The organism is Promicromonospora xylanilytica, from assembly GCF_054782895.1.
This window is the reverse complement of the sequence record NZ_BAAGRP010000007.1, coordinates 570704-626766: the sequence shown is the minus strand read 5'-3', so window position 1 is coordinate 626766 and position 56063 is coordinate 570704. Positions and strand designations below refer to the sequence as shown.

Annotated in this window: 51 protein-coding genes and 7 tRNA genes (2 of these 58 running past the window's edge); 30 read left to right on the top strand and 28 right to left on the bottom strand. The window is 72.2% G+C overall.

The features are described from left to right. Window positions 1–15 carry the 3' end of a carboxylate-amine ligase gene (locus ACYVK7_RS10635; protein WP_460887649.1) on the top strand. It extends 1071 nt beyond the left edge of the window, so 15 of the gene's 1086 nt are visible here — the last part of the coding sequence; its start codon lies off the left edge, out of view; it ends in the stop codon at window positions 13–15. Between the two features lie 89 nt (window positions 16–104). On the opposite strand, the gene ACYVK7_RS10630 is transcribed toward ACYVK7_RS10635, so the two are convergent. Both ACYVK7_RS10630 and ACYVK7_RS10625 read right to left on the bottom strand, forming a co-directional pair. After that, window positions 105–800, bottom strand: a complete 696-nt coding sequence (locus tag ACYVK7_RS10630; protein WP_460887648.1) for a hypothetical protein — start codon at window positions 798–800, stop codon at window positions 105–107. Between the two features lie 63 nt (window positions 801–863). After that, window positions 864–1508, bottom strand: coding sequence for an MSMEG_1061 family FMN-dependent PPOX-type flavoprotein (locus ACYVK7_RS10625; RefSeq protein ID WP_460887647.1), 645 nt, complete (start codon window positions 1506–1508; stop codon window positions 864–866). A 97-nt stretch (window positions 1509–1605) separates the two neighbouring features. On the opposite strand from ACYVK7_RS10625, the gene ACYVK7_RS10620 reads away from it, so the two are divergent. The 4 genes from ACYVK7_RS10620 (at window position 1606) to ACYVK7_RS10605 (ending at window position 8194) form a co-directional block, all read left to right on the top strand. Further along, window positions 1606–3807, top strand: a complete 2202-nt coding sequence (locus ACYVK7_RS10620; RefSeq protein WP_460887646.1) for a DEAD/DEAH box helicase — start codon at window positions 1606–1608, stop codon at window positions 3805–3807. A gap of 71 nt (window positions 3808–3878) precedes the next feature. Beyond that, complete coding sequence (locus ACYVK7_RS10615; protein WP_460887645.1) at window positions 3879–6404, top strand: tetratricopeptide repeat protein; 2526 nt, start codon at window positions 3879–3881, stop codon at window positions 6402–6404. Window positions 6405–6538: 134 nt separating this feature from the next. Next, window positions 6539–7417 (top strand): hypothetical protein, encoded by an 879-nt coding sequence (locus ACYVK7_RS10610; protein WP_460887644.1) that lies wholly within the window; start codon window positions 6539–6541, stop codon window positions 7415–7417. Window positions 7418–7447: 30 nt separating this feature from the next. Further along, window positions 7448–8194 carry a metallophosphoesterase family protein gene (locus ACYVK7_RS10605; RefSeq protein ID WP_460887643.1) on the top strand — a complete coding sequence of 249 codons (747 nt, stop codon included), beginning with the start codon at window positions 7448–7450 and terminating at the stop codon, window positions 8192–8194. A 16-nt stretch (window positions 8195–8210) separates the two neighbouring features. Here ACYVK7_RS10605 and ACYVK7_RS10600 read toward each other — a convergent pair whose 3' ends face one another. Continuing rightward, window positions 8211–8981, bottom strand: coding sequence for a class I SAM-dependent methyltransferase (locus ACYVK7_RS10600; protein ID WP_460887642.1), 771 nt, complete (start codon window positions 8979–8981; stop codon window positions 8211–8213). 264 nt (window positions 8982–9245) lie between these two features. On the opposite strand from ACYVK7_RS10600, the gene ACYVK7_RS10595 reads away from it, so the two are divergent. Beyond that, window positions 9246–9461 (top strand): helix-turn-helix domain-containing protein, encoded by a 216-nt coding sequence (locus tag ACYVK7_RS10595; RefSeq protein WP_460887641.1) that lies wholly within the window; start codon window positions 9246–9248, stop codon window positions 9459–9461. Between the two features lie 156 nt (window positions 9462–9617). On the opposite strand, the gene ACYVK7_RS10590 is transcribed toward ACYVK7_RS10595, so the two are convergent. Next, window positions 9618–10250, bottom strand: coding sequence for a metallophosphoesterase (locus ACYVK7_RS10590; RefSeq protein ID WP_460887640.1), 633 nt, complete (start codon window positions 10248–10250; stop codon window positions 9618–9620). A 72-nt stretch (window positions 10251–10322) separates the two neighbouring features. Between ACYVK7_RS10590 and pdxR the strand changes: the two genes are divergently transcribed. Then, a complete protein-coding gene (pdxR, locus tag ACYVK7_RS10585) occupies window positions 10323–11735 on the top strand; it encodes a MocR-like pyridoxine biosynthesis transcription factor PdxR (RefSeq protein ID WP_460887639.1) in 1413 nt (470 codons plus the stop codon). On the opposite strand, the gene ACYVK7_RS10580 is transcribed toward pdxR, so the two are convergent. From ACYVK7_RS10580 to ACYVK7_RS10545, 8 genes are all read right to left on the bottom strand, one after another. Beyond that, window positions 11680–12978, bottom strand: a complete 1299-nt coding sequence (locus ACYVK7_RS10580) for an APC family permease (protein ID WP_460887638.1) — start codon at window positions 12976–12978, stop codon at window positions 11680–11682. The two genes, pdxR and ACYVK7_RS10580, sit on opposite strands and share 56 nt — an antisense overlap. Before the next feature lie 69 nt (window positions 12979–13047). Further along, window positions 13048–13458: a hypothetical protein gene (locus ACYVK7_RS10575; RefSeq protein WP_460887637.1), complete on the bottom strand. Its 411-nt coding sequence runs from the start codon at window positions 13456–13458 to the stop codon at window positions 13048–13050. After that, window positions 13455–14885 carry an NAD-binding protein gene (locus ACYVK7_RS10570; protein ID WP_460887636.1) on the bottom strand — a complete coding sequence of 477 codons (1431 nt, stop codon included), beginning with the start codon at window positions 14883–14885 and terminating at the stop codon, window positions 13455–13457. Before ACYVK7_RS10570 ends, ACYVK7_RS10575 begins: the two co-directional genes overlap by 4 nt. 163 nt (window positions 14886–15048) lie before the next feature. Then, window positions 15049–17112, bottom strand: coding sequence for a 3-hydroxyacyl-CoA dehydrogenase NAD-binding domain-containing protein (locus tag ACYVK7_RS10565; protein WP_460887925.1), 2064 nt, complete (start codon window positions 17110–17112; stop codon window positions 15049–15051). A gap of 72 nt (window positions 17113–17184) precedes the next feature. After that, on the bottom strand, window positions 17185–18435 hold the full coding sequence (locus ACYVK7_RS10560; protein ID WP_460887635.1) for a thiolase family protein: 1251 nt from the start codon (window positions 18433–18435) through the stop codon (window positions 17185–17187). Window positions 18436–18669: 234 nt separating this feature from the next. After that, the gene (locus ACYVK7_RS10555) at window positions 18670–19725 is read right to left on the bottom strand and encodes a lipid II:glycine glycyltransferase FemX (RefSeq protein ID WP_460887634.1); all 1056 of its coding nucleotides are present in this window, start codon (window positions 19723–19725) and stop codon (window positions 18670–18672) included. Window positions 19726–19758: 33 nt separating this feature from the next. Then, window positions 19759–21024 (bottom strand): HRDC domain-containing protein, encoded by a 1266-nt coding sequence (locus tag ACYVK7_RS10550; RefSeq protein WP_460887633.1) that lies wholly within the window; start codon window positions 21022–21024, stop codon window positions 19759–19761. Further along, on the bottom strand, window positions 21021–21698 hold the full coding sequence (locus tag ACYVK7_RS10545; RefSeq protein ID WP_460887632.1) for a DUF3000 domain-containing protein: 678 nt from the start codon (window positions 21696–21698) through the stop codon (window positions 21021–21023). Before ACYVK7_RS10545 ends, ACYVK7_RS10550 begins: the two co-directional genes overlap by 4 nt. A 182-nt stretch (window positions 21699–21880) precedes the next feature. On the opposite strand from ACYVK7_RS10545, the gene gndA reads away from it, so the two are divergent. From gndA to zapE, 5 genes are all read left to right on the top strand, one after another. Then, window positions 21881–23317 (top strand): NADP-dependent phosphogluconate dehydrogenase, encoded by a 1437-nt coding sequence (gndA, locus tag ACYVK7_RS10540; protein WP_460887631.1) that lies wholly within the window; start codon window positions 21881–21883, stop codon window positions 23315–23317. Next, window positions 23314–24618: a carboxylate--amine ligase gene (locus ACYVK7_RS10535; RefSeq protein WP_460887630.1), complete on the top strand. Its 1305-nt coding sequence runs from the start codon at window positions 23314–23316 to the stop codon at window positions 24616–24618. The genes gndA and ACYVK7_RS10535 overlap by 4 nt, the downstream gene beginning before the upstream one ends. 175 nt (window positions 24619–24793) lie before the next feature. Then, window positions 24794–25255, top strand: a complete 462-nt coding sequence (locus tag ACYVK7_RS10530) for a DUF805 domain-containing protein (RefSeq protein ID WP_460887629.1) — start codon at window positions 24794–24796, stop codon at window positions 25253–25255. Between the two features lie 14 nt (window positions 25256–25269). Then, the gene (locus tag ACYVK7_RS10525; protein ID WP_460887628.1) at window positions 25270–25932 is read left to right on the top strand and encodes a hypothetical protein; all 663 of its coding nucleotides are present in this window, start codon (window positions 25270–25272) and stop codon (window positions 25930–25932) included. Between the two features lie 53 nt (window positions 25933–25985). After that, window positions 25986–27032 carry a cell division protein ZapE gene (gene zapE / locus ACYVK7_RS10520; RefSeq protein WP_460887627.1) on the top strand — a complete coding sequence of 349 codons (1047 nt, stop codon included), beginning with the start codon at window positions 25986–25988 and terminating at the stop codon, window positions 27030–27032. 6 nt (window positions 27033–27038) lie between these two features. Here zapE and ACYVK7_RS10515 read toward each other — a convergent pair whose 3' ends face one another. From ACYVK7_RS10515 to glgX, 3 genes are all read right to left on the bottom strand, one after another. Further along, window positions 27039–27899, bottom strand: coding sequence for a PPK2 family polyphosphate kinase (locus ACYVK7_RS10515; RefSeq protein WP_460887626.1), 861 nt, complete (start codon window positions 27897–27899; stop codon window positions 27039–27041). 56 nt (window positions 27900–27955) lie between these two features. Beyond that, window positions 27956–29692, bottom strand: a complete 1737-nt coding sequence (locus tag ACYVK7_RS10510; protein WP_460887625.1) for an alpha-amylase family protein — start codon at window positions 29690–29692, stop codon at window positions 27956–27958. A 97-nt stretch (window positions 29693–29789) separates the two neighbouring features. Then, window positions 29790–31940, bottom strand: coding sequence for a glycogen debranching protein GlgX (gene glgX / locus ACYVK7_RS10505; RefSeq protein ID WP_460887624.1), 2151 nt, complete (start codon window positions 31938–31940; stop codon window positions 29790–29792). A gap of 141 nt (window positions 31941–32081) precedes the next feature. Between glgX and ACYVK7_RS10500 the strand changes: the two genes are divergently transcribed. Further along, window positions 32082–32327, top strand: a complete 246-nt coding sequence (locus ACYVK7_RS10500; RefSeq protein ID WP_460887623.1) for a hypothetical protein — start codon at window positions 32082–32084, stop codon at window positions 32325–32327. An 18-nt stretch (window positions 32328–32345) separates the two neighbouring features. Here the strand turns inward: ACYVK7_RS10500 and ACYVK7_RS10495 are convergent, their stop codons facing one another. Beyond that, entirely contained in the window at window positions 32346–32621 is a 276-nt protein-coding gene (locus tag ACYVK7_RS10495; RefSeq protein ID WP_460887622.1) for a hypothetical protein, read from the bottom strand. Between the two features lie 35 nt (window positions 32622–32656). Beyond that, a complete protein-coding gene (locus tag ACYVK7_RS10490; RefSeq protein WP_460887621.1) occupies window positions 32657–32980 on the bottom strand; it encodes a DUF2277 domain-containing protein in 324 nt (107 codons plus the stop codon). A 158-nt stretch (window positions 32981–33138) separates the two neighbouring features. Between ACYVK7_RS10490 and ACYVK7_RS10485 the strand changes: the two genes are divergently transcribed. Beyond that, the gene (locus ACYVK7_RS10485; protein WP_460887620.1) at window positions 33139–33726 is read left to right on the top strand and encodes a GNAT family N-acetyltransferase; all 588 of its coding nucleotides are present in this window, start codon (window positions 33139–33141) and stop codon (window positions 33724–33726) included. A gap of 3 nt (window positions 33727–33729) precedes the next feature. Here the strand turns inward: ACYVK7_RS10485 and ACYVK7_RS10480 are convergent, their stop codons facing one another. Both ACYVK7_RS10480 and ACYVK7_RS10475 read right to left on the bottom strand, forming a co-directional pair. After that, window positions 33730–34200 (bottom strand): VOC family protein, encoded by a 471-nt coding sequence (locus tag ACYVK7_RS10480; protein ID WP_460887619.1) that lies wholly within the window; start codon window positions 34198–34200, stop codon window positions 33730–33732. 49 nt (window positions 34201–34249) lie between these two features. After that, window positions 34250–34639, bottom strand: coding sequence for a helix-turn-helix domain-containing protein (locus ACYVK7_RS10475; protein ID WP_460887924.1), 390 nt, complete (start codon window positions 34637–34639; stop codon window positions 34250–34252). 122 nt (window positions 34640–34761) lie between these two features. Here ACYVK7_RS10475 and ACYVK7_RS10470 point away from each other — a divergent pair, with 122 nt between their 5' ends. The 5 genes from ACYVK7_RS10470 to ACYVK7_RS10450 all read left to right on the top strand — a co-directional run bounded on the left by ACYVK7_RS10470 (window position 34762) and on the right by ACYVK7_RS10450 (window position 39773). Beyond that, the gene (locus ACYVK7_RS10470) at window positions 34762–35451 is read left to right on the top strand and encodes a FadR/GntR family transcriptional regulator (protein WP_460887618.1); all 690 of its coding nucleotides are present in this window, start codon (window positions 34762–34764) and stop codon (window positions 35449–35451) included. Beyond that, window positions 35448–36215 (top strand): creatininase family protein, encoded by a 768-nt coding sequence (locus tag ACYVK7_RS10465; protein WP_460887617.1) that lies wholly within the window; start codon window positions 35448–35450, stop codon window positions 36213–36215. Before ACYVK7_RS10470 ends, ACYVK7_RS10465 begins: the two co-directional genes overlap by 4 nt. A 107-nt stretch (window positions 36216–36322) precedes the next feature. Beyond that, complete coding sequence (locus ACYVK7_RS10460) at window positions 36323–37420, top strand: CE1 family esterase (protein ID WP_460887616.1); 1098 nt, start codon at window positions 36323–36325, stop codon at window positions 37418–37420. Further along, the gene (locus ACYVK7_RS10455; protein ID WP_460887615.1) at window positions 37417–38979 is read left to right on the top strand and encodes an AbgT family transporter; all 1563 of its coding nucleotides are present in this window, start codon (window positions 37417–37419) and stop codon (window positions 38977–38979) included. Before ACYVK7_RS10460 ends, ACYVK7_RS10455 begins: the two co-directional genes overlap by 4 nt. 80 nt (window positions 38980–39059) lie before the next feature. Next, on the top strand, window positions 39060–39773 hold the full coding sequence (locus ACYVK7_RS10450; RefSeq protein WP_460887614.1) for a DUF1361 domain-containing protein: 714 nt from the start codon (window positions 39060–39062) through the stop codon (window positions 39771–39773). A gap of 72 nt (window positions 39774–39845) precedes the next feature. Here the strand turns inward: ACYVK7_RS10450 and ACYVK7_RS10445 are convergent, their stop codons facing one another. Further along, on the bottom strand, window positions 39846–41063 hold the full coding sequence (locus ACYVK7_RS10445; RefSeq protein WP_460887613.1) for a sialidase family protein: 1218 nt from the start codon (window positions 41061–41063) through the stop codon (window positions 39846–39848). 93 nt (window positions 41064–41156) lie between these two features. After that, window positions 41157–41612: a GNAT family N-acetyltransferase gene (locus ACYVK7_RS10440; protein ID WP_460887612.1), complete on the bottom strand. Its 456-nt coding sequence runs from the start codon at window positions 41610–41612 to the stop codon at window positions 41157–41159. Window positions 41613–41657: 45 nt separating this feature from the next. On the opposite strand from ACYVK7_RS10440, the gene ACYVK7_RS10435 reads away from it, so the two are divergent. Both ACYVK7_RS10435 and gap read left to right on the top strand, forming a co-directional pair. After that, window positions 41658–42620 (top strand): GlxA family transcriptional regulator, encoded by a 963-nt coding sequence (locus ACYVK7_RS10435; protein ID WP_460887923.1) that lies wholly within the window; start codon window positions 41658–41660, stop codon window positions 42618–42620. 120 nt (window positions 42621–42740) lie between these two features. Further along, complete coding sequence (gene gap / locus ACYVK7_RS10430) at window positions 42741–43739, top strand: type I glyceraldehyde-3-phosphate dehydrogenase (protein WP_460887611.1); 999 nt, start codon at window positions 42741–42743, stop codon at window positions 43737–43739. A 27-nt stretch (window positions 43740–43766) separates the two neighbouring features. Here the strand turns inward: gap and ACYVK7_RS10425 are convergent, their stop codons facing one another. Next, complete coding sequence (locus tag ACYVK7_RS10425; RefSeq protein ID WP_460887610.1) at window positions 43767–44204, bottom strand: protein-tyrosine phosphatase family protein; 438 nt, start codon at window positions 44202–44204, stop codon at window positions 43767–43769. A 119-nt stretch (window positions 44205–44323) separates the two neighbouring features. Here ACYVK7_RS10425 and ACYVK7_RS10420 point away from each other — a divergent pair, with 119 nt between their 5' ends. Further along, window positions 44324–44905, top strand: coding sequence for a dihydrofolate reductase family protein (locus ACYVK7_RS10420; protein ID WP_460887609.1), 582 nt, complete (start codon window positions 44324–44326; stop codon window positions 44903–44905). Between the two features lie 53 nt (window positions 44906–44958). On the opposite strand, the gene ACYVK7_RS10415 is transcribed toward ACYVK7_RS10420, so the two are convergent. Further along, window positions 44959–46623 (bottom strand): beta-1,3-glucanase family protein, encoded by a 1665-nt coding sequence (locus tag ACYVK7_RS10415; RefSeq protein WP_460887608.1) that lies wholly within the window; start codon window positions 46621–46623, stop codon window positions 44959–44961. Window positions 46624–46840: 217 nt separating this feature from the next. Between ACYVK7_RS10415 and ACYVK7_RS10410 the strand changes: the two genes are divergently transcribed. Beyond that, window positions 46841–47743 carry an alpha/beta fold hydrolase gene (locus tag ACYVK7_RS10410; RefSeq protein ID WP_460887607.1) on the top strand — a complete coding sequence of 301 codons (903 nt, stop codon included), beginning with the start codon at window positions 46841–46843 and terminating at the stop codon, window positions 47741–47743. Between the two features lie 363 nt (window positions 47744–48106). On the opposite strand, the gene ACYVK7_RS10405 is transcribed toward ACYVK7_RS10410, so the two are convergent. From ACYVK7_RS10405 to ACYVK7_RS10390, 4 genes are all read right to left on the bottom strand, one after another. After that, window positions 48107–48178: transfer RNA gene (locus ACYVK7_RS10405), tRNA-Val, on the bottom strand. A gap of 82 nt (window positions 48179–48260) precedes the next feature. Next, complete coding sequence (locus ACYVK7_RS10400) at window positions 48261–49109, bottom strand: aminotransferase class IV (protein ID WP_460887606.1); 849 nt, start codon at window positions 49107–49109, stop codon at window positions 48261–48263. 13 nt (window positions 49110–49122) lie between these two features. Further along, window positions 49123–49713 carry a dihydrofolate reductase family protein gene (locus ACYVK7_RS10395; RefSeq protein ID WP_460887605.1) on the bottom strand — a complete coding sequence of 197 codons (591 nt, stop codon included), beginning with the start codon at window positions 49711–49713 and terminating at the stop codon, window positions 49123–49125. Window positions 49714–49774: 61 nt separating this feature from the next. Then, window positions 49775–50893 carry a chorismate-binding protein gene (locus ACYVK7_RS10390; RefSeq protein ID WP_460887922.1) on the bottom strand — a complete coding sequence of 373 codons (1119 nt, stop codon included), beginning with the start codon at window positions 50891–50893 and terminating at the stop codon, window positions 49775–49777. A gap of 192 nt (window positions 50894–51085) precedes the next feature. Here ACYVK7_RS10390 and ACYVK7_RS10385 point away from each other — a divergent pair. The 3 genes from ACYVK7_RS10385 (at window position 51086) to ACYVK7_RS10375 (ending at window position 51365) form a co-directional block, all read left to right on the top strand. Then, window positions 51086–51157: transfer RNA gene (locus ACYVK7_RS10385), tRNA-Gly, on the top strand. A gap of 49 nt (window positions 51158–51206) precedes the next feature. Then, window positions 51207–51277: transfer RNA gene (locus tag ACYVK7_RS10380), tRNA-Cys, on the top strand. Between the two features lie 13 nt (window positions 51278–51290). Beyond that, window positions 51291–51365: transfer RNA gene (locus ACYVK7_RS10375), tRNA-Val, on the top strand. 244 nt (window positions 51366–51609) lie between these two features. Here the strand turns inward: ACYVK7_RS10375 and ACYVK7_RS10370 are convergent. Then, entirely contained in the window at window positions 51610–52008 is a 399-nt protein-coding gene (locus tag ACYVK7_RS10370) for a PPOX class F420-dependent oxidoreductase (RefSeq protein ID WP_460887604.1), read from the bottom strand. 139 nt (window positions 52009–52147) lie between these two features. Here ACYVK7_RS10370 and ACYVK7_RS10365 point away from each other — a divergent pair. From ACYVK7_RS10365 to ACYVK7_RS10350, 4 genes are all read left to right on the top strand, one after another. After that, window positions 52148–52219 (top strand) — tRNA-Gly (locus ACYVK7_RS10365). A gap of 27 nt (window positions 52220–52246) precedes the next feature. Then, a tRNA-Cys gene (locus tag ACYVK7_RS10360) sits at window positions 52247–52317 on the top strand. Window position 52318: 1 nt separating this feature from the next. Next, a tRNA-Val gene (locus ACYVK7_RS10355) sits at window positions 52319–52393 on the top strand. Between the two features lie 526 nt (window positions 52394–52919). Next, on the top strand, window positions 52920–56063 hold the 5' portion of the coding sequence (locus tag ACYVK7_RS10350) for an Ig-like domain-containing protein (RefSeq protein WP_460887603.1). 600 nt of this gene lie beyond the right edge of the window; the window shows 3144 of its 3744 coding nt (coding positions 1–3144); it begins with the start codon at window positions 52920–52922; the stop codon falls past the right edge of the window.

The window sequence follows — 56063 nt, the reverse complement described above, 5'->3', positions numbered from 1 at the left end:
GCGACGCTGGAGTAAGCGGCTCACCAGGTCCTGAGACGGCTGCTCCCGAGCCGCTGCGCCTGGGCGCACGTCACCCTGACGCCGAGCCCTGATCAGCCGGGTCCCTACCTCTTGGCGACCGCCCACCAGATGATCCCGGCGACCAGGAGCAGGAAGCCCAGCCCGCCGACGAGGAAACCGCCCAGGACGAGCAGGCTGCTCCTGCCGACCCCGGCGACGCTGTCGACGTTGATAGGGCTGCTGACGGCGAGGCCGACGTCGGGGGAGGCGACGGACTCGTCGACGACGAGGGTGTGCGGGCCGGTCTCCTGGGGTACGAGCACTCCGACGGGGAAGACGGACCAGCCGTTGGTCGGCAGGGCGTCCGTCTGGTCAGGGGGCTCGATGCCGACCGGTCCGTTCGGTCCCTCCGCGGTCACCGCGGAGACGGGCAGGCGGGCCGACTGGTCGTGCGAGACCTCGAAGACGAGATAGGCGCCCTCGTCCGAGGCGTCGAACGTGAGGGGTTCCGTGCTCGTCTCGAGGGCGACGGCGTCGCTGCCCGCCGTTCCCTCGGTCGTGACGAGGTCGGTGGGGAGCAGGTCGGCGATCCCGCCGGCCGCTCCCACGACACCCACTATGCCGGTGACCAGACCTGCCACCAGCACGGCGACGCCCGTGAAGGTGAGCACCTTGGGTCCGGTCCTGCGGGGTCGTGGCGCCTGGGCGTACCGGCCGGGATACCCGTACTGCGCTGCGGGGGGCGGTGGGGTGGGCCCGGCGGCGTACCCGTGCCCCGGTCCGGGAGGTGGTGTGGTCATGGTCGCATCGTGCCGGGACGGTTGGTGCGCCGCCAGGAAAGCCCTGGACTTCACCCGCAGGCGTCAGCCGTAGATGGTGTCGGCGTACTGGGGGCCGTAGTGCGCTTCGACCTGCTCGAGCGTCTGGTCCTGCCGCTCCAGCGTGTGGGCGATCACGGCGCGGCGGGGCACCGCCTCCAGGTCCCAGGAGTCCGGGTCCCAGGCTTTGGCCCGCAGGAACGCCTTGGAGCAGTGGTGGAAGACCTCCTCGACGTCGACCTCCAGCGCCAGCACCGGAAGGTTGCGGCGCACCTGGAGGTCGGCCAGGTAGGGCGCGTCGCGCACGATGCGGGCCGAGCCGTTGACCCGAAGGGTGTCGCCACGGCCGGGGATGACGAAGATGAGCCCCACGTGCGGGTTGGCCAGCACGTTGAGGTACCCGTCGGTGCGGCGGTTGCCGGGCCGCTCGGGGATCGCGATGGTGCGGTCGTCCAGCACGCGCACCAGGGATCCGGCCGGGTCGCCCTTGGGCGAGACGTCGAGGTTGCCCTGCGCGTCCGAGGTCGCGACCAGGCACAGCGGTGCCGCCTCGAGCCACTGCCGGTCGAGGTCGTGCAGCGTGGCGCGCACCTTGCCCGCGGCGGGGCCGAGGGGCGGCGGGATGATCTCGCGGAGCTCCTCGACCGTCGTCACGAGAGTTCCGCCGAACGTGCTCGGCTCTTTGGTCATGGCTTCAACCTAGACCGGGCCCGCCCCGGCGACCAGTGAACTTGCACGTAGGTCGCGAATGGGGCATGTCAGACCATCCGGGTACGCTCGCAGCGCGATGACCGAGCAGACGACCCTCCCCAGCCCAGCAGACGCTCCCGCCGGCCCCGCCCGGCCCTGGAGGGCTCGCGCGGCCCGGCGCGTCGTCGAGCAGGCCCACGAGCTGCTCGGCGACGCCCACCTGCTCACGCGCGCGGCCGCCGGTCTGCGCGAGCGCGTCCGGGACGCCTACACGGCCACGCGCGAGGTGCGGGTCCACGCCGACCTGCGCACCGTCGGCGTCACGGCCCTGGAGGAACGCCGCAAGAAGCTGCGCGTCGCCGTCCTGGAGAAGGCCGGGTTCGCGACCGTCACCCAGGTGCTCGCCGCAGGCACCGACCGCCTCGTCGAGGCGGGCATCGGCGCCGGCACGGCCAAGCTCGCCACCTCGGCCGCCCGCGAGCTCGCCGACGAGATCGACGCCGACCTGCGGTTCCGCATCGACGTCGACCCCGACGACCCGTACGCGACGGTGCTCGTCCAGTCGCTGTACGCCTTCGGCCTCGCCACCGACGCCCGCCACCGGCACCTGGACGAGGCACGCCGCGTCGCCGCCGTCGTGCCAGGGCAGCTGGAACCCGCGGCCCTCGCCACGAGCGTCTGGCGACGACTCCTGGCGCCCGCGGACCGCAAGGCCGCCGCCGACACGGCGGTCTCGGCGCTCGCGGAGCAGGTGGCGGCCGCACGTCTGACCGACGACGCGCGGGCGGTGCGCGCCGCCGTCGGGCAGCCGCCGGAGGGCGACGAGGTATGGGCCGACTTCGAGGCGCGGTCCGCCGAGTACTACGGGTTGCTGTCGCAGGTGGTCGACCTGGGTGACGACCACGAGGCCGCGGAGGGCGGCCTGCCCGCCGACGTCGTACGGCGGGTCGAGGCGCAGCCGCTGGACCGCACCCTGCTGCGCGCCAGCCTGCGCGGCTACCAGCAGTTCGGCGCCAGGTACGCACTGGTGCAGCGGCGCACCATCCTGGGCGACGAGATGGGCCTCGGCAAGACCATGCAGTCCATAGCCGTCGCCGCACACCTGGTCGCGACCGGCGGCACGCACGTGCTGGTCGTGTGCCCGGCGAGCGTCGTCACCAACTGGAAGCGCGAGGTGGAGCAGCACTCCGGCCTCACGGCCGTGGTCATGCACGGCGCCGACCGGGAGCGGACCGCCGCGGCCTGGCTCGAGGCCGGCGGGGTGGCCGTCACGACGTTCGAGGTGCTGGGCCGGCTCGACCTCCCGTACGACCTGACGCCCGCGCTCCTGGTCGTGGACGAGGCGCACTACGTGAAGAACCCCGAGACCATCCGGGGTCGTGAGGTGCGGCGCTGGGCCGACCGGTCGGACCGGGTCCTGTTCCTGTCGGGCACGCCCATGGAGAACAAGGTCGCCGAGTTCAAGAACATGGTCGGTTACCTGCAGCCGGAGGTGGCGGCACAGCTCGACCCGAACGCCGGCCTGTCCGGGGCACGCGCCTTCCGCCGGATCGTCGCGCCGGCCTACCTGCGGCGCAACCAGGAGGACGTGCTCACCGAGCTGCCCGAGGTGGTGCAGGTCGAGGAGTGGGAACAGTTCGGCGCGGTGGACGGCGCGGCCTACCGCGACGCCGTCCTCGCCGGGAACTTCATGGCGATGCGGCGGGCCGCGTTCGCGGTCGCCGACAGCGCCGAGTCGGCGAAGCTCGTGCGCCTGCGAGAGCTCGTCACCGAGGCCGTCGAGGCCGGCCGCCGCGTCATCGTCTTCTCCTACTTCCTCTCCGTGCTGGAGCAGGTCATGGACCTGCTCGGGGACCAGGCGGTCGGCCCGCTGACCGGATCGGTGCCCGTGCCCGAACGCCAGGCCATGGTGGACGAGCTGTCCCGGCCGGGCGGGCCGGTGGTGCTGGTCAGCCAGATCACCGCCGGGGGAGTCGGGCTCAACGTGCAGGCCGCGAGCGTCGTCATCTTCTGCGAGCCGCAGGTCAAGCCCACCATCGAGGCGCAGGCCGTTGCCCGCGCCCACCGGATGGGGCAGACCCGCACCGTCCAGGTGCACCGCCTCCTGGTCGAGCACTCCGTGGACCAGCGGATGATGGAGATCCTCGGGTCCAAGTCGGCCCTGTTCGAGGAGTTCGCCCGCCAGTCCGAGATCACCGACGCCGCGCCGTCGGCGGTGGACGTCGAGGCACCGTCCGAGACCTCGCTGTCGCGCACCATCCTCGCCGAGGAGCAGGAGCGGCTCGGCCGCACACCATGAGCCGACCGTCGGCACCTATTTGGGTGTGATAACCGGTTCGATCGGGATTGGGGTTCACTGACGTCGTGTCCATGGTGATGTCAGACTCCGGCGCGACCACTGCCCACACCGCGTCGCCGGGGCGGCTGCTCGCGCCGGCCCGGCGCATCGTGCCGTTCGTCGGCCGGACCACGGAGCTGGCCTCCATCATCGACTGGTGCGCCGGCCCGGAAGCGGTCGCGGTACGGCTGGTCAGCGGCCCGCCCGGCGTCGGAAAGACACGGCTGGCGCGCGAGGCAGCCCACGGACTGGCACGAGCCGGCTGGACCTGCCTCGACGTGCCCGACGGCGCCGAGCGTGCCGCCCTGGCGGCCGTGCCCGACGGAGCCCCCGCCCTCCTGCTCGTGGACGACGCCGAGACGCGTGGCCCGGCGCTCGCCGACCTGCTGCGCGCCGCGACCCGGGGCCGTGCGGGGACGCTCCGGATCCTGCTGGTCGCCAGGGACGTCGGCGGGTGGTTCACCCGGCTCGCTGCCGCCGACCTGGCCGTGGGAGCGCTGCTCGAACCGGCCCGGGCCGGTGACGACCTGGCCGCCGAGGTGCTGCCGGGGCAGGTGGACGCGCGCCTGGTCGCGGCCTTCGTGGAGCCGTACGCGCGGGCGCTCGGGCTCGAGCCGCCGAGGGTGGCCGTCGCGTCGGTGACGGGCGGCGGGGCCAGGCAGCTCGACCTGCACGCGGCAGCGCTCTGCGCCGTCATGCGCGCGCACGTGCGCGCTCGGCGTGGGGTGCTGCCCGTCGACGTGTCCGACGCCCTCGACGAGCTGCTCGAGCACGAGCGCTGGACCTGGTTCCGCTCGGCGGAGGAGTCGGGCCTGCTCGGCGACGCCGGGTTCCTGCCGGAGGCCATCGACGGGCTGGTCGCCGCGGCGACCCTCACCGGCGTGCGCACCGTGGACGCGGCGGAGGACCTGGTCCGCCGGGTCGCGGCCGTCGTGCCGGGCGTGCGGTCGGGCGCGGAGGCCGACGTCGGACGGTGGCTGCTCGACCAGGATCCCCACCGGGCGCTGCACCGGCGCCTGGTGGACCCCCACCTGCTGGCCGAGCTGACCGACACCCCGGAGCTGCTCGGCGCGTGTCTGGCCGGGACCGCCGGGGCGGTGACGCGGCGGGCCGCGCTGCGGACCGCCGCCATCGTCGTGGACCGGCTCGACGGCCGGTCCGGCGACCTGAGCGCGGCGCTCGACCTGCTCGGCGCGGTGGCCGCCGCCCTCCCGGAGGACGGCGGACTGCTGCGCCGCCTCTCCGGGGCGCTCCCGAACCCGTCGCTCGCGCTCGGCGAGCTGCGTGCGGAGCTCGCGCTGCGCGCTCTCGCCGCCACCCCGGACGACGACGCCGTGTGCCGGGCCGAGGCCTTGCGCGACATCGGGGCCGCGCTCGGCGAGGTGGGCCGCGCCACCGACGCCGAGCGGTACGAGCGGCAGGCGGTCGCCCTGCTGCGCGAGCTGGTCGAGGCCGACCCGCCAAGATTCCGGGGGGCGCTGGCGCTCGTGCTCGCGAACCTTGGCGGCTCCCTGTCCGACCAGGGGCGGCCGCAGGAGGCGTTGCGGTGCGAGGAGGAGGCGGCGGACCTCATGCGGCGCATCGAGGCGGACCACCCCGGTGCGGTCACGCTCAGCCTCTCGACGGTGGAGGCGAGCCTGACCACGACCCGCGCGGAGCTGGGTCGGCCGCCGGCCGCGCCCGGGCCGGCCGGCGAGGCGGAGGAGCACTGGCGAGAGCTCGCCCACCGCCACCCCGGCCGGTCGGCCGGGCTGCTGGCCCGGACCCTGGCGGACACGGCGCGGCGGCTGCTCGAGCTCGGCCAGGGCGCGGACGCGCTGCCCGCCGCGGCCGAGGCGCTGCGGCTGAGGCGACGGCTGGCGGACGCAGGCCCGGACGAGCACCTGCCGGGCCTGAGCGACTCGCTCCAGGTCATGGGCAGCGTGCTCACCGACTGCGGCCGGGGCGAGGAGTCCGTGCCGTATCTCGAGGAGGCGGTCGCGATCCGGCGTCGTACCGCCCAGGAGAACCCGGGCCGGTACCTGGCGGACCTCGCACACTCCCTCCAGGCGCTGGGCACACAGCTCTCCGCGCTCGGCAGCCGGGACGAAGGCCTCGCCCTGCAACAGGAGGCCGTCGAGGTGCAGCGCCGCCTCGCCGCGGACAACCCCCGGCGGTACGTGCCGGAGCTCGCCGGGGCGCTGTCGGCGCTCGGCGTCACCCACGCCCGGATGGACCGGACGCGGGACGCCCTCGACGCGGAGCGCGAGGCGACGAGGACCTGGCGCGAGCTGGTCAGCTCCGAGCGGCGCCGCTACCGGCCGGTCCTGGCGCAGTCGCTGATGAACCTGAGCGCGATCTTCGCCGTGCTCAAGCTCGGTGACGAGGCGGTGGCACCCGCGAGCGAGGCGGTGCAGCTCCTGCGGGATCTCGCCGCGCAGAACGCCGCGAGATACCGCCCGAGGCTGGCGGAGGGGCTGCGGACGCTGGCCCTGGCGCTGCACGACCAGGAGCGGTTCGAGGACGCGCGCCAGGCCCGGGCGGAGGCCGACGAGCTGGCGCGGGCGGCCGGGCCCTGAGCTGGTGAGACACGGCAGGACCGATGGTTGCCGCGCAGAACTGTTGGGTCGAAATTAACTAGACTTGACGGAATTGTTGCTTTAGCATCAGATTGCTGATACCAGGTCGTGCGCGATTCCTGGGGGTGGTCCACATGCAACGTTGGGCGCGGGGGAGTCTGCTGGTCGTCGCGCTGGGCGCGACGTCGAACCTTGTCCTGACGTTCATCCCGGACGTGATGCCGCATCGGGTGACGATCCCGATCGTCTGGTGCACGGCGGTGGCGACGGTGGTCATCGCCGTGGTGTACCTGTTCGAGCAGACGATCGCGGCGCGTCAGCGCGTGGAGAGGGACGCGGAGCTGGAGCGCTCCCGCCTGCTGAACGAGCTGCGCCAGTACCGGGGCATCGAGTGGGTGAGCGCCGACCGCGAGCACCGGAACGCGTCGCTCGACATCTGGCGGTCCGCGCAGCGACAGGTCGTCGTCTTCGGGTTCGGCATGACGAGCGTCGCGCGCGACCCCAACCTGATCTGGGCCATGGTGAACCGCGGTGTGGACGTCGACGTCGTCAAGGTCGACCCGGAGTGGCTCGTCGACCATCCCGCGATCGCCGCGACCATCGACGGCTACTACGACCGGGACGAGGCCTTCATCGGGCAGGTGCGCCAGGCGCACGACCGGCTGGAAGGGCTTGCCCGTCAGATCAACGCGGAGGGCAGGGGGCAGCTGAACATCCACACCTACCGGACCACCGTGCAGTACAGCGGCTCGATCCGGGACCCCGGCACCCCTGAGGCCTCCGGGTACGTGGAGTTCCACCTCTACCGCAAGTCCATCGAGCGGCTCGGTATCGGGCTGACCCAGTACGACGACGATGACGACCTCAACCCGCCGATCCTGCACCACGTGCTGCACTCGCTCTCGCTCGCCGTCGGGCACCCGGTGCCGACCCAGCGCCGTGCCATGCCCCTCGGGCGCGGTGACGCGGGCCGGGCGCTGGGTGAGGTCGGCGAGCCGGGCGCCGCGGCGTGACCCCGGGCCGGGGTGTGGCACGATCCGGGGGTGCCATTGGAGAAAATCGCCCTGATCAGCGACGTGCACGGCAACCTCACCGCACTCGACGCGGTGCTCGACGACATCGCGTCGCGCGGGGTGGATCAGATCATCAACCTCGGTGACTTCGTCGGAAAAGGGCCGCGGGGTAGCGCGGCGGTCGACCGGTGCGACAAGGTGTGCGACGTCAACATCCGCGGCAACTGGGACGATCGTCTGCCGGTGTGGACCGACGAGTCGGCGGAAGACATGACCTGGTGGCGCGACGAGCTGCGCAAGGACCAGCTCGACTGGCTCAGGACGTTGCCGCTGAGCCACGACCTGCTGGTCAGCGGGCGGCACATCAGGCTGTTCCACGCCTCCGCGACCAGCCCGCACGTGCGGGTGTACGCGAAGCACACCGCCGAGGAGTTCTCCGGCATGTTCGCGAACACGGTGATGACGGGTGACGGCCCGGTGCCGACCATGGTGGGATACGGCGACATCCACGATGCCTTCGTCGAGGTGGCCCGAGGCCGCACGCTGTTCAACGTGGGCAGCGTCGGCAACCCGCTGGACGAGCCCGTCCCGAGCTACGCGATCCTCGAGGGAGTCGTCGACGAGCCGGGTCAGGCACCGTTCGGCCTGCAGTTCATCCGGGTGCCGTACGACGTCGAGGCGGAGATAGCCACCGCCGCGAGCCTCGGGATGCCGGCCCTCGAGCCCTACGCGGTCGAGCTGCGGACCGCGGTGTACCGGGGGTTCCAGGAGGTCTGAGCTGCAGGGCGCCTGGTCAGGCGGGCCGCTTCACCACGACGTCGATCCAGAGCTTTCCGTCCGAGTCCGGGTCGACGACCACCCAGGGCTGGACCGGAACCTTGACGCCGTAGGTGTCGCGAGCGGCTTCGCCGACGAGCCAGACGAAGTGCTCGAGCGTGTAGTGGTTGCGCCACCGGTGCGTCACCTGGCCGCCGGAGCCGGTCTTTGCCTCGAGGCCCTGCCGGTTGTCCTGCGCGGCGGTCGTGGAGATCAGCGCCGTCCCACCGGGGGCTACGTGGGCGAGGATCTTGTGCAGGGCTTCCTCGTCGGTCCCGGGAGGGAACAGGTGGACGAAAGCCGTGGCGAGGACGACGTCGAACTGGACACCGTCGAGCGACGTGTCCGCGCCGGTCTCGTCGGTGTAGCGGCCGGCCAGGAACTCGCCGTGCAGCAGCACCGGCGTGTTCGGGAGCGTCGGGTCATCGGCCAGCTCGCGCGCCGCGGCGATCATCCGCCCCGAGAAGTCGATGCCCGTGACGGTGTACCCGAGCGCGGACAGGATGCGGGAGTGGGGGCCGTCGGCGCAGCCGATGTCCAGCGCGGTCGTACGTGCCCCGGGGCTCAGTCGCGGCAGGCGCTGGGTGAGCCACTTCTTGGCGTTTTCTTGGCGGGCCATTGTCGTGCCCTTGTAGGTGCCCGCCAGCGCGTCATAGGCGTCGCGATTGATCTCGAGGATCGAGGGCAGGTCGAGAGACGTGCTGCTGACGGCCGGTGTCAGAACAGGCACTGCGGACGGCGCTGCCACCCATCCCCCTTGCGCGCGATGGATCGTTTCGATCCGCCAATTGACAGGAAATCCTCCGCGCCGCACTCGGACCAGCGGAATGGCGCTCATCGTGCCACACCTTCCGCTCCCGTGCGTTCACGCCCATGGTGGTATGCGAGATCAATTACCGAGAGCGCGATCCTCGCGGAGAAAAGAATCACCGTTTGATAGTGAAACTCGCACCGATTCGACTGGACTCCGACGGTGTCCACGCGCAAGACTGGGCGTGTGAACGAAATCACATTGGAAACTGAAGTCAACAGGCCGCGCGAGGACCTGACCGCACTCGAGGCGGCACGGTTGCTGGGGGTGTCCAAGCTGCACATCATCGATCTCCTCGAGGCGGGCGAGATCGACTACCACATGGTCGGGGCGGACCTCATGTTCAACGCAGCAGAGATCGCGTCCTACAAGTCGGACCGCGAGCACCGCGACTCGGAGTCCCTCGTATCCGCATGACTCCCGCGCGGCGGGCGCCCTGGCGCTTCCGCTGACGCAGTGCGTGCGCCTCGCATACCGGCGACGGCACGCACCCTGACGCCTGAGCGCACGTTCGTCACCTGAGAACGTGCGCTCTTGTCATGGCACCACCACGCTCAGGCACCACCTCGCGCCTCACGGCCAGCCCAGCGGCTCCAGGTCGCGCGGGCCGTCGGCCACCAGGCCGGCGACGGTCTCCGCGGCAACGGGCCGCCCGCCCCAGGCGTCGACGCCGACGTTGATCTGCCGCCCGCGCTGGCGCCACGTGTCGTGCACGTGGCCGTGCACCAGCCAGCCACCGCGGTCCACCGGCCGGTACTCGACGAACCGGTCCTCGCCGTGCGAGTCGCCCTCGAAGGGGAAGTGCGACAGCTCGGCGGCCTGTCCGCCGACGGTCACCGGGCCGGGCCGGTCGTGGATCTCAGCGAAGCCCGCGCTCAGGTAGCGCTCCCGCGCGGTGGCCCGCCGCCGCTCGCGGGCCTCGGGGTCGCCCTTGCGCAGGGCGCGCTCGCCCACCCAGCAGCGGTCGTGGTTGCCCGGCACCAGGATCTTGTGCCCGGTGAGCCGTCCGACACAGGCCAGCGAGTCATCGAGGGCGCCGAGGGCGACGTCGCCCAGCACCCAGACGGTGTCGTCCTCGGTGACGGTCTCGTTCCAGAGCTCCACGAGCCGGGCGTTCATCGCCGGTACGTCGGTAAAAGGGCGGTCGCAGAACCGAATGATGTTCGAGTGTCCGAAATGGTGGTCGGAGGTGTAGTACGTCGTCATGTCGGAATGTATTCAACCCGTTCCCGGACGGCCGAGGGAAGTGCTTTGCGTGGGATGAGTCATGATCGGCGGGTGGACCTCGCCGTGGATCTCAGCCAGCGCACCGGACGTACCGACGCGATCTACCGCGCGCTGCGCACCGCGCTGACCGCGGGCAGGGTCCCCGCGGGGGAGCGGCTGCCGTCGACCCGGGCTCTCGCCGGGGACCTCGGGGTCTCCCGCGCCAGCGTCACGGACGCCTACGAGCGGCTCGTCGCGGAGGGGTTCCTCGAGACGCGCACGGGTTCGGGCACGTTCGCGACGGCGGCCGCACGCGACACACCCGCCGTCGGACGCCGGACCCCGGGCGCCCTCCGTCCGCGGGCGGGGTGGCGCTGGACGGTGCGGCCGACGAGCGGTGCGGCACCGGTCCCCGCGCACGACTTCCGGGTGGGTATCCCCGACGCGGAACTCTTCCCGTTCGACACCTGGCGCCGTCTCCTGGCCGCCGAGTCCCGGTCGGGCGGAGTCGCGGCCGGCTCCTACGCGGGCCCGGCGGGCCTGCCGCGGTTCCGTGCGGCCGTGGCGCGTCACGTGGCCGGCTCCCGCGGGGTGCGGGCGCTGCCCGACGACGTGATCGCGACGAACGGTGCGCAACAGGCCCTCGACCTCGTGGCGCGGGTGCTGATCGAGCCCGGAGACGTGGTCGCGATGGAGGACCCGGGCTACCCCGAGGCGAGGGACCTCTTCGCGCTGCACGGCGCGCGGGTGGTGCCGGTGCCCGTCGACGCCGAAGGCCTCGTGGTGGACGAGATCCCGCCGCGCGCCCGCCTGGTCTACACCACCCCCTCGCACCAGTTCCCCCTGGGCATGCCCCTCTCGCTCGCGCGGCGCCGCGCCCTGCTGGCGCATGCCGTGCGGCACGGGGCGGCCGTGATCGAGGACGACTACGACAGCGAGTTCCGGCGCGCCCGCCGTCCGCTGGAGTCGTTGCAGGCCCTGGACCGTGACGGGCACGTGATCTACGTGGGCACCTTCTCGAAGTCGCTCCTGCCCGGCCTGCGCGCCGGGTACCTGGTGGCGCCCCCGTCGCTCCGTGACGCCCTGCTCGCGGCTCGCCAGCTCACCGACGGCCATGGCGCCGTGCACGTGCAGGCCGCCCTCGCACGCTTCATCGACGGCGGTCTGCTGGCGCGGCACGTGCGCAAGGCCTCGGCGCACTACGCGGAGCGGCACGAGATCCTGCTGGACGCGCTGGCGGAGCTGCCGGTCGAGACCGTCCCGTCGGCGGCGGGCCTGCACGTGGCGGCCTACCTGCCCGCGGACTCCCCGGTGGGTGCCGGGGCGCTGGCGACCCGCGCGCGGCGCCGGTCGGTCGCGCTGGAACCCCTCTCCGCCTTCACGGTCGGGAGCCACCGCGACGGCGTGGTGCTCGGGATCGGCGGGGCGGTCACGAGCTCGATCCGGCCAGGCGTTCAGGCGCTGGGTCGTCTGCTGGCGCCGTGACCGACACCGCGGTGCGCGCCCTGCGCCGCCGCCACGTCGACCAGGCGAGCCCGCCCAGCGCGGCGAGCACCGGCCCGGTCATGTGCGGTCCGGTCATGACGAGCAGGCCGAGCGCCGCCACGAGCGACACCGCAGCGCACCACCAGGCGACGCTCCGGCGGGGCAGGAGGCGCAGGGCCGACGCCGCGCCCACCAGGTACAGCAGCGAGAACGTCGCGGACGCCATGAGGACCACGGCATCGGTGGGCAGGCGCAGGGCGGCGAGCACCGCCGTCGTCCCGAGGCCCAGCGTGGTGAGCACGGCCAGGGACCGGCGGGGTGGCCGGTCCGGCCGCACGGCCAGCCAGCCCGGCAGGCCACCGTCGCGGGCGAGGGCGGCGCCGATCCGGCTGCCGCCCGCGAAGTAGACGTTGATCGCGCCGACGGTGAGCAGCACGGCCAGCACCGTGGTGACCGGCCGCGCGTGCTCGCCGAACCCGAGCACGAGCAGGTCCGAGAGCGGCGCGGGACCAGGCGCCGGCCCGAGCGCCGTGACCGTGGCGAGGGCGACGCCCAGGTAGAGCGCGCCGACGACGGCAACAGCGATCGCCGTGGCACGCGGGATGTCCCTGGCCGGGCGGCGGTACTCCGCGGACAGCGAGCCGAGGATCTCCCATCCGGCGAACGCCCAGACCAGCAGGGCCGCGGCCGCGCCGACAGCGCCCCAGCCGTGCGGCGCGAACGGCACGAGATGACCGGGCTGCGCGTGCGGCAGCGCCACGACGACGGCGACCGCCAGCAGGAGCGCCACGGTTCCCGCGATCGCGAGCTGCGCGGTGCCGGAGACGCGCAGGTCGAACCAGTTCATCGTGGCGCACACCACGATGATGGCGACGGTGGTGGCCAGGGCGGTGCCCGGCCCGCCCCCGGTGGCGTCGGCCACGTAGGCGCCGGCGAAGCCCGCGGCGGCGGGGGCGCCGACCGCGATGGTCGCGTAGAACGCCCAGCCGACCATGGTCGACGCCCGCTCGCCGAACGCGAGGCGCGCGTACGTGGCCACGCCGCCGCCGTCGGGGTGCCGGGCCCCGAGGGCGGCGAACGTCGTGGCGAGCGGCACCGACAGGAGCACGAGCGCCGCCCACGCCACCAGCGAGGCCGGGCCCGCCACGTCGGCCGCGAGGGCGGGGAGCGAGATGACGCCGGTGCCGAGCATGGCGCCGAGGGTGAGCGCCGCGCCCTGCGGCACGCTGAGTCCGTTCTGCATGGGCACGACGCTATGTGCCCGGTGGACCGGCGAACGGGCCGATCGTGGACCGGTCGTCCAGACCGGTGCTCAGTGGTCGTCCACCGCCGCCGCAGTGGGCCCGGCGAGTTCCGGGGCCGGCGCCGGGTCGGGCTCCGGTCGTGCGCGCGCCTCCTCGCGCAGGTGGTGCAGCCCGGCCGTGGTCGCGATGACGAACACCCGGTCCCGCTGCTGCAGGTAGCGGCCCTCGGACGGCTCGATCAGATGGCCACCGCCGCCGCTCTCGAACGTGAGGGTCTGTACCGCCAGCAGCCGGCTCCGGATCTCCTTCCGCACCGTGTCGGGCACCGGGGCCGCCGCGCCACGGACGGCGCCGTCGTGGAGGTTGAGGGAGTCGGAGTGCTTGCCGACGAGGCGGCTGTTCGCCCCCACCTCGAGCTCGGCGAGCACCAGCACCCGGTCCCGGTACGGGATGGTCGCCTTGACCTCCTGGCCGATCATCGCGGCGGCGAACCAGGGCGCGGCGAGGAACGACGAGCTGAGTCCGACGGAGTCGGGGATCTCGCGCCGGATGCGGCGGGACAGGTCCCTGTCGTAGACCCGCAGGACGGTGCGCAGCGGGTCGGTGCGTCCTTCGGCCGCGCGATGGCGCGCGCCGCGAAGCCGATGCCGATGGTCGTCGCCCCACCGCTCGTGACGACGACCACCGCCTGCGCCGTGTCCACGTAGGCCGCCCGCAGGGTGGCGGCGCGCCGGGCGTCGCCCACCACGACGGGGACGTCGCGCGCGCGTGCGACCGCGATGCCGCGCGCCGACTCGTCGACGTCGACGGCGATCACCGGAACGCCGCGCCGGTCCAGGGACCGCACGATGCGGGTGCCGAGATCGCCGAGCCCGACGACCACGACGTGGCCGGACATCGCGTGCAGCGGGGAGCCGGTGTCCAGCAGCCGCTGGGTGCGCACCACGCCGTCGACCACCACACCCGTGACCCACGGGATCACGGCGACGCTCACGATCGTCAGCACGACCTGGGTGGCCTTGACGACCGGCGCCGCGTCATGGTCGGGGTCGCTGCCGGCCAGGGACGGCAGCACCGCCTCGTACAGGGCCCCCGCCCAGGACGAGCCGGTGGCTAGCTTGATCGTCACCGCCCCGATGAGCACCACCACGAGCAGGACGCCGGCGGCGAGCAGCAGGTTCCACCCCGACGTGATCGCCAGGGTGCGGAGGTACTCGCCGAACCGGCGCCGGCGGTGCGGGTCCACCTCGTCCTCGTCCGGCTCCAGGTCGGCCCTGATCTCCGGCAGCACGTCGTCCTCCGCGGCGTCCGCCAGGTAGATCTTCGGAGTCGTCGTGGCGAGCTCCGCGGGGCTCGGCAGAGCCTCGACCACGTCGTTGTCGCCCGTCGAGAACAGGACCATACGGGTGGGCGCGGACGTCTCCGTGTCCGAGACCACGAGCCTGCGGTGCCGTACCGGGAGGCGGATGAGCCGCCGGAGCGCCGCGCCGACGATCTCGGGGGCCGCGAATGCCGATGCCGACAGGACCGTGCAGCGGTCCCGCTCGAGGTGCCGGCCCAGCGACTCGTCGAAGATCCGGACCACCACCTGCAGGCCCGGCCAGCGTTCGCGGAGCAGGAGCGCGTACGCGACGTTGGTGCCGTCGTCCTGGTCCACGAGGGCCGCCGCGGCGGCGTGGTCCGCGCCGGCGGTGGTGAGCGCGGCCTCGTCGACGCGTTCCGCCTCGACCAGGTCGACACCCGTGAGCGCGCCCATGTCCTGCGCGTAGCGGGAGGTGCGGTCCGGCACGAGCACCGTCACGGTGCCCTTGTACCGGGTGCTGAGCGCCCGGGTGAGGCGGTACGCGAGGGGATTGTCGCCGATGACGACGTAGTGCGGGCTGGTGTCCGACCCGGCGGCTGTCATGTTCGAAGAGCGTAGCGGGACCCTCCGACAACGAGCGCTCGCGCTCGCTGTCGGAGGGCCGGGGGCCAGGTACCTCAGGCTCTGCCTGTGCCGCCTGAACCTGCGGTTCCGCTTCGGGCGAGTGCCTCGTACCTCGGCCCTCACCCTGCGCTGCACCTCCGGCTCAGGCGGGGACGTTCGCCACGCCGTCGGGCAGGAACCGCCTGCCGAGGACCTTCTCGCTGTAGCCGGTGCGGTCCAGGTACGGCGTGATGCCGCCCGTGTGGAAGCCCCAGCCGGCGCCGAGGATCATCGCGAGGTCGATCTGCTGCGGGCCGGGCACCACGCCCTCCTCCAGCATCAGACCGATCTCGGTGGTCAGCGCCGTGAGGACCGAGTCGAGCACGCCGTCCGCGTCGAGCACACCCGGCTCGCCCGGACGGGCGGCGCCGAAGTACTCCTGGATGGCCGGGTCGACCGGCTTGGGCAGGCCCTTGGCGGGGGCGTCGAGCACCACCCGGGTGCCGTCCTCGACGATCTTCGCCAGGCCGGGCGAGGCCGGGATGCGGTCGCCGAGGTTCTCGCGCAGCGAGGTGAGCACGTGCTGCGCGACGGCGGGGCCCACGAGGTCCGTCAGCTCGAAGGTCGGCATCGGGAAGCCGAGCGGGGCGAGCGCCCGGTCCGCCACCTCGACGGGCGTCCCGCCCTCGATGGCGGCCACGACCTGGCCCATCACCAGCAGCAGCAGGCGGTTCACGATGAATCCGGGGCGGTCGGCCGACATGATCGCCGTCTTGCGCAGCTTCTTCGAGACGGCGAACGCCGTGGCGAGCGCCTCGTCCGAGGTGTGCTCGGCGTTGATCACCTCGACCAGCGGCATCTGGGCCACGGGGTTGAAGAAGTGGATGCCGACCACGCGCTCCGGGTGGGTCAGGTCGGCTGCCATCTCGGTGACCGAGAGGGCCGACGTGTTGGTCGCCAGGATCGCCTCGGGGTCGATGATGCCCTCGAGCTCGGCGAACACCTTCTTCTTGAGCCCCATGACCTCGGTGACGGCCTCGATCACGAAGTCGCACGAGGCGAACTCGCCGATGTCCGTCGTGCCGGACACCGAAGCCACGATGCGGTTCGCGGCCTCGGGCGTCAGGCGCCCGCGGGAGGCGAGCTTCTCCGCGGTCTCCCGGACGAACGCCAGACCCTTGTCCACGCGCACCTGGTCCAGGTCGCGCATCACCACGGGAACGCCGAGGCGCTGGGCGAAGAGGAACGCCATCTGGGCGGCCATCAGGCCGGCGCCCACGACGCCGACCCGGGTGACCGGCCTGGCGAGCTTCGGGTCGGGGGCGCCCTGCGGCTTCTTGCCCCCACCGACGAGGTTGAACGCGTAGATGCTCGCGCGCATCTCGTCGGTCATGATCAGGTCGGCCAGCGCCTGGTCCTCGGCGTCGAACGCGTCGGTCCTGCTCGAGTTCCGTGCGGCGGCCAGGAGCTCCAGCGCGCGGTGCGGTGCGGGCCGGGAGGTGCCGACCACGGCGTCGAGCCGCTCCTTCGTTGCCGCGACGACGGCGTCCCACACGGGCTGCGGGTCGAGCTCGCGGCGGGGTACGTCGATCTCACCGGTGACCACCTTGGCCGCCCAGATGATGGACTGCTCCAGGAAGTCGGCGGCCTCGAACAGCGCGTCGACCAGGCCGATCTGCAGGGCCTCCGCCGGCTTGTACGGCTTGTTCGCCGCCGGCCGGGTGAGGACGACCTCGACGGCCTTCTCGATGCCGACCAGGCGCGGTACCAGGTAGGCGCCGCCCCAGCCCGGGACGAGGCCGATGCCGGTCTCGGGCAGGCCGAGCGCGGCGGCGTCGGAGGCCACGGTGCGGTAGTCGCAGTTGAGGGCGACCTCGAGGCCGCCACCCAGCGCGAGGCCGTTCACGAACGCGAAGGTCGGTACGCCGGTCGCCGCCCGCAGGTCGCCGAGGATCGTGTACGCGGCGTGGCCCATACGGCCCAGCTCGACGGCCTCGTCGCGGCCGCCCACGCCGGTGATGCCCTTGAGGTCGGCGCCCGCGGCGACGAAGTACGGCTTGCCGGTCACGCCGACGGCGGCGATCTCGCCCGACTCCGCGCGGGTGCGGACCACCTCGAGGGCAGCCTTGAGCTCGGCGAGGCCGGCCGGTCCGAGCGTGTTCGGCTTGGTGTGGTCCAGACCGTTGTCCAGGGTGACCAGCGCGAGGATGCCGGCGCCGCCGGGCATCCGCACGTCGCGGACCAGGGTGTGGGTGACGCGCTCGGTCGGAGCGGTGGGGGTGGGGGTCTCAGACACGGGTCAGTTCTCCTCGTCCGTGTGGCCGGAGTAGTCGGCGTGGTGCGGGTTCTCCCAGATGACGCTGCCGCCCTGGCCCAGACCCACGCACATCGCGGTGAGCCCGTAGCGGACCTCGGGGTGCTGCTCGAACTGCCGGGCGAGCTGCGTCATGAGCCGCACGCCGGAGCTCGCGAGGGGGTGGCCCATGGCGATGGCGCCGCCGTAGGGGTTGATGCGCGGGTCGTCGTCGGCGATGCCGTAGTGGTCCAGGAAGGACAGGACCTGCACCGCGAACGCCTCGTTCAGCTCGAACAGGCCGATGTCGTCGATGGTCAGGCCCGCGGTCCGCAGCGCCCGCTCGGTGGAGGGCACCGGGCCGTAGCCCATGATCTCCGGGGGCACGCCCGCGAAGCCGTAGGACACCAGACGCATCTTGGCGGGCAGGCCCAGCTCGGCGGCGACGTCGCCGGCCGCGAGGATGGCGCCGGTGGCGCCGTCGGTCAGCGGGGACGACGTCGCGGGGGTGACCCGGCCGCCCGCGCGGAACGGGGTCTTGAGGCCCTGGACGGACTCGAAGGTGGTCTCGGGGCGGGGCAGCTCGTCGGCCGTCGCCAGTCCCCAGCCCAGCTCGGCGGAGCGGACCGCGACCGGCACGAGGTCCGGGTCGATGTCGCCGTTCGCCAGGGCCTTGGCGTACTTGGCCTGCGACTCGACGGCGAAGCGGTCGGCGCGCTCCTTGGTCAGCTGCGGGAACTTGTCGTGCAGGTTCTCCGCGGTGACGCCCATGTTGAGCGACTGCGGGTCCACCAGCTTCTCGGCGACGAACCGGGGGTTGACGTCGGCGTCGAAACCCATCGGGTGGCGGCCCATGTGCTCCACGCCGCCCGCGATGACGACGTCGGCGGCGCCCATGGCGATCCCCGCGGCGGTGGTCGTCGCCGCCGTCATGGCGCCGGCACACATGCGGTCGATGGCGTACCCGGGCACGGACTGGGGGAGGCCCGCGAGCATGCCGACGGTGCGGCCGAGCGTCAAGCCCTGGTCGCCCTGCTGGGTGGTGGCGGCGATGGCCACCTCGTCGATCCGCTCCGGGGGGAGCTCGGGGTGGCGCCGCAGCAGCTCGCGCACCACCTTCACGATCAGGTCGTCGGCACGCGTCTGCGCGTAGATGCCGTCGGGCTTCGCCTTGCCGAAGGGCGTGCGGGCGCCGTCGACGAAGACGACGTCGCGTACGGCGCGGCGGGCACGCGGTGCTTCCGGGGCTGCGGTCATCAGCAGGACTCCTGGGGTTTGCGGGACGGCGACGTCCGTGAGCGACGTCGCTGGATCGAGATACACGCTACCGCGAGTACCGGTAAAAAGCACGCACGACCTGAGACCCGGTCCGGGCTGAATTGAAACTCGGTCTCCCGCCCCGTGCCACAAAAAAGTTGAGTGCTGGACATTCGCCCCTCAGAAGCGCGATAGAGGGCGAATATCCAGCACTCAACGTGGCTGGTCTTGGGGTCAGCCGTTGCCGCGGAGCTTGCGGACCACGCGCTTCGCGGTCGGCAGCGCGGTGTTCCAGGTGTTGTACCAGCGCGAGAACGCGACGTCGATCGAACCCACCAGCTCGTCGGTGTGCTTGGCGAAGCTCTTCTTGAAGTCGCTGATGCCGTCGTTGAGCAGACCGTTCATGTCGTACCGCACGAGGCCCTGCTCCTGGGCGATCTCGATGGTGCGCCAGTAGGTGGGCGCGGTGGCCGTGGCCTTGCGGCCCGCGTCGTTGCCGCCCCCGTACAGGAGGAACGACGTGCTCGCCGAGTTGACGCACCACGCGAAGCACGCGGGCACGTCGTCGACGTACGTGGCCACGAGCACCGAGTGCTCGCCGAGGGAGCGGTGGATGTCGAGGTAGTACTCGTCGGAGTGGATGGCGAAGCCGGCGCGCTGGGCGGTCTCCTTGTAGACGTCGAGCACCCGCAGCACCTCCTTCTCCTCCGTGACGCGGCGGATGTCGAGACCGGAACGGCCGCCCTTGCGGATCTCGTACCGCGTGGACTTGCGCATGTCCGCGAGCAGCTCGTCACCCGACTTGGTGAGGTCGAGGATCAGCGTGCTCGGGATCAGGATCTGGTTCGGGGCGTACCGCCGGCCCGCCAGGTCGAGCTGGGTGCCCGCCGGCCAGTCGGGCTCGATGGTGATGCCGACGCCGCCCACGTTCTCGCGCGCCCACTGGACCACGGTGTTGGTCACGGCGTTGCGCGTGGCGGTGTCGCCGACGCCGAACACCGCCTGCGCCGTCTCGCCGTCGTGGTGCGCCACCACGGGGCCGCGCGGCACGTACGAGAGGGCACGGAACTGCGCGGGCAGCGGCCGGACGAGCAGCTGCGCCAGGCCGACCGTGGTGCCGTCCTCGGTCACCCGCAGCCGGTGCGCGCGCCAGTTGCCCGCCGCCTTGACCTCGCCCCATCCCCACAGCTGGAGCGGGTGCCCGCCCAGGGCGAGGACCTCACGGTCCCAGGTCGAAGGTTCGGTGACGACGTCGACGGCGAGCGTGATGGGCTCCGACAGGGCTGGCATGGGGACGACTCTACTGGTGTGGACGTCGCCCTTTCACACCTGCTCCGACGCCGCGTCGGCGAACGCCCGCTCCAGGCCGCCCGCGAGCAGCCGGATCTGCCACTCGCGCGCGCCACGGCCCCTGAGGAACTCGGCGATGCCCGCCGCGTCCGCCGGTGCGGGCGGCGTCCAGCACAGGCGCCGCAGCGCGTCGGGCTGCAGCAGGTTCTCGACGGGGACGTTGAGCTCCTCGGACAGGGTGGCGACCAGCTCGCGCGCCGCCGTCAGCCGGCGGGACGCCGTCGCGTCGCGGTCGCCCCAGGTGCGCGGCGGCGGCGGTCCGTCGGACCGCGGGCCGCGCACGGAGGGCAGCTCGGCGTCGGGCAGGGCACGGGCGTCGTCGATCGCCTTCTGCCAGTAGGCGGCCCGCCGCTTGGTGCCTTTGCCCGCGAACTCCGGGAGGGTGACGAGCTGCCCGGCGGTCCTCGGCATGGCCTTGGCCGCCGCGACGATCGCCCGGTCGGGCAGGACGCGCCCGGGCGAGATGTCCCGCGCCTGGGCGCTCGCGTCGCGCGCGGTCCACAGCGCCCGGACGGCGGCGACCTGGCGCGGGTTGCGCAGCACGTGCATGCCGGACGTACGGCGCCACGGGTCCACCCGTGGGGCCGGCGGGGCGGCGGTGCGTACCGCCTCGAACTCCTGCGCGGCCCACTCGGTCTTCCCGGCGGACTCGAGCTGCTCGGCGAGCCGGTCACGCAGCTCCACCAGCACCTCGACGTCGAGGGCGGCGTACCGCAGCCAGTCCTCCGGCAGGGGACGCGTGGACCAGTCGACCGCCGAATGCTCCTTCGCCAGCCCGAGGCCGAGCACCTCGGCGACGACGGCGGCGAGGCCGACCCGCTCCATGCCGAGCAGCCGCGCGGCCAGCTCGGTGTCGAAGACGCGTGCGGGCCGCAGGCCGTGCTCGGCGAATCCCGGCAGGTCCTGGGAGGCCGCGTGCAGCACGAACTCGGCGTCGCCGACGGCCTCGCCCAGCGGCGAGAGGTCCGGGACGCCGACCGGGTCGATCAGTGCCGTCCCCGCGCCCGCGCGCCGCACCTGGACCAGGTACGTCGCCTGGCCGTACCGGTACCCGGAGGCGCGCTCGGCGTCGGCGGCGACCGGCCCGGTCCCCGCGGCGAACGCCTCGACGACGCGCGCGAACGCACCGTCGGTCGCCACGACGGAGGGCAGCCCGTCGGCGGGCTCGGTCAGCGGGGTGACGGGTGCCGGCACGGGCGTCGATGTCTCCGCAGGGACTCCTCGCTCCGTGGTGGTCATGGACCTACCGTATGGCGTTGCCGGGAACGGTCGGTAAATCGCCTGGTGAGAGCGGCAACACCCTCGGGGAGCGGGGGCACGCCCGCCGCTGTCGTCAGGAGCGCGGCCCAGGCGCTCAGGTGGGTGCCGAGCCGGGTGTCCAGCGGCGTCCACGAGGCGCGGATCTCAAGATCGACGGCGTTGGGGGTACCGTCCAGCGCGCCGTAGCTCTGGGACAGGACCCGGGTGACCGTGCCGCCGTCGGCCACGGTGTCCGTGCCGGGGACGAGCCCCGCGGTCTCGAGGCACTCGCCCACCCAGGACCAGGCGACATCGGCCAGCATGGGGTCGGCGGCCATCTCGGGCTCGAGCGTCGCGCGCACCAGCGTCACGACACGGAAGGTGCCGTGCCAGGCCTCCTGGCCGGCCGGGTCGTGCAGCACGACGAAGCGGCCGGTGGCGAGCGGTTCCTCCGAGTGGTCGTGCGGGTGGTCATGGTCTTCCGGGTCCCGGCCGCCGCGCGCCGGCGGGGCGCCGGGGAGCACGTCGCCGGAGAGCGCCACGCTGAACGGGGCCACCCGGCGCGGTGCCGGGATCTCCGTGAGGCGCACCTCGGCGCGCAAGGCCTGACGCCGCAGGTCGGCGAGGGCTGCTGCGAAGTCGACGGGGACGCCGGTGGGCGGGCCGTTGGTCACCACTTCACGGTACGTCCGCGTCGCGGCCGTCCGGCGGAGGCGCGCGGCCGTCGCCGGATCGTGATCTGCCCGGCGGGCGGACGGTGCGGCACCGCCGGGACCGCTGGCTACTAGGCTGGCCGCGGGTCACGGCGCGCGCTGCGCGTACGCCGGTCCGTTTCCACGTCAGAAGGAGCAAGAACGTGTCAGGCACAGCACAGATCGGCGTCACCGGGCTGGCGGTGATGGGGCGCAACCTCGCGCGGAACTTCGCACGTCACGGCTACACGGTGGCGGTCCACAACCGTTCGTACGCGAAGACCGAGTCGCTCGTCACCGAGCACGGCAGCGACGGCGAGTTCATCCCGAGCGAGACGATGGCGGACTTCGTCGCCTCGCTCGAGCGGCCGCGCAAGGTGGTCGTCATGGTCAAGGCCGGCGGTCCGACGGACGCTGTCATCGACGAGCTGATCCCCCTCCTGGAGGAGGGTGACATCGTGGTCGACGCGGGGAACGCGCACTTCCCGGACACCATCCGGCGTGAGGCAGCCCTCAAGGAGCACGGCCTGCACTTCGTGGGCACCGGCGTGTCCGGCGGCGAGGAGGGCGCGCTGAACGGCCCGTCCATCATGCCGGGCGGTACGCCCGAGTCGTACGAGTCCCTCGGCCCCATCCTCGAGGACATCTCCGCGAAGGTGGACGGCGTGCCGTGCTGCACCTACGTGGGTTCCGACGGCGCAGGGCACTTCGTCAAGATGGTGCACAACGGCATCGAGTACGCCGACATGCAGCTCATCGCCGAGGCGTACGACCTGCTGCGCCAGGGGCTCGGTGCCTCGGCGGCGGAGATCGGCGAGATCTTCGCGCAGTGGAACACGGGCGACCTGGAGTCGTTCCTCATCGAGATCACGGCCGACGTGCTGCAGCACGTCGACGCGGAGACCGGCAAGGCGTTCGTCGACATCGTGCTCGACCAGGCCGAGCAGAAGGGCACCGGCCGCTGGACCGTGCAGAACGGCCTGGACCTCGGCGTGCCCATCACGGGCATCGCGGAGGCCACGTTCGCCCGGGCGCTGTCCGGCTCGGTGCCGCAGCGCACCGCGGGCCGCGCGGCGCTCCCGGCCCACGCGGCCGAGTGGGAGGTCAAGGACCGCGACGCGTTCATCGAGGACGTCCGCCAGGCCCTGTACGCCTCGAAGGTCGTGGCCTACTCGCAGGGCTTCGACCAGATCGCGGCGGCCGCCACGGAGTTCGGCTGGGACATCGACCGCGGTGCCATGGCCCGCATCTGGCGCGGCGGCTGCATCATCCGCGCCCGGTTCCTGAACCGGATCACCGAGGCCTACGAGCGCGACCAGGACCTGCCGCTGCTGCTCGCCGACCAGTACTTCACCGACGCCGTCGCGAGCGGCCTGCCCGCGTGGCGCCGCATCGTGGCCGGCGCGGCCCAGAACGGCGTGCCCACGCCGGCGTTCTCGTCGTCGCTGGCGTACTACGACGGCGTCCGCGCCGAGCGGCTCCCCGCCGCCCTGGTGCAGGCGCAGCGTGACTTCTTCGGCGCGCACACCTACAAGCGCGTCGACCGTGAGGGCACCTTCCACACCGAGTGGTCCGGCGACCGCACGGAGTCCGAGGCGTGACGGGTATCCCCGCGGAACAGGGGCGGGCCGGCACGGGCGGGGAGGTCCCCGTCCCGGACATGATGGTGGTGGGCGTCGGCGGCGACGTCGGCATGTACGCCCTGGTGCGTGCGTTCCACGAGCAGTACGGCACGCGCTCGGTGGTGCTGTCGAAGGTCGCCACCCGTGCGATGCAGGACTCGGCGATCGCCGAGAACGTGGTGGTGCCCGGGCTGGACGACGCGGAGGTGTTCCTCTCGACGCTCGAGGGCATCGCGCAGCAGCACCGGGACAAGGTGCTGATCCTGCTGACGAACGCGGACTGGCACGTGCGCACGGTCATCCTGAACCGGGAGCGGCTGGAGGCGGCGGGCTACGTGACGCCGTACCCGTCGCTCCCGGTGCTGGAGCAGGTCAGCAGCAAGGAGGGCTTCGCGGAGGTCTGCGACCAGCTCGGCATCCCGACGCCGCGCACGGTGGCCGTCGACGTCGCCAAGCTGGTGGCCGACGGCGGCCGCGCCGCGGTGCCCGCCCTCGAGGTGGACCTGCAGTACCCCGTGGTGGGCAAGCCGTCCAACAGCGCCGAGTGGTACTACGTCGACTTCCCCGGCAAGGCGAAGATCCACCACCTCGACTCGCGTGCCGAGCTCGAGGAGGTGCTGGGCAACCTCGCCGACGCGAAGTTCCCCGGCACGTTCCTGGTGCAGGAGTTCATCCCGGGCGACGAGACGCAGATGCGGTCCCTGACCGCCTACCGCGACACGTCGGGCGAGGTGACGCTCCTGGCGACCGGGCGGGTGCTCCTGGAGGAGCACACGCCCGGCACGCTGGGCATCCCCGCCGCGATCCTGGTGGAGGCGTACGACGACGCCATGGAGGCGGCCACCCGGTTCCTCGACGCGACCGGCTACGTGGGGTTCGCGAACTTCGACTACAAGCTGGACCCGCGTACGGGCCGGCACGTGTACTTCGAGGTGAACCCCCGGATCGGGCGCAACAACTACTACGTCACCGCCGGCGGGGCGAACGTGGCCCGCGTGCTGGTGGAGGACTGGGTGCTGCACCGGCCGATCCGCCCCGTGCGGGCGGTGCGTGACGTGCTGTACACGGTGGTGCCGTTCGGCCTGCTGTCCAAGTACGTCCTCGACCCGGAGCTCAAGTCCCGGCTCAAGGCGCTCAAGGCGAGCGGCGACGTGATCAACCCGCTGAAGTACGACCGTGACTCCGGCCTCAAGCGCCGGCTCATCGTCGAGGCGATCACGCAGAACTACCGCCGCAAGTACGCGCAGTACTACCCGGAGCCCACGGCGACGGGCACCTGACTCGGGCCCGCTCCGAGGTGTCAGACGCTCAGGTCACTCCGGTGACCTGAGCGTCTGACATGTCAAGGGTAGTTCTGCCCCGTTTCGGCCCTTGTGCACCCGGCGAGTCGTCGGGACACTATGTGCGCACTTGCTGGAGATTTCCGGCACGAAACGTGAGAGAGGTATTTACCCGATGTCCTTCATCGAGTCGATCAAGACCGTGCTGTCCAAGTACGCGGTCTTCAACGGGCGCGCTCGTCGCTCGGAGTTCTGGTGGTACATGCTGGCCTACGGGATCGTCTACACGGTCCTCTACGTGGCGCTGATCGCCCCCGGCCTGGCGGAGTACTCCGCGGCTACCTCGGAGTACCTGATGGCCGGCGACCCCGCGGCGCCGATGCCCGCCATGCCCGGGTCCCTGACGACCGGCTACGTCGTCCTGTCGATCGTCGGCCTCGCGCTGCTCCTGCCGACCCTCGGCGTCACCGTGCGCCGCCTGCACGACACCGGCAAGTCCGGGTTCTTCGTGCTGCTCCACCTGATCCCCTTCGTCGGCCAGATCGTCCTGATCGTCTTCACGGCGGCCAACGGCAACCCGGGTCCGAACCAGTTCGGCCCCGACCCCAAGGCCGTGGGGCAGCCGCAGGCGGTCTGACCTAGCCTGAGCGGATGAACAGCTCCCGCTCCGTCCTCGTCGTCGGGGCGAGCGGGTTCGTCGGCAGCCGGGTCGCCCGCGGCCTGGCTGCCGACGGCCGGCTCGTGGTCGCCTCGGCGCGCCGCGAGCTGCCCGACCGGGTCACGGTCCAGGCCGGGGTGGTCCCCGTCCGCAGCCCCGAGCTGTCGGCGTTGCCCGACGCCGTCCGCGCCGCCTGCGCCCGGGCCGGAGTCCCGCTGCCCGGGGCCGTCGTCGCCTCGATCGGCGGCTGGCACAAGGGCGCCCCGCTGCTCGCGTCCGACCCGTACCGCTGGTCCGCGACATTGGCCTCCCATCTCACCGCCCACCTCGACGCCGCACGCGCGCTCGCCCCGCTGCTCGGGCCGGGGGACCCGTACGTCGTGGTCAACGGGGCGGCGTCCCGTGAGCCGATGGCCGGGTCGGGCGCGATCAGCGTGACCGGTGCGGGGCTGGCGATGCTCGTCCAGGTGCTGCGCCTGGAGGCGGAGCAGCGGCTGTCCGCCGAAGTCCGGTTCCACGAGCTGGTCATCGACCACGCCGTCTCCGGCGACGACCGCAACCAGGACCCCGCCCAGACCCGCACCCCGGCCCAGGTGGTCGAGGCCCTCCGCGAGCTCCTGGACGACCCCGCCGCACCGGCCGTCCGGCACGTGTGACGTTGCTCTCCCGGCACCCCCGCTGAGCGGCCGCGCCGGTAATCTCTTGCTACGTGACGACCGCTACCACCACCGACAGCCAGACCGCGACGACCGCCCTGTGCGCCGTCCGACCGCAGGTCCCTGTCGACCGGCTCGTCACCGACCTGGTGCCGCCGCGGCACTTCGCGAACGCGCGGTTCGCCACCTACCGCGCCAACCCGGCACATCCCAGCCAGGGACGCGCGCTCGCCCGGCTGCAGGAGATCGCCCAGGAGATCGCCGCGCCGAGGCGCGGCCTGTTCGCCCGCCGCAAGGCGGCCCCCGCGGTCTACCTCGACGGCGGCTTCGGGGTCGGCAAGACGCACCTGCTCACCTCGCTCGCGCACGCCGTCGGAGAGGCGCTCGGGCCGGAGAAGGCCGCGTACGGCACGTTCGTCGAGTACACGAACCTCGTGGGAGCACTCGGGTTCCTCCCGACGGTCGAGGCGCTGGCGGCGAAGAAGCTGGTCTGCATCGACGAGTTCGAGCTCGACGACGCCGGCGACACGACCATCATGTCCCGCCTCATGCGCGAGCTCGCCGACCGGGGCGTCGCCCTCGCCGCGACGTCGAACACCCTGCCCGACGCGCTCGGCGAGGGCCGCTTCGCCGCCCAGGACTTCCAGCGCGAGATCAAGGCACTGTCCGACCGGTTCGAGACCCTGCGGGTCGACGGCGAGGACTACCGCCACCGCGACGTCGTCACGGACTCCGAGCCGCTGACCGAGGACGCGGTCGCCGCGGCGGCGGGCCGCCCCGGCGCGACGCTCGACGGGTTCGACGACCTGCTCGCGCACCTCGCGACCGTGCACCCGAGCCGCTACGGCGCGCTGCTCGACGGCGTCTCCGTGGTCGCGCTGACCGGCGTGCACCCCGTGACGGCGCAGGAGGTGGCGCTGCGCCTCGTGGTGCTCGTGGACCGCCTGTACGACCGGGACGTCCCGGTGCTGCTCGGCGGCGACGGCGACACGCGCGGGCTGTTCACACCGGAGATGCTGGCGGGCGGCTACCGCAAGAAGTACTACCGGGCGCTGTCCCGGCTGGGTGCCCTGGCCGAGGAGGGCCGCAAGCTCGTCTGACCAGGGTCAGCTCGCCGCCAGGCGGGCCTTCTCCGCCTCCACGTCGAAGGTGGCCGGGGGCCAGCCCAGGTCCAGCGACCGCAGCGCGCCGGTCAGCAGCTCGGTGACGGCGAGGCGCGCGTACCACTTCCGGTTGGCGGGCACGACGTGCCAGGGCGCTACATCGGTGGAGGTGCGGTCCAGCATCTCCTGGTACGCCGCGATGTACTGCGGGAGCTTGGAGCGCACGTCGATGTCGTCCGGGTTGTACTTCCAGTGCTTGTCCGGCCGTTCGAGCCGTTCGGCCAGGCGCTTCTTCTGCTCTTCCGCCGACACGAAGAGCGCCACCTTCACGATCAGGGTGCCCGACGCCGCGACCTCCGCCTCGAAGTCGTTCAGCTCCCGATAGTGCTTGCGCCAGGTCTTCTGCGGCTCGAGCCGGTTCACCCGGACGACCAGCACCTGCTCGTGGTGCGACCGGTCGAAGACACCGAGGTAGCCGGGGCGGGGGAGCGCGTTGCGGATGCGCCAGAGGTACCCGTGCTCCTTCTCCTCCTCGGTCGGCACGCCGAACCCGGTGTGCTGCACACCCTGCGGGTCCACCATGCCGACCACGTGCCGCACGATCCCGCCCTTGCCCGCCGTGTCGAGGCCCTGCAGCACCAGGAGCACCGATCTGTCGCCGCCGGTACGGCCGTGTGCGAAGAGCCGCTCCTGCAGGTCCGCGAGCTCCGGGCCGCGCGAGGCCAGCAGCTCCTCGCCGTCGCGCCGCTTGCCGGCCCAGCCGGGCGTCGCGGACTCGTCGAGGGCGTCCAGGTCGGTGCCGCGCACCCAGCGCAGAACCTCGTGGGCCGGGGTCCGCCAGAGCTTCTCGAGCTTCTTCGCCATCGGTGCCTCCCTCGCGCGCCCGGCAGGTGCCGGACGCAGACCCCCAGGCTCCCAGGTCAGCCCTCCGCGCGCAGCACGGCGGTCATCCGCGGCGGCACCGTGAGGGTGTCGCCGACCAGGCGCGTGGCGCCCGGTTCCCAGGCGGCGACGAGCCGGAAGGCCCCGGGCAGCGGAGCCTTGCCGGCACCCTCGCCCGGTCGCAGCAGGCTCCCCAGGCGCAGGGCGGCGAGGCCGTGGCCCGTGTTGAGCACGAACGCCAGGCTGCCGCGCAGCACCGCGATGACCGAGCGGTCGGCCGTGGAGCGGATCTCCAGCGGCAGGTCCAGCTCCTCGGAGACGCTCAGCCGGATGGCGATCACCTCGCGTGCCCAGCGCGCCAGGCGCTGCTCGTTCTCGTTGCGCGGGACCACCGGCACGTGCACGGTGTCGAGCACGAGCGGGTTGCCCGCGAGGAGCACGGTGGCGAGCACGCTGGCCCGGATGTCGACGTCGTCGACGCCCAGGAGGGCCGTCGCGGGGCTCTCCTCGGCCGCCCACGGGGCCGTGAGCTGGGCGGCGGGCAGCCGGGTGATGTCCTCGACCACGCTCGCGCCCGCGCGGACGCGGTTGCGGCGCCCGGCGTTCTGCCGGGTGGCCCGGCGTACCGAGGGGTGCACCAGGTCGGCGAGCATCTGCAGCGCCTGGATGTCCTCCGACCGGCCGGGGCCGGACAGGATGCGCAGCAGGATGGTCGTCAGACGGTCGCTCCGGCCCGGGCCGTCCACCAGGAGGCTGAAGCGCCGGTCGAGCTGCTCGCCCATCCCGACCACGTAGTCGGCCAGCTCGCTGAGGAACGGGGTGGGCGCGCGGTCCACGAGCGCGTCGACGTCGAGCACCAGGCCGTCCACGTGGTACTCGCGCAGCCAGTGCCGTGCGTCGTCGACGAGGAAGTCGCGCGGACCGCGGCTGCCGCTCCCGTCGAGGTTGATGCGGTCGCCCACGAAGTCCGTGCGCACGGTCGGCGCGGACGGGACCTTGCCCGCGCGCGTGCCGATCGACGGGACCTGGCCGGTCCGGAGCTGGATCGGACCGGTACGGGGCCGGTCGAGCGGCACCTGGCCGGTCCGGGGGCGCATCGCCTGCAGGGCATGCTCGCCGGCGTCGCCGACGTCGGGACGCGGCGGACGTGCCGCCCGGCCGCTCCCGGCCGTGAGGTAGGGCCCGTAGGCCTCCAGCCCGAGCTCCTCGGCCACCGCCCAGCGGTAGGGGATGTCCAGCACGACGGCGAGGCCCGCGGCGTGCGCGGCGTCGACGAAGCGCTGGAGGGCGCGGGGGCCGCCGTACGGCTCGTGCACGGAGTAGAGACGCACGCCGCGCGCGGGCCCGAGTGCCGGGTCGAACGCGGCGACGGGGGCCAGCTCGATGCCGTGCACGCCGAGCTCCGCCACGCGGGGCAGCAGCGCCGCCGCGGCGTCCAGGGTGCCCTCCGGCGTGAACGTCTCGACGTCGACGTGCATGAGCACGCTCGTGGAGAGGTCGGGCGGGGACCAGGTGCCGTCGGTCCACTCGAAGGCCGGGTCGAAGACCCGGGTGGGTCCGTGGATGCCCTGCGGCAGCCACACCGACCGCGGGTCGGGCAGCAGCGGCCCGCCGTCCACGGAGTAGCCGTAGTCGGTGCCGTGCCCGAGCACCCTGTCGGCGCCCCAGTAGCCGGGCTCGCCAGCGCCGACGAGGCGCAGCGGCATGTGCTCCGGCTCCTCGTACGGGTCGTAGGGCACGAGCACCTCGATGATCCGGGCACGTGGCGCCCACACCACCGGTCGGGGTCCTGGCACGGGCATGTCAGGCCCAGGTCGGGGCGGTGGTGTGGTTCCCCCGGTTCCACTCCTCGGTCCGGTCACGGCGGACAGCCTAGCCCGGTGTGCCGGGTGGGCGGGTCAGCACCACGACACTGTGTCCCGTCACGGTCAGACCGGTGCCCGCCTCCAGCACGGTTCCCGGCTCCGCGCTGCCGTCGGTGTCCAGCACCACGGTCCACTCCTTCCCGTAGGAACCGGGCGGCAGAGTGAAGTCCAGGGCCCCGGTATGGGCGTTGAGCAGCAGCAGGAACGAGTCGTCGACCACCGCCTCGCCCCGTCCGCCGGTCTCGGTGATCGCGTCCCCGTTGAGGAACACCGCGACGGTCCGCGCGTACGACTGGTGCCAGTCGGTGTCGTCCATCCGGGCGCCGGTCAGGTCGAGCCACTCGATGTCGGCGGGGCCGCCGGCGGCGTCCGGGCCGACCTTCCCGTCGAAGAACCGGCGACGGTGCAGGATCGGGTGGTCGCGGCGCAGCCGGACCGCGTGGCGGGCGAACTCCAGCAGTGCCGCGCGGTCGTCGTCGAGCCCTTCCGTGCCGCCCCAGTCCATCCAGGCGAGCTCGTTGTCCTGGCAGTAGACGTTGTTGTTGCCGTCCTGGGTCCGCCCGATCTCGTCGCCGTGGGCGATCATCGGCACACCCTGGCTGAGCATGAGCGTGACGAGGAGGTTGCGGCGTTGCCTGGCGCGCAGCTCGTTGATCTCCGGGTCGTCGGTGGGGCCCTCGACGCCGCAGTTCCAGGACCGGTTGTGGTTCTCGCCGTCCTTGTTGTCCTCGCCGTTGGCGTCGTTGTGCTTCTCGTCGTACGACGTGAGGTCCGCGAGCGTGAAGCCGTCGTGCGCCGTGACGAAGTTGATCGACGCGCTGGGCAGCCTGCCGCTGTGCTCGTAGAGGTCGCTGGACCCGGTCAGACGGGACGCGAACTCCGGCAGCGTGGCCGGCTCGCCGCGCCAGAAGTCGCGCACGGTGTCCCGGTAGCGGCCGTTCCACTCCGTCCACAGCGGCGGGAACCCACCCACCTGGTACCCGCCGTCGCCCAGGTCCCAGGGTTCCGCGATCAGCTTGACCTGGGAGATCACCGGGTCCTGGTGCACGATGTCGAAGAACGCGCTCAGCCGGTCGACCTCGTGGAACTGGCGCGCCAGGGTGGCCGCCAGGTCGAACCGGAACCCGTCGACGTGCATCTCCTCGACCCAGTACCGCAGCGAGTCCATGATGAGCTGCAGCACGGCGGGGGAGCGCATGAGCAGCGAGTTGCCGGTGCCCGTCGTGTCGAAGTAGTGCGCCTCGTCGCCGTCGACCAGCCGGTAGTAGGCGGCGTTGTCGATGCCGCGGAACCCGAGGGTGGGGCCCAGCTGGTTGCCCTCGGCGGTGTGGTTGTAGACGACGTCGAGCAGCACCTCGATGCCCGCCTGGTGCAGCGCCTTGACCATGGCCTTGAACTCCATGACCTGCTCGCCGCGGCGGCCGTAGCCCGCGTACCCGTTGTGCGGGGCGAAGAACCCGATCGTGTTGTATCCCCAGTAGTTCGTCAGCCCCTTGGCCGCCAGCGACGGATCGGTGACGAACTGGTGCACCGGCATCAGCTCGATCGCCGTGACGCCCAGCGTGGTCAGGTGCTCGATCACCGCCGGGTGGGCGAGTCCCGCGTAGGTGCCCCGCAGCTCGTCGGGGACGTCCGGGTGGCGCATCGTGAGGCCCTTGACGTGCGCCTCGTAGATCACGGTCTCGTGGTACGGCGTGGCCGGCGGGCGGTCGTGGCCCCAGTCGAAGAACGGGTTGACCACCACGGAGACCATGGTGTGGCCGAGAGAGTCCGAGGCCTCCGGCGTCGTGCCCGTCGTGGCCTGGTCCACGTCCGAGAACGGGTAGGAGAACAGCGACGGGTCGCCGTCGAGGTCGCCGTCCACCGCCTTGGCGTACGGGTCGAGCAGGAGCTTGGCGGGGTTGCAGCGGTGGCCCGACGCGGGGTCGTACGGGCCGTGCACGCGGTACCCGTACCGCGTGCCGGGGCCGACGCCGGGCAGGTAGACGTGCCACACGTGCGCGTCGGCCTCGGTCACCTCGATGCGGGTCTCGGTGTCGTCGTCCGCCAGCAGGCACAGCTCGACCCGCTGGGCCACCGAGGAGTAGAGCGTGAAGTTGGTGCCCGTACCGTCGAACGTCGCGCCGAGCGGATAGGGGCGCCCTGGCCAGGTCTGCATCGGATGATCATCACACCCCGGCCGGGTACGTGGGGGGAGATCTGCGTGCCGGGCGTGCCGTCGCTGTGGAGGCTTCGGGGGGATCAAAAAAACTGTGCCAAGCGGATGCGCGGAACCCCATGGTGCTGCGAGAATGAGGCCATGATCACGGGGGAACCCCAGCCCGCCGCAGACCCTGTCGATTCCGGTCCGACCGACCTGGTCGACGAGTCGAATGCCTCGTACGCCCACATCGCGCCGCCGGCCCGCCGCCGCGCCGCGACCCGCCGGGGGCTGCTCGGCGGCGGGGACGCCTCCAAGGCGCCGCGCAACCTCGCCGACTGCGAGCTCGACCCGATCTCCGGCGCGTCGAGCGGCGTGTCCTGGGACGACCCGGAAGAGCTCTGACGCGTCAGGGCGGCCTCGTCAGCGGGGCAGGCGGCCCGGGTCCACGGGGATGATCCGGGGCATGCCCGCAGGCGCCACCCGGCTCAGCGCCAGGTAGCGGGCCTCGGCCCGGTGCAGGCGGATGTGCTCGTCGAGCGACCACTGCGGCCCGTTGGTCAGCGTCATGCCGCACGAGCAGTCGATCTCGGCGCGGTCGCCCGGCAGGTTCCGCACCAGACCCACGGTCACGTGGGAGGCGCGGGCGTCGGCCTTGGCGCGGTGCATCGCGGCGCTCACGGGGGCGTGTTCGGTCACGCGGGCCAGGTTAACGGCCCGCCTGACGTGTCCGCTCAGTGCGTGTGCGCGATGCCCAGCTCGTGCAGGCGCTCGTGCTCCTCGCGGTCCTTCATCCGCTGCGCGATGCGTTCCTGCACCTCGGCGCGGCGCAGCGGCGGCACCGTCTTGGGCGGCTGACGGCGTTCCGGCAGCGCGTCGAGCAGGCGCGTGACGATGTCGGCGATCTCCTGCGTGGCCTGCTCCACCGGTTCGCGGGTGGCGTCGCTGACCTTCGTCACACCGGTCACCTTGCGCACGAACTGCAGGGCGGCCGCCGTGATCTCCTCGTCGGTGGCGGGCGGTTCCAGCCCGCGGAGCGTCGTGATGTTCCGGCACATGCTCCGACCGTACGCCGTTCAGCGGCTGCCCGGCAGGGTGACCCGGCGTCGAGCACAGCAGTGGCTGCCGTGGGGCCAGGTTGTTGGCAGCAGCTGCTGTGCTCAACCTCCGGACAAGAGGTTGGCGGGCCGCACCCGGCGTGCGGCAGGGTAGGCGCATGCGCTCCTCCGTCCCGCAGCCCGACGCCCCGCTCGAGTCCCGGCCCGCGACCGCCGTGCGCGAGGCGACGGGCGACGACTGGTCCCGTATCTGGCCGATCGTCGAGGAGGTGGTGCGCGCCGCCGACACGTTCGCCTACGAGCCCACCATGACGGAGCCCGAGGCGCGGGCGGCGTGGCTCGACGCTCCCGCGCGGGTGGTCGTCGCGGTGCGCGACGGCGCCGTGGTCGGTACGGCGAACATGTACCCGAACCGGCCCGGCCCCGGCAGCCACATCGCCTCGGGCAGCATCATGGTCGACCGGGCCGTGCGCGGTACCGGCGCCGGCCGTGCCCTGGTCGAGGACATGATTGCCTGGGCCGGCCGGGAGGGCTACGCCGCCATCCAGTTCAACGCGGTGGTCGACACCAACGCGGGCGCCGTCCACCTCTACGAGAGCCTCGGCTTCGTGACGCTCGGGGTGGCGCCGGGGGCGTTCAGGCACCCCGGGCTGGGCGACGTCGGGCTGCGGATCATGTGGCGCGACCTGGGCGACGCCCCTGGCCGGCGCGGGCAGGCCCCGGCCGCGGCGCCGCCCCGGCCCTGAGGTTCAGCCGCCCTGTGCCGCGCCGCTCCAGCGTGCGATGTCCGCGTCGGTCACCTCCACGGGGCCGGTCGCCGGCTGGGTGATGCGGATGTGGTTGCCGAACGGGTCGCGCAGGGCGCAGTCGATCCCGTACGGCTGCTCGACCGGCTCCTCGGTGAACTCGACGCCCTTGGCGCTGAGCTCGGTGTAGGTGCGGCGGCAGTCGTCGGTGGTGAGGATGCACGCGACCCCGAGCGCTCCCTTGGTCAGCAGGTCCCTGACCTGGGCCGCGACCTCCTCGCTCAGTGCCGGGGGCCCGGGCACCTCGAGGAGGATGTGGCGGTCGGGGTCGTTCGGCAGGGAGACGGTGAGCCAGCGCATGAAGCCCATGTCGACGTCGTTGCTGACGGCGAACCCGAGCTTGCCCACGTAGAAGTCGAGGGCTTCGTCCTGGTCGGTGACGTACACGGCGGTGATGGAGATGTTGTTGAACATGCCGACCACGCTACGGTCGCCCCCGCGCGGTGCGCTTCTCCGAAACTGCTCAGCCGGCGGGCCGCATCCAGCTCTTCGTGAAGCAGACGGGTGCGGTGACCCGGCTGGCCCGGAGCCGGTACTCGCTCGGCGAGACGCCGACGATGTCCCTGAAGGTGCGGCTGAACGTGCCGAGGCTGTTGGAGCCGACCAGCAGGGCCACGTCGGTCACCGGGTGCGTCGTGTCGCGCAGCAACGCCATCGCGCGCTCGATCCGGCGCCGCTGCAGGTAGCGGTGCGGGGTCTCGCCGAAGGTGGCCCGGAAGCTGCGGCTGAAGTGCGACGGCGACACGTGGGCGATCCGGGCCAGCGCCGGCACGTCAAGCGGCCGGGCGTAGTCGCGGTCGATGGCGTCCCTGGCGCGCAGCAGCCGGCGGTTGTCACGCTCGCGGGCGGACATCCCCTGGCCCGCGCTCGGGCGGCTCGCCGTGCCGGCTGTCACGCGGTCAGCCTAGCGCTCACGGTGCGCGGAGCCACGGACCGGGGTTGACCATCGTGTGGCTAAGTGATTTAGTCACTTCCATGACTCAAGGTAGAGCATCGTTCTCGGAGCAGCTCGCTGACGACATCGTGCGGCTGATCCGCTCCGAGAGCCTCGGACCGGGCGACGTGCTCGAGTCCTCCCGCGACCTGGCCAAGCGCTTCGCCGTCACCACCCCGACCGTCCGGGAAGCCCTGCGGCGCCTCGAGGCGACCGGCGTGGTCGAGCTGCGGCACGGCTCCGGCACCTACATCGGGCCGGGCATCGAGCGGTCGGTGCTCGCCAACCCGCACCGCCCGCACATCACGCGGGACTCGGTGATCGAGCTCGTCCAGGCCCGCCTGGTCATCGAGCCCGGTATCGCCGCGCTCGCCGCGAGCGCCCGCGACGCCGCCGGGCTGCAGCGCCTGGAGGCCGCGACGGCCACGGCTCTGCAGCCGCCGGTGCACGGGTTCCGTCCGGCGCTCAACTTCCACGTGGAGCTGGCGTCGGCGTCGGGCAACAACCTGCTGCGCGAGACCGTGGAGGCGCTGCTGCACGTGCGGGCGTCGGAGCAGACCGAGATCCGGTTCCGCTACGACGACCGCAACCGCGACCACGCGGAGCACCTGGAGATCCTGGCGGCGGTGCGGGACGGTGACGGCGCGGCGGCCGAGCGCCTGACCCGGGAGCACCTGACGACCATCCGGGAGTCGCTGGAGGCCGCGGACTTCGGAGAGGTGACGCCATGAGCGCCCCGGACCGTCTCGCGGAGATGACCACCGTGGAGGCCGCCGAGGCGGTGGCCCGGGGCACGGTGGTGCTGATCCCGGCCGGTGCGCTGGAGCAGCACGGCCCGGGCATGGCGCTCGGGACCGACCTCGTGCGGGCGGAGGCCGTGGTGGAGCGGGTCGCGTCGAACCTGTCCGGCCGGGTCGTGGTCGGGCCGTCGATCCCCGTCGGGGTGTCGCCGCACCACATGGCGTTCCCCGGCACGGTCACGCTGACGACGGGCACGTTCGCCGCCGTGGTGCGCGAGTACGTCACCAGCCTGCACACCCACGGCTGGACCCGGTTCCTGGTGGTCACGGGGCACGGCGGCAACAACGCGGCGCTGACCACGGTGGCGCAGGACCTGCTCGTCTCGCACCCGGGTATCCAGCTCGCCTGGTCGCCCCTGACGTCGCTGGCCGGCGACGCCGTCCGGGCGCTGGAGCCGAGCGCCGTGCACGGCCACTCCGGGGAGGCGGAGACCGCGCAGATGCTGCACCTCGCACCGCACCTGGTGCACACCGACCGTCTCGAGCCGGGTACCACCACCCCGGACCAGCTCGACGACGTCTCCCGGACCGCGCGCCACCACGGGCAGCCCGTGCTCACCCTCCCGTACGACCGGCTCAGCGCCAACGGCGTGCTCGGCGACCCGCGGCGCGTGACCGCCGAGGACGGCGCCGCGATCGTGAAGGCCGTCGTCGGCCGGATCACGACCTTCCTCGAGGAGTGGCTGGCCGCGTAGCCGGCCCTCGCACACCACCTATACCGCAACCTCCCGACGCACCTGGTCCGCCAGGTGTCCATCCCGTCATGCCCGTTCACGCGGGCTGGCACGCAGAAAGGACTCGCATGTCAACGACGACAGCATCACCTCCTGACCGCACACCCGCCCGGGGTGCCCGACGGCGGCCCGGCCGCCGCGCGGCGCTCCTGACTGCGCTGGCGCTCGCCGTCTCCGGCCTGGCCGGACCGTTCGGCGCCACCACGGCGTCCGCCGCGCCCGCGCTGCCCTCCGCGACGTCGCCGTCGGGCGGCGTGGCCCACGCCGCCGCCAGTCCGGGGCGTTCCGCCGGGTGTGGCGCAGACCCGGGGCAGGAGCCCGGGACCAGCGTGCTGCGCACGCTCACCAGCGACGCCCGGGAGCGGAGCGTGCAGCTGCACCTTCCTGAGGGCTACCGCAGCGACCGGGCCTGGCCGGTGGTGCTCGTGTTCCACGGCCGTGGCAACACGGGTGCCGGCACGGAGGCGTTCGCGGGGCTGGACGCCCTGCCCGCGATCGTGGCCTACGGCAACGGCGTGGTCGGCACCGGCGACGGCGACCGGCAGGCCTGGGAGGGCGCGCCGTACTCCGCACCGGGGGTCGACGACGTCGCCTACACGAACGACCTGCTCGACACGCTCGAGGCGGACCTGTGCGTGGACACGCGCCGCGTGTACGCCACGGGCAAGTCGAACGGCGGGGGATTCACCGGCATCCTGGCGTGCGAGCTGTCCGACCGGATCGCGGCGGTGGCGCCGGTGGCGGCCGCGTTCTACGGCACCGGCCACCCGGACTGCGCCCCGGAGCGCCCGGTGCCGGTGATCGAGTTCCACGGCACCGACGACGCGACCATCCCGTACGCCGGGGACGTGGACCGCGGCCTGCCCGACGTCCCGCACTGGGTCGGCGAGTGGGCGGGGCGCAACGACTGCGCCACCGGACCCGGCGCCGAGGCGACGGCCGACGACGTGACCACCTACCGCTGGACGGGCTGCGCCGCCGGCGCCGAGGTGACGCACGTGGCGGTGCTCGGCGGCGGGCACACCTGGCCGGGGGCGGACAGCTACTCCGGCGGCGGGTACACCACGCACAGCATCGAGGCGCACGAGGTGATGTGGGAGTTCCTGGCCGACGAGCGGCTGCCGGTCCGGTTCCTCGCCGAGCGCGGGCAGGAGGTGGCGTCATGACCACCACGTCAAGGTCCGGCACCGCCGGCGGTCCGGGGACCGATCCGGACCGCCTCCCGCCCGTCCTGCGCGCGCTGGCCGTCGTCGAACGCCTCGGCAACGCGCTGCCGCACCCGTTCTGGCTCTTCTGGATCCTCGCGGCGATCCTCGGCGTGGCCAGCGCCGTCCTCGCTGCGGCAGGCGTCTCCGTGGTCTCCCCGGCGGACGGCGAGGAGGTGGTGGTCCAGAACCTGCTCAGCGGCGAGGGGCTCGCGATGGCCGTGGAGACGGCTGTCGACAACTTCGCCGGGTTCGGCCCGATGGGCACCATCGTCGCCGTCATCATGGGGGTCGCGATCGCGGAGCGCACCGGCTTCCTCGCGGCGGCCATGAAGGTCTCCGTGTCCCGCGTGCCGGTGTCGTGGGTGGTGTTCGCCGTCGCGTTCGCCGGCACCGTCTCCCACGTCGCGAGCGCCGCCGCGTACATCATCCTGGTGCCGTTGGGCGGGCTCGCGTTCCGGGCGGTGGGCAAGTCGCCGATCCTCGGCGTGGTCGTGGCCTACACGTCGATCGCGTCCGGCTACGACGCGAGCCCGATCCCGACGCCGAACGACGCGATCTTCGCCGGTATCACCACGGAGGCCGCGCGGATCATCGACCCGGCGGCCTACGTGTCGCCGGTCAGCAACTGGTTCTTCAACATCGCCTCCTCGCTGGTGCTGGCGACCGTGATCACCCTGGTCACCAAGCTGGTCCTGGCCAAGCGTCCCGATCTCGACGCCGACCCGGACGCCGACCTGGACGACGTCGCGAGCCTGGAGCTCACGCCGCGCGACCGGTCTGCCCTGCGCGCGGCCGTGCTGGCGGGTGTCGTCGCCCTGGTCGCTGTCGTCGCGGCGGTGCTCCCGGCGTCGTCCCCGCTGCGGGGCGAGGACGGCAGCCTCACCGAGTCGCCGTTCCTCGGCGGGATCGCCGCCGTCGTGGCCGTCATGTTCGCCCTGGTCGGGACCGTCTACGGCATGCGGTCCGGATCGATCGCCACGGCGGCTGACGTGCCGAGGCTGATGGCGGAGGGAGTACGGCAGATGGCGCCCGTGCTGGTGCTGTTCTTCGCGATCGCGCAGTTCCTGCAGTACTTCACGTGGACGCGCATCGGCGACGTCATCGCCGTGAACTCGGCGAACGCCCTGGAGACCACCGGCGTGCCCATCTGGATCGTGTTCCTGGGGATCCTGGCGCTGCTGTCCCTGGTCAACGTGCTGGTCACGAGCGGTTCGGCGATGTGGGCCATGGCGGCGCCCGTCGTGGTGCCGATGCTCATGCTGCTGGACGTGCCCGCCGAGACCACCCAGGCCCTGTTCCGCATCGCCGACTCGGGGTCCACGGCGATCACGCCGATGAGCCCGTACTTCATCATGGCGCTCGGGTTCCTGCAGCGGTACCGCAAGGACGCGGGCATCGGCACCCTCGCCTCGTACACGCTGCCGCTGGCCGTCTGCATGACGATCGCCTGGACGCTGCTGTTCTTCGCGTGGTGGGGCCTCGGGATCCCGCTCGGGCCGGGGGCGCCCGTGCGGTGACCCGCCCTTGCCGGTCCGTGACCCCGCCGTCGACCCCGCCGTCGAGCGCGACGGCGGGGTCACGGTGAGGATGAGCGGTGATGAACGCCATCCTGCTGCTGCCGCTCGGCATCGTCCTGCTCAACCTCTACGCGCTCGCCCTGGTGCTGCTGCGCGCACCGCTGTTCCGGCTGCCGGTGTACTGGCCGATGGTGCTGAACGTCGGGCTGTCCGTCGCGCCGGCGGTCGTGCTGGGGATCGGGGTGGCCCTGATCGCGGGTGTCGTCGGCCTCTACCCGAACCGGACGCTCCTGTTCGTGCTGATCGCCGTCGTGGCCGTGGTGTGGGTGCTGCTGCTGCCGAACGCGGCCTACCTGGTGACCGAGCTCAACTTCTCCCACCGGCGCCGCGACGACCCGGCGCCGCTCTGGTACGACATCGTGATGGTGCTGGCGCTCGCGCTGTCCGGGGTGCTGAACACCCTGCTCAACCTGCTGCTGGTGCAGCTCGGCTACGTGATGATCGTGCGCCCCAACGACGACGACCCGTACCGGCAGCCCGACTCCTGGGTGCTCGTGGCGATCACCCTCGTGCTGGTGACCGTCGGCATCTACCTGGGCCGGTACATCCGGTTCAACTCCTGGGACCTGCTGCACCCCTGGTCGTTCGTGCGCAAGCTCGTCGAGCACTTCCGGGTGGCGGCCCACCTCAGGACGCTGGCGGGCTTCGTGGTGGTGCACACCATGTTCTTCGGGCTGCTGTACCTGCTCATCGTCGCGCCCGTGATGCTGCTGGTGGCCGCGGTGAGCGGGTGAGTCGGGCGTGCGGGCCTGCGGCCCTGACGCGACGTACCGGGTACGACGAGTCAGGGCCGCAGGCCCGCGCGGTCACTCCGGCAGGGGCGCGACCGCGAAGTAGGTGGTGCAGGTGCCGCCCACCGCGTCGTACCCGGTCGCGAGCTCGAGCAGCTCGCCCCGCTCGGGCATGGCCAGCAGGCTCGAGCTGTAGTTGGGGCAGTAGTTGTTCCAGGGCTCGAGGATCCGGACCGGGGCCTCGGCCGTGCGCCAGGGCGACTCCGGCGCGGCGTCGTTGGTCATGATCGTGGACCCGTTGCCCGGCCGCACCGTCCCGTCCGCGCCGTACAGCATCTGCCCGACGCCGAGCAGCCGCCCGTCGTCGGTGCCATCGTTGTACCAGCTGATGGTGGGGGCGTGCCGGAAGTGGGTGCCGTCGACGGTGCGCACCGGGTTGCCGAGGTGGTCGACCGGCCCCCAGCTCACGCCGTCGGGCGACCGGCGGGTCAGGTGCCGGCACTCCTGGCCGGGGCCGCAGATCTCGTAGCTCATCAGGTACGTGCCGCCGGGCAGCCGGCGCACCACCGGCATGCCGGGGCGCAGCGCCGGGTCCTTGGCCGCCACGACGTTCTCCAGCGGGGACCAGGTCACCCCGTCGGGCGACGTCGACTGCACGATCGTCTGGCTGTGCGCCGGCTGCTGGTTCTCGTCGGAGACGTACAGCACCAGCGTGCCGTCGGGGGAGACGGCGAACTCCGGCTCCCACAACCCCTTGCCGCCGGGAGCGGTGGCCGCTGTCGAGACGTGCTCCCAGGTGCGGCCCTGGTCGGTGCTGGCCCAGACCGGCAGAGTCATCCGGCGCGTGGCCGGGTCCTCCTCCTGCCCGACCGACGCCGACCAGAGCAGCGTGCCGGCCGGCAGGTCGCCCACCTGGCGCGGCAGCTCGTACAGCGTCGAGCAGCACAGGCCGTCGGCGGCCCCCGGGTCGGAGACCGTGCCGATCCGGGTGAACGTGCGGCCGTCGTCCGTACTGGAGAAGATCGCGCCGTGCCCGGCGCCGTCGGCGAAGGTGACGGCGCTGGCGATGATCGTGCCGTTCGCCGCGCCCGAGTGCTCCAGCCGGATGGCGCGCGGGTAGAGGGCCGGACCGTCCATCAGCCGGGTCCCGTTCTCCGCCCCTCCCGGCGGTGGCGCGGTCGCCCCGGGACCGACGTGGGTGGCTGGCGCGGTGGCGGTGGCGGGCGTGACGGCGGTGGTCAGCGCGAGCGCGGCCAGCGCGAGGACCGTGAACAAGCGTCGAGCAGCAGACATGACTAGCACCTCTCGGATCGGCTCTGATCTCGTGGTGGTCGGCCCGCCGCGTCGACGGACCGCCGTCACCGTAGGTGCTCGGTCGGCTTTGAGTCAACGTTGCATCAGATGGTTCCGTGTCGAGAATCCCAGGCGCTCGTAGAACGGCACGGCGGTGTCGCGGGCGTCCAGCGTGAGCTTGCGGACGCCCAGGCGGTCCGCCGCCGCGCAGGTCGCCTCCATGAGCCCGCGTCCGATGCCGGTGCCCTGGTGCTCCGGCACCACGAAGACGCTCTGCACGTCGCCGGAGCGGCGCACGACGTCGCCGGGGTTCGGCGCGCGCTCGAACACCGCCAGCCACGCCATCCCGACCAGCTCTCCCTCCAGGACCGCGACCTGACACACCGACTGCTCGCCCCGTTCCTCCATCCACCGCCGGAGCGCCCTCGCGAACTCCAGGGCCTCGTCCTCGCTCGGTGGCCGGTCGGGGACCGCCCAGCGCCAGCGCAGCATGGCCAGCGCGGGGGCGTCGTCGGGGGTCGCGACTCTGATGACGGGCTCTGACGGCATGGCGTCAGCCTGGCACGGGGCGGCCCCCCGGCGCCGCCACCTAGGATCGCGAGCGTGACCGCGTCGCGCCGGAACCATCAGATCGCCGTCCTGGTGCTCGAGGGCGCCAAGCCGCTCGACGTCGGTATCCCCGCCCAGGTGTTCTCCAACCGGCCGAGCATGCCCTACGAGGTGCGGGTCTGCGGCGCCGAACCGGGCCTGGTCACCGGCGGGGACGGGCTCTCGTACCACGTGGCCGACGGGCTGGACGCGCTCGAGCGCGCCGACACCGTGTTCGTCCCCGGCTACCGGACGCCGGACGTCGCCGACCCGCCCGCCGTCGTCGTCGACGCGCTCAGGACCGCCCATGCCCGCGGGGCCAGGCTCGCCGCCATCTCGACCGGGGCGTTCGCGCTGGCGGCGACGGGCCTGCTCGACGGCAGGCGTGCCACCACCCACTGGCACTACACGCGGGCGCTGCGCGACCGCTACCCGCTCGTGCGGGTGGACGAGAACGTGCTGTTCGTGGACGAGGGCGGCGTGCTGACCTCCGCGGGCGCCGCGTCGGGCATCGACCTGTGCCTGCACCTGGTGCGGCGCGACCACGGGGTGGGGCTGTCGAACCATGTGGCCAGGAGGCTCGTGGCCGCACCGTACCGCAGCGGGGGACAGGCACAGTACGTGCCCCGCAGCGTTCCCGAGCCGCTCGGCGACGTGTTCGCCGACACCCGGGAGTGGGCCCTGGAGCACCTCGCCGAACCGCTGACCCTGGAGGCGCTCGCGCGCAACGCCCGGGTCTCCGCGCGCACCTTCTCGCGGCGGTTCGTCGAGGACACCGGGTACACGCCGATGCAGTGGGTGCTCCGGGCGCGCGTGGACCTGGCGCGGGAGCTGCTGGAGCGCAGCGACCTGGGCGTCGAGCAGATCGCGCACCGGGTGGGGCTGGGTACCGCGGCCAACCTGCGCCTGCACTTCCACCGGATCCTCGGCACGTCGCCGACGGAGTACCGGCACACGTTCTCGGCGTGACGACGCGACAGAGGGGTGGCGAGATCCTTGCGGACAGTGGCGATATGTCTGGCGAGTTGCTTGCGCACCATGGCGTTCCAGCCGCTTTCGACGTGGCGGCGGCCGGCCGAGCATGGAGGCATGACCAACATCGCCATCAACGGCTTCGGCCGCATCGGACGCAACTCCCTGCGCGCCCTGCTCGAGCGGGACAGCGACCTCACCGTCGTCGCGATCAACGACCTCACCGCCCCGGACGCGCTCGCACACCTGCTCAAGTACGACAGCGCGCTCGGCCGCCTCGGCCGCTCCGTCGAGGTGGACGGCGACGAGCTCGTCGTGGACGGACGCCGCATCCGGGTGCTCGGCGAGCGGGAGCCCGCCAAGCTGCCCTGGGCGGAGCTCGGCGTCGACATCGTGCTCGAGTCGACCGGGCGCTTCACCTCGGCCGACGCGGCCCGCGCGCACCTCGATGCCGGCGCGCGTCGGGTGCTGGTCAGCGCACCGGCCACCGGCGCCGACGTGACGCTCGCCTACGGCGTGAACACCGACGACTACGACCCGGCACGGCACACGATCGTCTCGAACGCGTCGTGCACCACCAACGCGCTGGCGCCCCTGGCCGCCGTCCTGGACGACCTGGCCGGGATCGAGCACGGGTTCATGACCACGGTGCACGCCTACACGCAGGAGCAGAACCTGCAGGACGGCCCGCACCGCGACCTGCGCAGGGCGCGCGCCGCCGCCGTCAACATCGCCCCGACGACGACGGGCGCCGCCAAGGCCATCGGCCTGGTGCTGCCGAGGCTGAACGGCAAGCTGTCGGGCGACTCGATCCGGGTGCCCGTGCCTGTCGGCTCCCTCGTGGAGCTCAACACCACGGTCGCTCGCGAGGTCACCCGCGAGGAGGTGCTGGCGGCGTACCGTGCGGCGGCCGACGGCGCCCTGAAGGGCATCCTCGACTACTCCGACGAGCCGCTGGTCTCCAGCGACATCACGGGCGAGCCGGCGTCCGCGATCTTCGACGCCGCTCTGGTCCGCGTGGACGGCGCGCACGTCAAGGTCGTGGCCTGGTACGACAACGAGTGGGGCTTCTCCAACCGCGTGATCGACACGCTGGAGCTGCTCGCGCGCGCGTGAGTGGTGGGCCGGCCCTGAGCGGTCGAGCTACCGACCAAGCACCCGGGCGCCCGCCTCCTCCACCCACCGCTTCTGCCCCCGGGTCTCCACTGCCCGGGGGCGGTAGTGCGCACGGACCCAGGCCACGGCGGCGTCGGGCGCGACGCCGCTCAGGACGGCCAGGAGAGCCAGTGCGGTACCGGTCCTGCCGGTCCCGCCGCCGCAGGCGATCTCCACCCGCTCGGACTCCGCCCGCGAGTGCGCCTCCCGCAGCGCGGCCACGGCCTGCTCCGTCGAGTCGGGCAGGCGGAAGTCACGCCATCGGACCCATTCGTACGCCCACTCGGGTCGCGGGTCCTTGCCGAGCAGGTAGACCGCGAAGTCGGGTGCAGGGGCGTCCCCGCGCGGACGACGCAGGCGGGTGCCGCGCACGCGCCGGCCGTCGGGGAGCTCGACCACGCCGTCGATCAGGTCCCACTGGTTCATCGCCCCAGAGTAGTGAGCCGTCCACCGATGAGTACTGCGGTCCTCCGCAGTCGTACGGTCAGGGAAACCGGAGGGAGAGGGCGCAGTCGTACGGTCAGGGAAACCGGAGGGAGAGTGCAATGAGCAGGATCTTCACGCACATGACCATGTCGCTGGACGGGTTCATCGCCGACCCGCACGACCGCATCGACGATCTCTTCGACTGGTACGGCGCCGGCGACGTGGTGGTGCCGAGCGCCAACGAGAACATTTCGCTCACGGTCGACGAGGCCAGTGCCGGGGTGCTGCACGACCTGACCGGGAACGTGGGGGCCCTCGTCGCGGGGCGTCGCCTGTTCGACATCACCGACGGGTGGGAGGACAACCACCCTGTCGGCGCCCCGGTCGTCGTGGTCACCCACCACACCCCCGAGAACGCCGACCGCTGGCCGCGGACGACGTTCGTCGGCGACGTCGGCGCGGCCGTCGAGCGGGCCAGGGAGATCGCGGGCGGGCAGGACGTGACCATCGCGAGCGCGAGCATCGCCCAGCAGGCGCTCACGCTCGGCCTGGTGGACGAGGTGTGCGTCAGCCTCGCGCCCGTCCTGCTGGGGGAGGGGATCCCGTACTTCGCGAACCTCGGCGGGCGGGTGCTGCTGGATGACCCGGTCACCGTGCAGGGGCGGCGCGCCGTGCACCTGCGGTACGCGGTGCGACGCTGAAACGGCCCCCGTCCGGTGCGGACGGGGGCCGTGCTCCGGGACTCAGCCGGGACTCAGAAGGTCCAGCGCTGGGCGTCCGTGCTCGAGCAGGTGCGGATCTCGAGACGCTGGCCGTCGTGCAGCGGAGTACCGCCCACCGCCGTCAGGCACTTGCCGGACTGCGGGTTGACGAGGGCCTGTGAGGCGGACCGGTAGGTCCAGCTCTGGGCGCCCGTGCCGTTGCAGGTCCACAGCTGGACCACGGCGCCGTCCGCGGTGCTGCCCCCCGAGATGTCCATGCACCGGCCGAGCGCGCTGAGCGTCGACCCGGACCGGGTCCAGGACTGGGCCGCGTTGCCGCTGCAGTTCACGATCTGCAGCGGGTTGCCGTCGTGCGAGTCGGCCCAGGGGACGTCCACGCACATGCCGTTCGCCGCGTGGACGGCGCTGGTGCCCTGCGGCAGGCCGGACCCGTCGTCACCGCCGCCGTCGTCACCGCCGCCGTCGGAGCCGGCGATGGGCGTCGCGGCGCCCTGGAACGGGTCGAGCTGCATGTAGGCGGCGGTGGGGTTGCCGTCGTGCACCAGCGACTCCTGTGCCAGCACGTCGTCGAACGCGAAGCCGTAGGCCCGGCCGTTCGCCATCTGCTCGTGGATGTACTTGGAGTAGTAGTCGGTCACGGACTCCTGGTAGAAACCCGACGTACTGGTGCCGGGCTGGGTGGTGGTGGTGAGCAGGGTCGTGCGATGGAACCCGGCGCACAGCGTGCGGGCGATGGCGCCGATGTCGTTGTTCGGCGCCGCGAGGTCCTTGTAGCAGCCGAAGATCGAGTCGCTCGACGGCTTGCGGAACTCCGTGACGTAGGCGCCCGAGGCGTCGGTGAACCGCATGACGCCGTTGACCACGCGGCCCGTGAACCGAGCAGCCGGGTCGTACGAGTAGGGCGCGACCGTGAGCGGTTCGTTCGCGTACTTGGCCCACACCCGGTCGACGTAGCCGGCCATCATGTTGGCGTCCATCTGTCCCGTCTCGATCGCGTGGCCGGGGGCCAGGACCCGCAGCAGCGAACCGTCGGGCGCGTACTGCTCCAGGTTGCCCCAGCCAGGCGTGCTGTTGAGCGCGTCGACCACGTTGGCGTAGCCGTCCGGCTTCAGCATGCCGGTGCTGAGCACGGTGCCGTCGCTCTTCTTCAGGCCCGTCTGGTAGGGGGCGGAGAGGAAGTCGACCTGGGTGCTGTTGATCCACAGGCCGTCGTCGTTGAGCGTGAACTCGGTCCAGGCGAACAGCTTGTTGCGGTTCGGGTCCTGCGGGTTCTGGACCGCCGGCTGCACCAGCTGCCCGTTGTTGACGATCTTGAACGACAGCTTGCTGCCGTAGGAGAAGTACACCCGGCCGGACATCTTGGGCAGCTGGATGGTCTTCGACTGCCCGTCCGCCGGGCCCACGATCGAGGCGTCGGGGGCGTCCACGGGCACCCCGCCCACCGTGGGCCACTGGTGGAACGTGCCGTTCGCGTCGGACCAGCCCAGCCGGCCCTCGCCGGGGGTGCCGAGCACGTAGACGAAGACCTGGTCTCCGCGACCGGAGTCGTTGGTGATGGTCATGGGGATGGTGGCGGGAACCGCCGTGGCGGTGGTCGTGGGCTGTGTGACCACGAGGGCGGCAGCGGTGACGGCGAGCGTGCCGAGTACCGCTACGGCGCGCATGAGCCTGCGGAATCTGGGTCTGGGTCGTGACATGGGGAGATCTCCTCGTATTCCGTTCGGTACGTCGTTGTACTTACTGGACTGTCAGCAAAGTGGATATTAGTGAGGAATCCTGCCTATGTCACTAGCGGGACGAGAACTGGTTGCGCCGGTGGGCACCCGGCTAGCCTGGTCGGAGTGGGCCAGCCCGGGACCGGGCGCCGGTCGGCCGGCGCCGCCCGGACGCCGACCAGCAAGAGGAGGGGTCCAGATGGACGCGTTCGACAAGCCGCGCCACCGCAGTCTCGACGTCGGCGGGCTGGAGATCTTCTACCGGGAGGCAGGCGCGAAAGACCTGCCTTGCGTCCTGCTGCTGCACGGCTTCCCCAGCTCCTCGCACAGCTTTCGGCAGGTGCTCTCGCCGCTGGCGGAGGTGAGCCGCGTCGTCGCGCCGGACCTACCGGGCTTCGGGTTCTCCGCCGCGCCAGGTGTCGACGAGTACGACTACACGTTCGCCCACCTGGCAGACACGGTCGAGGCGTTCCTCGACCGGATCGGGGTGGACGAGTTCTTCGTCTACCTGCACGACTTCGGCGCCCCGGTCGGCTACCACCTCGCCACGCGGCACCCCGAGCGGATCCTCGGCCTCATGGTGCAGAACGGCAACGCCCACGAGGACGGGCTGGGCAGCCAGTGGGACGGTGCGAGGGCGTACTGGGCCGACCCCTCGGAGGCCAACCGCGCGCGGCTGCCCGAGTGGCTCAACTTCGAGGGCGTCCGCGACGAGTACGTGAGCGGGGTGCCGGAGCGGGTACGGGTGCTCCAGCCGCCCGAGTCCTGGCACCTGGACTGGGAGCGGATGTCGCGGCCCGGAAACCTCGATGCCCAGTTCCGGCTGTTCCGCGACTATGCGAACCACGTCGCCCGGTTCGGTGAGCTCGCCGACTACCACCGGATCCATCAGCCGCCGTGCCTGGTGCTCTGGGGGCGCCACGACGCGTACTTCGACCTGGCCGAGATCATGGGCTACGCGAGGGACCTCGACCGGCTGGAGATGCATGTGTACGACGCCGGCCACATGCTGCTCGAGACCCACTCGCGCGAGTGTGCGGCGGTGATGGGGGCGTTCGTCAAGGACGTCGGCGCTGCCACGGCGGTCGGCGGTCCGCTGTGAGTTGAGGCGCGCTCGGCCGGGGTTCCGGCGTGCGGCTCGGTCGTGCGGCGCGGGCGGTTTGTGGGCGCCGAACCGCAACTCCCTGGTGGACTGAGGTGCCGAGCCGCAACGAACACGTGCCAGCGCACGCGGATCGACGTGCAAGGTTCGGCTCGACACGTGGAGTGAGCATCAGCTTGCGGGTCGGCGTCGGAGGTCGACGGCCTTGACCACCAACGTGCGGTTCTGTCCCGGTATCGCTCGTCCGGGCTCTCGCCCCGTCGGGTGCCGTGCCAGTCATCGCCGTGCCCATCCTCGCGTCGAGGGCATGCGAAAGGCCCTCCCGCTCAGCGTTTCCACTGGCTGGAGGGCCTTTCTGCACGGTGGGCGATACTGGGATCGAACCAGTGACCTCTTCGGTGTGAACGAAGCGCGCTACCCCTGCGCCAATCGCCCGTGCTGCCAACCCCGTAGGGCGTGCGTGGACGATATTAGCCTGCTTCGAGCGCGGATGCGAAATCCGAATCGCCCAGCCGGGTCAGGGATCGATCCGCTCCCGCATGTTCCGCTCGAACAGGTCGCGCGCGGCGCTCGACAGCTCGCCCACCTCCAGGTCCACGCCGTCCAGCCATACCGTGGGCTGCACGTTGCGCACGGATCCCGTCAGCAGCATCCGAGCCTCACCGGCGGCCACCTGGTCGAGCACCGTGAACGGCAGCTCCCCGTCCTTCGCCTCGCGAACGGGCAGCCCTGCCTCCGCGCCCCACTCGAGCAGCAGCTCGCGCGTGATGCCGGCCAGACAGCCCACGCTGAGCGGGGGAGTGACGAGCTCGCCACCGATCTCGATGAACACGTTCGAGCCGGTGCCCTCGCACAGGTCGCCCCGGGTGTTCGCGAACACGGACTCGTCGCCGCCCTTGGCGATGGCGTCGGCCAGCGCCACGACGTTCTCGGCGTACGAGGTGGTCTTCAGGCCAGCGACCGCGCTGTTCTCGTTGCGGGTCCACGGGGAGCGGGCGGCGCGCCCGGTGGGGACGACGACGGCGGGGGTCGCCGCCACGACGACCGTCTGCGGTGTGTCCGACCGACCGGAGCCGAGCGGACCGACGCCGTCCGTCACGGTGATGCGCAGGCGTCCGGCGTCGGGTGCCGCGGCGAGGACGGCGTCGACACCGCCGCGCACCTTGTGCAGGTCGAGGTCCGCCATGCCCATGCCGGCCGCCGAGCGTTCCAGGCGTGCGAGATGTCGCGTCAGCGCGAACGCCTGACCGCCGAGGACGGCGCAGGTCTCGAAGACGCCGTCGCCGACGGTGATGCCGTGGTCCACCGCGCTGAGCGCGGCCTCGTCGGGCGCGACCATGCGCCCCTCTGTCCAGATGACGGTCATGCGCCCCAGTCTGTCACCGGCGCAACGTGATGTGCGTGACCTCTGGCGTGTGCCGTACGGAGGTGGAGCCGAACTCGATGGGCGGCACGCCGTCGAACACGCGAGTGCCCGAGCCGAGCGTGAAGGGCACCACGTGCAGCCGTAGCTCGTCGACGTGCCCAGCGGCGAGGTACTCGTTCAGCGTGGTGGCTCCTCCGGTGATGGAGATGTCACCGTCGCCCGCGGCCGCCCGGGCCTGCTCCAGCGCGCTCTCGATGCCGTCCGTCACGAAGTGGAACGTGGTGCCGCCCTCCATCGGGATCGGGTCGCGCGCGTGGTGCGTCAGGACGAAGACGGGCCCGTGGTACGGCGGGTTCTCACCCCACCAGCCCTTCCAGTCCTGGTCCCACGACCCACGGCCGGGGGTGAACATGTTGCGCCCCATGATGTACGCGCCGGCTCCCACGACCGCGTCGACCTCGGCCTTGTGTGCGTCCCCGTGCTCGAACATCCAGGTGTGCAGCCGTTCGCCCGCGAGCGGCCCGAACGGGTGCTCGAGGCTCTGGTCGTGCCCGGCGGAGTAGCCGTCGAGCGACACTGCCATATCTGCTTTGATGATTCCCATGCCTGTCCGACGGAGCGGCCGGGCAGAACTCATCGGCCTGCGCGGCAGGACTTCCACGTCCCTATGACGACGCCAGCGCGACCAGCCGCTCCGCCTTGAGCTCGGTCTCGTGCCACTCGGCCGTCGGGTCGGAGCCCCAGGTGATGCCGGCGCCGGTGCCGAACCGCAGCACGCCGCCGGATCCGTCGTCGGCCCACCAGAACGTGCGGATGCCGACGGCGAGGGAGGCCGCGCCGTCGGCCACCCACCCCACGGCGCCGCAGTACGGGCCGCGGGGCGCGGGCTCCAGCTCGCCGATGATCCGCAGCGCGCTCGACTTCGGCGCACCCGAGACCGAACCGGGCGGGAAGGTGCCGGCCAGCAGCCGCCGCCACAGGTCGCCGGAGCCGGCGACGTCGTCGGTCAGGGTGCCGCGGACGCGGGAGACGAGGTGGACCAGGCCGGGGTGCTCCTCGACGGCGAGCAGCGAGGTCACCTCGACGGTGCCGGGGCGGCAGACCGTCTGCAGGTCGTTGCGCACGAGGTCCGTGATCATCACGTTCTCGGCCCGGTCCTTGTCGGTGAGCCCGCCGGGGGTGCGGGCGGTGCCCTTGATCGGCCCCGACTCCACGACGGTCCCCGTCCCTGGCTCCTGCCGCACGGACAGGTACAGCTCGGGGGAGGCACTCACCACCCACACGGGGTCCAGCCCGGTGGCGGCGGGCACGTGGACGGCGGCGGCGTGCGGGGCGGGGTTGCCCGCGGCCAGCCGTGCGGCGAGCGCCCGGGCGTCGGGCTCGGCGCCGTGCGCGCCACCCAGCGGCGCCGACAGCACCCGGCAGATGTTGGCCTGGTAGACGTCGCCGTCGCGCACGTGCTCGCGTACCCGGCCGACGGCGGCCTCGTAGCCGGCGCGGTCCATGGAGGACGTCCAGGCGTCGTGCGGCGGGCCGTGCCAGGAGCCGGCGGGGGGCGCGACGGCGTCGTCGTGCACGTCGTCGTGCACGCGGGCGAAGCGCCACGCGCGTGCCCGGCCGCCCGCGCGGGTGCCGGGGCCCGCGTGCGTGCCCGCCTCGAAGTCGGCGACGACGAACCAGGCTCCCGTCGCGAGCCGTTCGGGCTGGGTCAGGACGTCGATGCACTCGACCGCATCGGTCGCCGTGCGCCCGGCGAAGCGTGCCCAGCTGGTGTCGCCGGTCACGTCGGGCGGGGGAGTAGCCAGGACGGACCGAGACCGAACTGGCGCGATCGTGCGCTTTGCGGGCGGATGGGCCGGGCTGGGGGACACGGGACAACCGTACGGCGGCGCGTGCGATTGGACGGTTCGCCCTCCCGTCGATTAATGTTCAGATCACGCCGGAACACCGGGGGAAACCCCAGGATGCCCGGCTTCGCGGATGTAGCTCAGTGGTAGAGCATCACCTTGCCAAGGTGAGGGTCGCGGGTTCAAGTCCCGTCATCCGCTCGGAAAAGCCGCTCTCGTAGGATCTTCGGCTGAAGAGAGCACCCAGCACGGTGGGTTGGCCGAGTGGCGAGGCAGCGGCCTGCAAAGCCGTACACACGGGTTCGAATCCCGTACCCACCTCGCAATGCAGCATGGGCGATTGGCGCAGCGGTAGCGCGCTTCCCTGACACGGAAGAGGTCACTGGTTCGATCCCAGTATCGCCCACCACCTTCGAAGGCCCCCTGAACAGCGGAAACGCTGTCCAGGGGGCCTTTCGCGCGTTGCGGGGGTGCTCCGGCCGGGGGGTCCGGGTCCGTGGTCCCGTCGCCGGCCCAGCGTGCACGTTCACCCGCGCGACTCTGGAAGGATGCGTCGATGCAGCTCCGCCCACAGATCGTGTGCCTGTGCGGCTCGACTCGGTTCGCCGGGGCTGCTGGTCGACCCGCGGGAGGGTCGTGGCAGGGATGCCGGGCTACTGCGTCGTGTAGTGCTCGATGCTCATCACGAGGATGACGCGGTCGGGGCTGTCGGACGGCGGCTGCGTGTCCGGGAGGCCGTACCGCTTGCCCAGGTGGACGTAGTACGCCCCGGTCGGGTCCGGGATGGCCTCGATCAGGCGGCCGCGCACCTCGAGGTAGTTGAACGGGTTCTCGTCGTTGAGGATCGAGAGGCTCATCGAGGGGTTGTGCTGCAAGTTGCGGTACTTGGCGCGCTTGGCGGAGTGGGTGAAGCGCAGCGTCTCGCCGTCGAAGTCGAACCACATCGGGTTGACCTGCACGGTGTCGTCCGGCCGGATCGTGCCGAGGAACGCGTAGTTCGGCGCCTCGAGCAGCGGGATGAGGTGGGCGGGGATCACATCGGTCGCACTCATACCGCCGAACATAACCTGGCTCGGTCCCGAGGACGCGTCGCAGGTGGCGTGGTCATTTCGATTGGACCGACACACCGTTTGTGAACTACTCTTCCGGAGCGTCACCACAGGGGCCCGAAAGGGTCCGAGCTGGTGCATCGCGGATGTAGCTCAGTGGTAGAGCATCACCTTGCCAAGGTGAGGGTCGCGGGTTCAAGTCCCGTCATCCGCTCGAAACCCGCTTTTGGGTGGGGAGCACGGTGGGTTGGCCGAGAGGCGAGGCAGCGGCCTGCAAAGCCGTACACACGGGTTCGAATCCCGTACCCACCTCGGGCGATTGGCGCAGCGGTAGCGCGCTTCCCTGACACGGAAGAGGTCACTGGTTCGATCCCAGTATCGCCCACCAGCACGGCCCCGGACTGCGGTCCGGGGCCTTTTGCGTTGCCGGCGGACCGGCTCGTCCCGCCGCCGAGTGCAGACTTCGACGCGCCACTGGTCGACGGGTGCAGACATCGTTGCGGTACGTGGAGCCGGAACCGCAGCTAACTCTGCACCGGCGACGGCAGCCCGCAACCAACTCTGCACTCGTCCGGGAGACGCAACGGTGCCCTGTGCTGCGGCGCCCAGGTCGAGCTGTTCCGGCGCGTCGCTCACCGCGCACAGCGCCCCGCCGCAGTCGGTCTTGCCGTGGAGAGCCACTCGAAACGATCACTACCGAACAAACTGTTGGCGTCCGCGCGCACTCGGGCTAACGTATCGGTCACTTCCGGAACCTGTCCGAACATAAACGAACATCGACGTCGACGGTCGCCGAGTGCAGCTCAACGGAGATCTGCACCGCGTGACGAGCCCCGAGGGGCCTGCGGGTGCCGGACCGCTCCGGCCCGTCGACCGCGACGTCGACGAACCACTTCAACGAGGAAGGGAAACCCATGAGACGCAGACGCGTGTCAGCAGCGGCGATCGCGGGGATGCTGGTGTGTGGGGTCGTCGGGTCGTCGCTCGTCGTGGCGGGAGCCGCGACGTCGGCCGCCGGCGCACCGCGCGCCGCCACGGCGCTCGCCGCGGCGGAGACCACCGAGATCACCGTCGACGGCGACGACATCGCCGCGGACAACGTCAACGGCCTGACGTTCAAGGGCTTCGGCGTGCTCAGTGCCAACAGCACCAGCGCCCTGCTGATGGACTACAAGTCCGAGCAGCCCGAGAAGTACGCGGAGCTGCTGCAGGTCCTGTTCGGCGGCGAGCACCCGATCATGCACCACGTCAAGATCGAGATGGGCGACGACCGCAACAACTCGACCGGCTCCGACGTGGCGACGATGCGCACGCAGGACGAGCCGGCGAACGTGCGCAGGCACCCGGGCTTCCAGCTCGCCGCGGACGCCAAGAAGGTCAACCCCGACCTCAAGGTGTCGATCCTGCGCTGGAACGCAGCTCCCTGGGCGAACACGAACGACAAGATCTACGACTGGTACAAGAACACGATCCTCGCCGCGTACCGCGATTACGGCTACATGGTCGACTACGTCAACCCCGGGGTGAACGAGCACTCCGCCGACCTGGCGTGGACCAGGGAGTACGCCGAGCGCGTGCGCACCGACGACACGGGCTACGTGAGCGACGACCCCCGGCTCGCGGGCTTCCGCGCGGGTGAGGCCGACCTGTTCCACCAGATCCAGGTGGTCATCTCCGACGAGGTCGGCACCGGCACCTTCGGCGACGAGATGGTCGCGGACGCCTCGCTGCGCGACGTCGTCGGCGCCTCCGGGTTCCACTACAACACCAACGACGACGCGGCCGGGAACTTCACGCGGCTCGCCGACGAGCTCGACGAGCAGATCTGGAACAGCGAGGCGCAGGCCACCTTCAGCAACTCCTCGTTCCGGCCGAACAACAACACCGCCGACCCCACCGTCGAGGGCACCGGCCTCGGCGGGACCGGCAGCTCCCTGGAGATGGCGAACACCATCGTGAAGGGCTTCGTGAACTCCCGGCGCACGCACTTCGTCTACCAGCCGGCGATCGGCTCGTTCTACGAGGGCGGGCAGTACTCGTACAAGGAGCTCGTCAGCGCCCGCGACCCGTGGTCGGGATGGATCCACTACGACGCCGGCCTGGCGGCGCTGCAGCACTTCTCCAGCTTCGCTGTCACGGGCTGGGAGAACGACGACAACACCGCGGGCATCTGGCGCACCGTGCCGCAGGCGTCCGCCTCGACGGCGACCGGGACCAACCCCGTGAACGGGCGGAACGGCGGCCCCAACTACCTCACCCTCGCCGCGCCGGACCGCAGCGACTTCTCCACGGTGCTGGTCAACGACTCCGAGTCGCCCCGGACCTACCGGATCACACCACAGGACCTGGACCTCGGCACCGACCCGGTGCTCGACGTCTGGGAGACGCGCGCGGCCGAGGACGGCGAGGCGTTCGACGAGCGGTACAAGCGCCACGCCGGAGACCTGACCGCCGACGCCCAGGGCGGCTACACCCTCACGGTCGAGCCCTACTCCATCGCCACCGTCACGTCCCTCGACGTCACGGACGACGAGGGATGGACCACGCCGCTCCCCGTGGAGGGCGAGCGCACCGTGCTCGACGCCGACCCGGAGCACGGCGTGCTGTGGGAGGACGACTTCGACTACGAGGGCAGGACCGTCCCCGTCGTCGCGGAGGGCGGCGGCCTGACCGGCGCGCGCGAGGACTTCGTTGAGTCCCGCGGCGGGGAGACCGGCGCGATCCCGCTGTACACGTGGGACCGCAACGGCTCCTTCGAGTCCTACCGGGCCGACGACGGCCAGTGGGTGCTCCGCCAGCAGGTCGACCGTGCGGGCACCGGCGTCGGCGGCGCGTGGAACAACGGCGCCCCCGTCACCGCCGTCGGCGACCGGCGCTGGAGCAACTACCGCGCCACCGTCGACGTGCGCTTCGAGCGCGGCCCCGCCGACGACAACTACGCGGCCCTCGGCGCACGCTCCAGCGGCGGCAGCACCTCCCACGACCTGCGCGGCACGCCGTACGCGCTCAAGCTGGTCTCCGACGGGACCTGGCAGCTCGACCGCCTCGGCACGACCGTCCGGAGCGGCTCCGTCGCGACCGACGGCTGGGCGGCCGACGCCTGGCACGAGCTGTCCGTGCAGGTGGCGGGCGACCGCGTCACCGGGTGGGTCGACGGCGAGCAGGTCTTCACCTGGACCGACGACGCACCGATCCTGTCCGGCTGGGTCGACCTGGCCAGCGGGTTCCACTGGACCCAGTTCGACAACCTCACGGTCGAGCGCGTGGACGACGAGGTGCCGTACTACGGCGAGTACCTCGACGGTCACGAGATGACCGACCTCACCGACCCGGCCGCGACCAAGCTCGTCTACGACGGCGACTGGGCGCACGACAACGGCAAGGGCATGTTCGAGTACGGCCGCACGTCGTCCGTCAGCCAGGGCACCGGCGCCTCGGTGAGCTACACGTTCACCGGGTCCGGGCTCGACGTGCTGGGAGCCAACGACGGCTCCGCACGCCTGGACGTGACCGTCGACGGCGAGCCGGTGGCCGTCAACGCCCGGACCCGAGCCTCGGGCCAGTACCAGCAGGCCTACGAGCTGCGCGGCCTCGGATGGGGCGAGCACACGGTGACCCTCACCGTCACGTCCGGCACCCTGAACGTCGACGCCGTCGGCGTCGTCTCCGCCCCGGCGTCCGACGCGGCCGACGACCGGTCGCTCGAGCACGCCCTGGAGGAGGCAGAGGCCGTCGAGCGCACCGACGACTTCACCGACGTGGACTGGGCCGTCCTGCAGAACGGGATCACCGCCGCGCGGACGGCGCTCGCGGACCCGGCGGCCTACCGGCTCGACGGGCAGGGCGCCGCGCAGCTCGTGTCCCGGCTCGAGACGGCGTCCGCGCCGGTCATCAACCGGATCGTCGAGCTGGAGGAGCCGCGGACGGCGACCTACACGGGCGAGGCGCCTGACCTGCCGGACACGCTGACGGCCGAGCTCACCGACGGCAGCACCCGCGAGGTGCCGGTCGACTGGGCCGTCGACGCGGCCGCGTTCGACGAGGCCTGGGCGGCGACC

Coding starts and splice junctions, on each gene's coding strand:
- ACYVK7_RS10630 (WP_460887648.1), bottom strand. CDS start 800: ATGACCACACCACCTCCCGGACCGGGGCACGGGTACGCCGCCGGGCCC.
- ACYVK7_RS10625 (WP_460887647.1), bottom strand. CDS start 1,508: ATGACCAAAGAGCCGAGCACGTTCGGCGGAACTCTCGTGACGACGGTC.
- ACYVK7_RS10620 (WP_460887646.1), top strand. CDS start 1,606: ATGACCGAGCAGACGACCCTCCCCAGCCCAGCAGACGCTCCCGCCGGC.
- ACYVK7_RS10615 (WP_460887645.1), top strand. CDS start 3,879: ATGGTGATGTCAGACTCCGGCGCGACCACTGCCCACACCGCGTCGCCG.
- ACYVK7_RS10610 (WP_460887644.1), top strand. CDS start 6,539: ATGCAACGTTGGGCGCGGGGGAGTCTGCTGGTCGTCGCGCTGGGCGCG.
- ACYVK7_RS10590 (WP_460887640.1), bottom strand. CDS start 10,250: ATGACGACGTACTACACCTCCGACCACCATTTCGGACACTCGAACATC.
- ACYVK7_RS10580 (WP_460887638.1), bottom strand. CDS start 12,978: ATGCAGAACGGACTCAGCGTGCCGCAGGGCGCGGCGCTCACCCTCGGC.
- ACYVK7_RS10575 (WP_460887637.1), bottom strand. CDS start 13,458: ATGATCGGCCAGGAGGTCAAGGCGACCATCCCGTACCGGGACCGGGTG.
- ACYVK7_RS10570 (WP_460887636.1), bottom strand. CDS start 14,885: ATGACAGCCGCCGGGTCGGACACCAGCCCGCACTACGTCGTCATCGGC.
- ACYVK7_RS10565 (WP_460887925.1), bottom strand. CDS start 17,112: ATGCCCGGCGGCGCCGGCATCCTCGCGCTGGTCACCCTGGACAACGGT.
- ACYVK7_RS10560 (WP_460887635.1), bottom strand. CDS start 18,435: ATGACCGCAGCCCCGGAAGCACCGCGTGCCCGCCGCGCCGTACGCGAC.
- ACYVK7_RS10555 (WP_460887634.1), bottom strand. CDS start 19,725: ATGCCAGCCCTGTCGGAGCCCATCACGCTCGCCGTCGACGTCGTCACC.
- ACYVK7_RS10550 (WP_460887633.1), bottom strand. CDS start 21,024: ATGACCACCACGGAGCGAGGAGTCCCTGCGGAGACATCGACGCCCGTG.
- ACYVK7_RS10530 (WP_460887629.1), top strand. CDS start 24,794: ATGTCCTTCATCGAGTCGATCAAGACCGTGCTGTCCAAGTACGCGGTC.
- ACYVK7_RS10525 (WP_460887628.1), top strand. CDS start 25,270: ATGAACAGCTCCCGCTCCGTCCTCGTCGTCGGGGCGAGCGGGTTCGTC.
- ACYVK7_RS10515 (WP_460887626.1), bottom strand. CDS start 27,899: ATGGCGAAGAAGCTCGAGAAGCTCTGGCGGACCCCGGCCCACGAGGTT.
- glgX (WP_460887624.1), bottom strand. CDS start 31,940: ATGCAGACCTGGCCAGGGCGCCCCTATCCGCTCGGCGCGACGTTCGAC.
- ACYVK7_RS10500 (WP_460887623.1), top strand. CDS start 32,082: ATGATCACGGGGGAACCCCAGCCCGCCGCAGACCCTGTCGATTCCGGT.
- ACYVK7_RS10490 (WP_460887621.1), bottom strand. CDS start 32,980: ATGTGCCGGAACATCACGACGCTCCGCGGGCTGGAACCGCCCGCCACC.
- ACYVK7_RS10485 (WP_460887620.1), top strand. CDS start 33,139: ATGCGCTCCTCCGTCCCGCAGCCCGACGCCCCGCTCGAGTCCCGGCCC.
- ACYVK7_RS10480 (WP_460887619.1), bottom strand. CDS start 34,200: ATGTTCAACAACATCTCCATCACCGCCGTGTACGTCACCGACCAGGAC.
- ACYVK7_RS10475 (WP_460887924.1), bottom strand. CDS start 34,639: ATGTCCGCCCGCGAGCGTGACAACCGCCGGCTGCTGCGCGCCAGGGAC.
- ACYVK7_RS10470 (WP_460887618.1), top strand. CDS start 34,762: ATGACTCAAGGTAGAGCATCGTTCTCGGAGCAGCTCGCTGACGACATC.
- ACYVK7_RS10465 (WP_460887617.1), top strand. CDS start 35,448: ATGAGCGCCCCGGACCGTCTCGCGGAGATGACCACCGTGGAGGCCGCC.
- ACYVK7_RS10460 (WP_460887616.1), top strand. CDS start 36,323: ATGTCAACGACGACAGCATCACCTCCTGACCGCACACCCGCCCGGGGT.
- ACYVK7_RS10455 (WP_460887615.1), top strand. CDS start 37,417: ATGACCACCACGTCAAGGTCCGGCACCGCCGGCGGTCCGGGGACCGAT.
- ACYVK7_RS10450 (WP_460887614.1), top strand. CDS start 39,060: ATGAACGCCATCCTGCTGCTGCCGCTCGGCATCGTCCTGCTCAACCTC.
- ACYVK7_RS10445 (WP_460887613.1), bottom strand. CDS start 41,063: ATGTCTGCTGCTCGACGCTTGTTCACGGTCCTCGCGCTGGCCGCGCTC.
- ACYVK7_RS10440 (WP_460887612.1), bottom strand. CDS start 41,612: ATGCCGTCAGAGCCCGTCATCAGAGTCGCGACCCCCGACGACGCCCCC.
- gap (WP_460887611.1), top strand. CDS start 42,741: ATGACCAACATCGCCATCAACGGCTTCGGCCGCATCGGACGCAACTCC.
- ACYVK7_RS10425 (WP_460887610.1), bottom strand. CDS start 44,204: ATGAACCAGTGGGACCTGATCGACGGCGTGGTCGAGCTCCCCGACGGC.
- ACYVK7_RS10420 (WP_460887609.1), top strand. CDS start 44,324: ATGAGCAGGATCTTCACGCACATGACCATGTCGCTGGACGGGTTCATC.
- ACYVK7_RS10415 (WP_460887608.1), bottom strand. CDS start 46,623: ATGTCACGACCCAGACCCAGATTCCGCAGGCTCATGCGCGCCGTAGCG.
- ACYVK7_RS10410 (WP_460887607.1), top strand. CDS start 46,841: ATGGACGCGTTCGACAAGCCGCGCCACCGCAGTCTCGACGTCGGCGGG.
- ACYVK7_RS10400 (WP_460887606.1), bottom strand. CDS start 49,109: ATGACCGTCATCTGGACAGAGGGGCGCATGGTCGCGCCCGACGAGGCC.
- ACYVK7_RS10395 (WP_460887605.1), bottom strand. CDS start 49,713: ATGGGAATCATCAAAGCAGATATGGCAGTGTCGCTCGACGGCTACTCC.
- ACYVK7_RS10370 (WP_460887604.1), bottom strand. CDS start 52,008: ATGAGTGCGACCGATGTGATCCCCGCCCACCTCATCCCGCTGCTCGAG.